Source organism: Pseudaestuariivita atlantica (assembly GCF_001205715.1).
Lineage (GTDB): Bacteria > Pseudomonadota > Alphaproteobacteria > Rhodobacterales > Rhodobacteraceae > Pseudaestuariivita > Pseudaestuariivita atlantica.
In genome coordinates this window covers 110,168-165,171 of sequence record NZ_AQQZ01000005.1, presented here as the reverse complement: position 1 = coordinate 165,171, position 55,004 = coordinate 110,168, and the positions used below count along the sequence as shown (strand labels likewise).

The 55,004-nt window shown below is 67.1% G+C and carries 56 protein-coding genes and 1 riboswitch (2 of these 57 running past the window's edge); of the genes, 38 read left to right on the top strand and 18 right to left on the bottom strand.

Annotated elements, in window-relative coordinates; translation table 11 throughout:
• The 3 genes in view from ATO11_RS22170 to ATO11_RS12815 are tightly spaced (at most 13 nt apart) and all read left to right on the top strand, a layout consistent with a single transcriptional unit that may run on beyond the window.
• Positions 1 to 142 carry the 3' portion of a hypothetical protein gene (locus tag ATO11_RS22170; protein WP_165586974.1) on the top strand. It extends 14 nt beyond the left edge of the window, so 142 of the gene's 156 nt are visible here — the last part of the coding sequence; the start codon falls outside the window, past its left edge; the stop codon is at positions 140 to 142.
• Between the two features lie 13 nt (positions 143 to 155).
• Positions 156 to 380 carry a DUF350 domain-containing protein gene (locus tag ATO11_RS12820; RefSeq protein ID WP_050531288.1) on the top strand — a complete coding sequence of 75 codons (225 nt, stop codon included), beginning with the start codon at positions 156 to 158 and terminating at the stop codon, positions 378 to 380.
• Positions 377 to 1,906 (top strand): polyamine aminopropyltransferase, encoded by a 1,530-nt coding sequence (locus tag ATO11_RS12815; protein WP_050531287.1) that lies wholly within the window; start codon positions 377 to 379, stop codon positions 1,904 to 1,906. The genes ATO11_RS12820 and ATO11_RS12815 overlap by 4 nt, the downstream gene beginning before the upstream one ends.
• Here the strand turns inward: ATO11_RS12815 and speD are convergent.
• Both speD and ATO11_RS12805 read right to left on the bottom strand, forming a co-directional pair.
• Positions 1,873 to 2,250: an adenosylmethionine decarboxylase gene (gene speD, locus ATO11_RS12810; protein WP_050531286.1), complete on the bottom strand. Its 378-nt coding sequence runs from the start codon at positions 2,248 to 2,250 to the stop codon at positions 1,873 to 1,875. The genes ATO11_RS12815 and speD overlap by 34 nt on opposite strands.
• Positions 2,243 to 3,040: a DeoR/GlpR family DNA-binding transcription regulator gene (locus ATO11_RS12805; protein WP_242601414.1), complete on the bottom strand. Its 798-nt coding sequence runs from the start codon at positions 3,038 to 3,040 to the stop codon at positions 2,243 to 2,245. Before ATO11_RS12805 ends, speD begins: the two co-directional genes overlap by 8 nt.
• Before the next feature lie 96 nt (positions 3,041 to 3,136).
• On the opposite strand from ATO11_RS12805, the gene glpD reads away from it, so the two are divergent.
• Both glpD and glpK read left to right on the top strand, forming a co-directional pair.
• Positions 3,137 to 4,714 (top strand): glycerol-3-phosphate dehydrogenase, encoded by a 1,578-nt coding sequence (gene glpD, locus ATO11_RS12800; protein ID WP_050531285.1) that lies wholly within the window; start codon positions 3,137 to 3,139, stop codon positions 4,712 to 4,714.
• A 76-nt stretch (positions 4,715 to 4,790) separates the two neighbouring features.
• Entirely contained in the window at positions 4,791 to 6,272 is a 1,482-nt protein-coding gene (glpK, locus tag ATO11_RS12795; protein WP_050531284.1) for a glycerol kinase GlpK, read from the top strand.
• Positions 6,273 to 6,332: 60 nt separating this feature from the next.
• Here the strand turns inward: glpK and ATO11_RS12790 are convergent, their stop codons facing one another.
• Positions 6,333 to 7,742, bottom strand: a complete 1,410-nt coding sequence (locus ATO11_RS12790; protein WP_134643114.1) for a hypothetical protein — start codon at positions 7,740 to 7,742, stop codon at positions 6,333 to 6,335.
• Between the two features lie 135 nt (positions 7,743 to 7,877).
• Between ATO11_RS12790 and ATO11_RS12785 the strand changes: the two genes are divergently transcribed.
• The 3 genes from ATO11_RS12785 (at position 7,878) to ATO11_RS12775 (ending at position 10,121) form a co-directional block, all read left to right on the top strand.
• The gene (locus ATO11_RS12785) at positions 7,878 to 8,420 is read left to right on the top strand and encodes a rhomboid family intramembrane serine protease (RefSeq protein ID WP_242601413.1); all 543 of its coding nucleotides are present in this window, start codon (positions 7,878 to 7,880) and stop codon (positions 8,418 to 8,420) included.
• Between the two features lie 137 nt (positions 8,421 to 8,557).
• Positions 8,558 to 9,580, top strand: a complete 1,023-nt coding sequence (locus tag ATO11_RS12780) for an aspartate-semialdehyde dehydrogenase (protein ID WP_050531282.1) — start codon at positions 8,558 to 8,560, stop codon at positions 9,578 to 9,580.
• 178 nt (positions 9,581 to 9,758) lie between these two features.
• Positions 9,759 to 10,121, top strand: a complete 363-nt coding sequence (locus ATO11_RS12775; protein ID WP_050531281.1) for a hypothetical protein — start codon at positions 9,759 to 9,761, stop codon at positions 10,119 to 10,121.
• Positions 10,122 to 10,130: 9 nt separating this feature from the next.
• Here the strand turns inward: ATO11_RS12775 and ATO11_RS12770 are convergent, their stop codons facing one another.
• The 3 genes from ATO11_RS12770 to ATO11_RS12760 form a co-directional block, all read right to left on the bottom strand.
• Entirely contained in the window at positions 10,131 to 10,442 is a 312-nt protein-coding gene (locus tag ATO11_RS12770; protein ID WP_050531280.1) for a P-II family nitrogen regulator, read from the bottom strand.
• Positions 10,443 to 10,446: 4 nt separating this feature from the next.
• Positions 10,447 to 11,421 (bottom strand): sodium-dependent bicarbonate transport family permease, encoded by a 975-nt coding sequence (locus tag ATO11_RS12765; RefSeq protein WP_050531279.1) that lies wholly within the window; start codon positions 11,419 to 11,421, stop codon positions 10,447 to 10,449.
• Positions 11,422 to 11,485: 64 nt separating this feature from the next.
• On the bottom strand, positions 11,486 to 12,136 hold the full coding sequence (locus ATO11_RS12760; RefSeq protein ID WP_050531278.1) for a carbonic anhydrase: 651 nt from the start codon (positions 12,134 to 12,136) through the stop codon (positions 11,486 to 11,488).
• Between the two features lie 155 nt (positions 12,137 to 12,291).
• Between ATO11_RS12760 and ATO11_RS12755 the strand changes: the two genes are divergently transcribed.
• From ATO11_RS12755 to speB, 4 genes are all read left to right on the top strand, one after another.
• The gene (locus tag ATO11_RS12755; RefSeq protein WP_242601412.1) at positions 12,292 to 12,663 is read left to right on the top strand and encodes a hypothetical protein; all 372 of its coding nucleotides are present in this window, start codon (positions 12,292 to 12,294) and stop codon (positions 12,661 to 12,663) included.
• Positions 12,664 to 12,737: 74 nt separating this feature from the next.
• Positions 12,738 to 14,123 (top strand): leucyl aminopeptidase family protein, encoded by a 1,386-nt coding sequence (locus tag ATO11_RS12750; RefSeq protein WP_050531277.1) that lies wholly within the window; start codon positions 12,738 to 12,740, stop codon positions 14,121 to 14,123.
• Positions 14,120 to 14,953 carry a C40 family peptidase gene (locus ATO11_RS12745; protein WP_050531276.1) on the top strand — a complete coding sequence of 278 codons (834 nt, stop codon included), beginning with the start codon at positions 14,120 to 14,122 and terminating at the stop codon, positions 14,951 to 14,953. Before ATO11_RS12750 ends, ATO11_RS12745 begins: the two co-directional genes overlap by 4 nt.
• Positions 14,950 to 15,897 (top strand): agmatinase, encoded by a 948-nt coding sequence (gene speB / locus ATO11_RS12740; RefSeq protein ID WP_050531275.1) that lies wholly within the window; start codon positions 14,950 to 14,952, stop codon positions 15,895 to 15,897. The genes ATO11_RS12745 and speB overlap by 4 nt, the downstream gene beginning before the upstream one ends.
• Positions 15,898 to 15,982: 85 nt before the next feature.
• Here the strand turns inward: speB and ATO11_RS12735 are convergent, their stop codons facing one another.
• From ATO11_RS12735 to ATO11_RS12725, 3 genes are all read right to left on the bottom strand, one after another.
• A complete protein-coding gene (locus ATO11_RS12735) occupies positions 15,983 to 16,321 on the bottom strand; it encodes a DUF2794 domain-containing protein (protein ID WP_050531274.1) in 339 nt (112 codons plus the stop codon).
• A gap of 39 nt (positions 16,322 to 16,360) precedes the next feature.
• Positions 16,361 to 18,016, bottom strand: a complete 1,656-nt coding sequence (locus ATO11_RS12730; protein WP_050531273.1) for a Y-family DNA polymerase — start codon at positions 18,014 to 18,016, stop codon at positions 16,361 to 16,363.
• Positions 18,017 to 18,150: 134 nt separating this feature from the next.
• Positions 18,151 to 18,933: an N-acyl homoserine lactonase family protein gene (locus tag ATO11_RS12725; RefSeq protein WP_050531272.1), complete on the bottom strand. Its 783-nt coding sequence runs from the start codon at positions 18,931 to 18,933 to the stop codon at positions 18,151 to 18,153.
• Between the two features lie 124 nt (positions 18,934 to 19,057).
• Between ATO11_RS12725 and ATO11_RS12720 the strand changes: the two genes are divergently transcribed.
• The 7 genes from ATO11_RS12720 to ATO11_RS12690 all read left to right on the top strand — a co-directional run bounded on the left by ATO11_RS12720 (position 19,058) and on the right by ATO11_RS12690 (position 25,369).
• Complete coding sequence (locus ATO11_RS12720; protein WP_207382969.1) at positions 19,058 to 19,723, top strand: GntR family transcriptional regulator; 666 nt, start codon at positions 19,058 to 19,060, stop codon at positions 19,721 to 19,723.
• A gap of 8 nt (positions 19,724 to 19,731) precedes the next feature.
• Positions 19,732 to 20,823, top strand: coding sequence for an isocitrate/isopropylmalate dehydrogenase family protein (locus ATO11_RS12715; protein WP_050531270.1), 1,092 nt, complete (start codon positions 19,732 to 19,734; stop codon positions 20,821 to 20,823).
• A complete protein-coding gene (locus tag ATO11_RS12710) occupies positions 20,820 to 21,857 on the top strand; it encodes a Gfo/Idh/MocA family protein (RefSeq protein ID WP_050531269.1) in 1,038 nt (345 codons plus the stop codon). Before ATO11_RS12715 ends, ATO11_RS12710 begins: the two co-directional genes overlap by 4 nt.
• Complete coding sequence (locus ATO11_RS12705) at positions 21,857 to 22,153, top strand: putative quinol monooxygenase (protein ID WP_050531268.1); 297 nt, start codon at positions 21,857 to 21,859, stop codon at positions 22,151 to 22,153. Before ATO11_RS12710 ends, ATO11_RS12705 begins: the two co-directional genes overlap by 1 nt.
• Positions 22,154 to 22,235: 82 nt before the next feature.
• Positions 22,236 to 23,264, top strand: a complete 1,029-nt coding sequence (locus tag ATO11_RS12700; protein WP_050531267.1) for a TRAP transporter substrate-binding protein — start codon at positions 22,236 to 22,238, stop codon at positions 23,262 to 23,264.
• Positions 23,265 to 23,369: 105 nt separating this feature from the next.
• The gene (locus ATO11_RS12695; protein ID WP_082176292.1) at positions 23,370 to 23,933 is read left to right on the top strand and encodes a TRAP transporter small permease subunit; all 564 of its coding nucleotides are present in this window, start codon (positions 23,370 to 23,372) and stop codon (positions 23,931 to 23,933) included.
• The gene (locus tag ATO11_RS12690) at positions 23,933 to 25,369 is read left to right on the top strand and encodes a TRAP transporter large permease (protein ID WP_050531265.1); all 1,437 of its coding nucleotides are present in this window, start codon (positions 23,933 to 23,935) and stop codon (positions 25,367 to 25,369) included. Before ATO11_RS12695 ends, ATO11_RS12690 begins: the two co-directional genes overlap by 1 nt.
• A gap of 39 nt (positions 25,370 to 25,408) precedes the next feature.
• On the opposite strand, the gene ATO11_RS12685 is transcribed toward ATO11_RS12690, so the two are convergent.
• The gene (locus tag ATO11_RS12685) at positions 25,409 to 26,296 is read right to left on the bottom strand and encodes a heparin lyase I family protein (protein WP_050531264.1); all 888 of its coding nucleotides are present in this window, start codon (positions 26,294 to 26,296) and stop codon (positions 25,409 to 25,411) included.
• 344 nt (positions 26,297 to 26,640) lie between these two features.
• Here ATO11_RS12685 and ATO11_RS12680 point away from each other — a divergent pair, with 344 nt between their 5' ends.
• Genes ATO11_RS12680 through ATO11_RS12640 form a run of 9 tightly spaced genes read left to right on the top strand, consistent with a single transcriptional unit; the run spans position 26,641 to position 39,535 of the window.
• A complete protein-coding gene (locus tag ATO11_RS12680) occupies positions 26,641 to 27,954 on the top strand; it encodes a nucleotide sugar dehydrogenase (protein ID WP_050531263.1) in 1,314 nt (437 codons plus the stop codon).
• Between the two features lie 7 nt (positions 27,955 to 27,961).
• The gene (locus ATO11_RS12675; RefSeq protein WP_050531262.1) at positions 27,962 to 29,440 is read left to right on the top strand and encodes a glycosyltransferase; all 1,479 of its coding nucleotides are present in this window, start codon (positions 27,962 to 27,964) and stop codon (positions 29,438 to 29,440) included.
• Positions 29,441 to 29,484: 44 nt separating this feature from the next.
• Positions 29,485 to 30,792, top strand: a complete 1,308-nt coding sequence (locus ATO11_RS12670) for a hypothetical protein (RefSeq protein WP_134643113.1) — start codon at positions 29,485 to 29,487, stop codon at positions 30,790 to 30,792.
• Positions 30,780 to 32,186, top strand: coding sequence for a mannose-1-phosphate guanylyltransferase (locus ATO11_RS12665; RefSeq protein WP_050531260.1), 1,407 nt, complete (start codon positions 30,780 to 30,782; stop codon positions 32,184 to 32,186). The genes ATO11_RS12670 and ATO11_RS12665 overlap by 13 nt, the downstream gene beginning before the upstream one ends.
• Positions 32,179 to 33,699, top strand: a complete 1,521-nt coding sequence (locus ATO11_RS12660) for a right-handed parallel beta-helix repeat-containing protein (protein WP_050531259.1) — start codon at positions 32,179 to 32,181, stop codon at positions 33,697 to 33,699. The genes ATO11_RS12665 and ATO11_RS12660 overlap by 8 nt, the downstream gene beginning before the upstream one ends.
• The gene (locus ATO11_RS12655; RefSeq protein WP_050531258.1) at positions 33,699 to 34,463 is read left to right on the top strand and encodes a hypothetical protein; all 765 of its coding nucleotides are present in this window, start codon (positions 33,699 to 33,701) and stop codon (positions 34,461 to 34,463) included. The genes ATO11_RS12660 and ATO11_RS12655 overlap by 1 nt, the downstream gene beginning before the upstream one ends.
• Before the next feature lie 16 nt (positions 34,464 to 34,479).
• Entirely contained in the window at positions 34,480 to 35,823 is a 1,344-nt protein-coding gene (locus tag ATO11_RS12650; protein ID WP_050531257.1) for an alginate O-acetyltransferase AlgX-related protein, read from the top strand.
• On the top strand, positions 35,823 to 38,552 hold the full coding sequence (locus ATO11_RS12645) for a tetratricopeptide repeat protein (protein ID WP_050531256.1): 2,730 nt from the start codon (positions 35,823 to 35,825) through the stop codon (positions 38,550 to 38,552). The genes ATO11_RS12650 and ATO11_RS12645 overlap by 1 nt, the downstream gene beginning before the upstream one ends.
• On the top strand, positions 38,549 to 39,535 hold the full coding sequence (locus ATO11_RS12640; protein ID WP_134643112.1) for an alginate lyase family protein: 987 nt from the start codon (positions 38,549 to 38,551) through the stop codon (positions 39,533 to 39,535). The genes ATO11_RS12645 and ATO11_RS12640 overlap by 4 nt, the downstream gene beginning before the upstream one ends.
• Before the next feature lie 28 nt (positions 39,536 to 39,563).
• Here the strand turns inward: ATO11_RS12640 and ATO11_RS12635 are convergent, their stop codons facing one another.
• From ATO11_RS12635 to ATO11_RS12610, 6 genes are all read right to left on the bottom strand, one after another.
• Positions 39,564 to 40,259, bottom strand: a complete 696-nt coding sequence (locus ATO11_RS12635; protein WP_050531254.1) for a fumarylacetoacetate hydrolase family protein — start codon at positions 40,257 to 40,259, stop codon at positions 39,564 to 39,566.
• Positions 40,260 to 40,322: 63 nt separating this feature from the next.
• Positions 40,323 to 41,630: a type III glutamate--ammonia ligase gene (gene glnT, locus ATO11_RS12630; RefSeq protein WP_050531253.1), complete on the bottom strand. Its 1,308-nt coding sequence runs from the start codon at positions 41,628 to 41,630 to the stop codon at positions 40,323 to 40,325.
• A gap of 204 nt (positions 41,631 to 41,834) precedes the next feature.
• Complete coding sequence (locus tag ATO11_RS12625) at positions 41,835 to 43,151, bottom strand: FMN-binding glutamate synthase family protein (RefSeq protein WP_050531252.1); 1,317 nt, start codon at positions 43,149 to 43,151, stop codon at positions 41,835 to 41,837.
• The gene (locus ATO11_RS12620; RefSeq protein WP_050531251.1) at positions 43,151 to 43,831 is read right to left on the bottom strand and encodes a GltB/FmdC/FwdC-like GXGXG domain-containing protein; all 681 of its coding nucleotides are present in this window, start codon (positions 43,829 to 43,831) and stop codon (positions 43,151 to 43,153) included. Before ATO11_RS12620 ends, ATO11_RS12625 begins: the two co-directional genes overlap by 1 nt.
• On the bottom strand, positions 43,831 to 44,724 hold the full coding sequence (locus tag ATO11_RS12615) for a class II glutamine amidotransferase (protein ID WP_050531250.1): 894 nt from the start codon (positions 44,722 to 44,724) through the stop codon (positions 43,831 to 43,833). Before ATO11_RS12615 ends, ATO11_RS12620 begins: the two co-directional genes overlap by 1 nt.
• A gap of 98 nt (positions 44,725 to 44,822) precedes the next feature.
• The gene (locus ATO11_RS12610) at positions 44,823 to 45,440 is read right to left on the bottom strand and encodes a helix-turn-helix domain-containing protein (protein WP_082176288.1); all 618 of its coding nucleotides are present in this window, start codon (positions 45,438 to 45,440) and stop codon (positions 44,823 to 44,825) included.
• A gap of 77 nt (positions 45,441 to 45,517) precedes the next feature.
• Positions 45,518 to 45,621, top strand: a riboswitch (TPP riboswitch).
• A 46-nt stretch (positions 45,622 to 45,667) separates the two neighbouring features.
• On the opposite strand from ATO11_RS12610, the gene thiD reads away from it, so the two are divergent.
• Genes thiD through ATO11_RS12560 form a run of 10 tightly spaced genes read left to right on the top strand, consistent with a single transcriptional unit; the run spans position 45,668 to position 52,998 of the window.
• Positions 45,668 to 46,456 (top strand): bifunctional hydroxymethylpyrimidine kinase/phosphomethylpyrimidine kinase, encoded by a 789-nt coding sequence (thiD, locus tag ATO11_RS12605; RefSeq protein ID WP_050531248.1) that lies wholly within the window; start codon positions 45,668 to 45,670, stop codon positions 46,454 to 46,456.
• The gene (locus tag ATO11_RS12600; protein ID WP_050531405.1) at positions 46,453 to 47,427 is read left to right on the top strand and encodes an FAD-dependent oxidoreductase; all 975 of its coding nucleotides are present in this window, start codon (positions 46,453 to 46,455) and stop codon (positions 47,425 to 47,427) included. Before thiD ends, ATO11_RS12600 begins: the two co-directional genes overlap by 4 nt.
• A complete protein-coding gene (gene thiS / locus ATO11_RS12595) occupies positions 47,411 to 47,608 on the top strand; it encodes a sulfur carrier protein ThiS (protein ID WP_050531247.1) in 198 nt (65 codons plus the stop codon). Before ATO11_RS12600 ends, thiS begins: the two co-directional genes overlap by 17 nt.
• A 3-nt stretch (positions 47,609 to 47,611) precedes the next feature.
• A complete protein-coding gene (locus tag ATO11_RS12590; RefSeq protein WP_050531246.1) occupies positions 47,612 to 48,376 on the top strand; it encodes a thiazole synthase in 765 nt (254 codons plus the stop codon).
• Entirely contained in the window at positions 48,373 to 48,969 is a 597-nt protein-coding gene (locus tag ATO11_RS12585; RefSeq protein WP_050531245.1) for a thiamine phosphate synthase, read from the top strand. The genes ATO11_RS12590 and ATO11_RS12585 overlap by 4 nt, the downstream gene beginning before the upstream one ends.
• Positions 48,966 to 49,919, top strand: coding sequence for a HesA/MoeB/ThiF family protein (locus tag ATO11_RS12580; protein WP_207382968.1), 954 nt, complete (start codon positions 48,966 to 48,968; stop codon positions 49,917 to 49,919). Before ATO11_RS12585 ends, ATO11_RS12580 begins: the two co-directional genes overlap by 4 nt.
• Before the next feature lie 13 nt (positions 49,920 to 49,932).
• The gene (locus ATO11_RS12575; RefSeq protein WP_050531243.1) at positions 49,933 to 50,868 is read left to right on the top strand and encodes an ABC transporter substrate-binding protein; all 936 of its coding nucleotides are present in this window, start codon (positions 49,933 to 49,935) and stop codon (positions 50,866 to 50,868) included.
• Positions 50,865 to 51,536, top strand: a complete 672-nt coding sequence (locus tag ATO11_RS12570) for a TenA family protein (protein ID WP_050531242.1) — start codon at positions 50,865 to 50,867, stop codon at positions 51,534 to 51,536. The genes ATO11_RS12575 and ATO11_RS12570 overlap by 4 nt, the downstream gene beginning before the upstream one ends.
• Positions 51,533 to 52,261 (top strand): ABC transporter ATP-binding protein, encoded by a 729-nt coding sequence (locus ATO11_RS12565; RefSeq protein ID WP_050531241.1) that lies wholly within the window; start codon positions 51,533 to 51,535, stop codon positions 52,259 to 52,261. Before ATO11_RS12570 ends, ATO11_RS12565 begins: the two co-directional genes overlap by 4 nt.
• Entirely contained in the window at positions 52,258 to 52,998 is a 741-nt protein-coding gene (locus ATO11_RS12560; protein WP_050531240.1) for an ABC transporter permease, read from the top strand. Before ATO11_RS12565 ends, ATO11_RS12560 begins: the two co-directional genes overlap by 4 nt.
• 29 nt (positions 52,999 to 53,027) lie before the next feature.
• Here the strand turns inward: ATO11_RS12560 and ATO11_RS12555 are convergent, their stop codons facing one another.
• Together ATO11_RS12555 and ATO11_RS12550 are read right to left on the bottom strand one after the other, a co-directional pair.
• On the bottom strand, positions 53,028 to 54,599 hold the full coding sequence (locus ATO11_RS12555) for a zinc-binding metallopeptidase family protein (protein WP_050531239.1): 1,572 nt from the start codon (positions 54,597 to 54,599) through the stop codon (positions 53,028 to 53,030).
• Positions 54,596 to 55,004 carry the end of an aminotransferase gene (locus ATO11_RS12550; RefSeq protein WP_050531238.1) on the bottom strand. 959 nt of this gene lie beyond the right edge of the window, so the window shows 409 of its 1,368 coding nt (coding positions 960-1,368); the start codon falls outside the window, past its right edge — the gene reads right to left on this strand; the stop codon is at positions 54,596 to 54,598. Before ATO11_RS12550 ends, ATO11_RS12555 begins: the two co-directional genes overlap by 4 nt.

Sequence of the window (55,004 nt, the reverse complement as noted above, 5' to 3'; positions counted from 1 at the left end):
CTTCATCATCTGCGCACTATTGCTCGTCGGGGCCGGGGCCTACCTGGGCCATGCCGGCATCTGGCGCGAAAGCTATGATCTGGACCGGTCGGTCCGGGCCGGGTCTCCCGGCGCGGGCGGCATCATCGGTCGCGTGAAATAACCCGGAGGACCAAATGGAGCTATTCTCTGCCATCAGCCTGCCCGAGCTTGTCTCGACCATCGTCTACACCGTGCTCGGTGCGTCGATGCTCTGCGTCTTGTGGTGGATCATCGAGTGGATCACGCCCTTCTCGGTGTCGAAAGAGATCGAGCAGGACCAGAACGTCGCGCTGGCCGTCGTGCTGGGCGCGCTGTTCATCGCGCTGGCCATCATCATCGGGGCGGTCCTTCTGTCGTGAGCCACGTTCAGGGCCGCGAGGTCTGGCTGTGGCTGGCCACGTTCCTCGTGGCCGTGGCGGGCCTTGTCTATGAACTGATCGCGGCCACGGCATCGTCCTTCCTGCTGGGCGACTCGATCCGCCAGTTTTCCTTCGTGATCGGCATCTTCCTGTTCGCGATGGGGGCGGGTGCGTGGCTGTCGCGCTTTGCCGGTGACAGCGTGCGCGGTTTCGTCACCACCCAGATCGCGCTGGGCGTGATCGGCGGTTTCCTCGCCCCCGCGATCTTTGCCGCCTATGCATGGGGTGAAGGCATCGCCGTGCCGCTTTACGGCGGCCTTGTCGCCATCGGCGTTCTGTCGGGCATGGAAATCCCGCTGATCGCACGCGTGCTGAAAGAGATCGGCGCGCCGGAGTTCCGGTTCGAAAACGTGCTGACGGCGGATTACATCGGCGCGCTTGTGGCCTCGCTCGCCTTTCCGCTGCTCATCATCCCGTATCTCGGGCTGATGACCGCCTCGCTGGCCTTCGGCGCGCTGAACCTCGGGGTGGCTGGCATCTCGCTCTGGCTGTTTCGCGCGCAGGTGGGGCGGGCGCTGTGGGTCGGGTGGGCCGTGGTCCTGGCCGTGACGCTCACGGGGCTGGTGCTGGCCGAACGCGCGGTGTCGGTCACCCATGCGGCGCTCTTCCAGGATGACGTAATCCTCAGCCGGGCCACGCCCTACCAGCAGATCACGGTCACCCGCTTCCGCGACCGCACGCGCCTGTTCCTCGATTACGCGATCCAGTTCGATACCCGCGACGAACACCGCTATCACGAGGCGCTGGTGCATCCGGCAATGGCTCAGGTGGCGCGGCGACAGGACATCCTGATCCTCGGGGGCGGCGACGGCATGGCCGCGCGCGAGGTGCTACGCTGGAACCCGCAAGCGGTGACACTGGTCGATCTGGACCCTGCCATGACGGACCTGTTCCGCACCCATCCCGACCTGTCTGCCCTGAACGACGGCGCGCTGGCCGATCCGCGGGTTACGGTCGTGAACCGGGATGCGTGGACCTTCGTCGAGGCCGATCCAGCGACCTACGACGTCATCATCCTCGACCTGCCGGACCCCAAGAACCTGTCGCTGTCACGGCTCTATTCCGCCGAGTTCTACGCGCTGCTGGTGGAACGACTGAATGCGGGCGGCGCGATCGTCACGCAGGCGGGCTCGCCCCTTTACGCGCGGCAGGCCTTCTGGTCGGTCGTCGCCACGCTGGAGGCCGCGCGCAACCCGCTTGTGCCCGAAGAGGGCCTCTCCGTGACGCCCTATCACACCTATGTGCCAAGCTTCGGCCTGTGGGGCTTTGCCATGGCAAGCCACGCAGCCTTCGCCGACCGTCCGCTCTCCCTGCCGGATGGCACTCGCTACCTGACCCCCGCCACCTGGCCTCAACTGCGCGTCTTCGACCCCGATACCGCGCGGATACCGGCAGAGGTGAACACGATCCAGTCGCACCCGCTGCCGCGCTACTACGCGGACGGGTGGGAGACGTGGTTCGACTGACCCGCCCCGCGCCGCACGGAGGTGACGTCGCAGCGGGACGGGTTCAATGCCGCGCGCAACGCCCCTGCCGCCGCTTCGGCATCGACCGCGCCACAGACGAAGATGTCGAAGGCGGCGAAGTCTTTCTCGGGCCAGGTGTGCACGCTGATATGGCTTTCGGCGAGGACAAGGATGCCTGTCACCCCGGCGCGATCCGGGAACGCGTGAAAGACCGCTTTCAGAATGGTGGCACCCGCCGCATCCGCTGCCGTGCGCAACGCCTGTTCCAGCAGCGAAGCGTCGGTCAGGCCGTCCGCACCCCACATGTCGATCAGCAGGTGAACGCCGGGTGCGTGGTCAGTCACAGACACGCACCTCGGTTCCCCAATCGCGCAGGCGCTGGGCAAGACCGTCGGGCACGGGCCCGTCGGTGAACATCACGTCGATCTCTCGCAGGGAGGCGATGCGGGCCGGGGCCGCGCGCTGCCATTTCGAATGGTCCGCCACCAGCACCCGCTTGCGTGCCCGCGACAGGATCGACTGGCTGACGCCCACCTCGCTGAGGTCGAAATCAAGGATATCGCCATCCACCGGGTCGATCGCCGAGCAGCCGATCACCGCGATGTCGAACTTGAAATTCTCGATCATGCGGGAGGCCGCCGCGCCCACCAGCCCGCCATCGGCGTGGCGCAGCATGCCTCCGGTCACCATCACCTCGACCTCCGGCGCGCCCGCCATCAGCGTCGCGACGTTGAGGTTGTTGGTAAAGATCATCATCCCGCGATGCTTCATCAGCGCCTTCGCCACCGCCTCGGTCGTGGTGCCGATGTTCAGGAAAACGCTTGCCGCGTCGGGAATGTCGGCGGCGCAGGCGGCGGCGATGGCGGCCTTCGCCGCGTCGTTCAGGCGCCGCCGTTCCTCGTATTCGATGTTGGCAACGCCCGACGGCAGGACCGCACCGCCATGCACGCGCTCCAGCTGGCCTGCCTCGGCCAGCTCTGTCAGGTCGCGCCGGATCGTCTGCGCCGTCACGCCGAATTGCGCCGCGAGGTCATCGACGGTCACCGCGCCCTGCGCGCGCGCCAGTTCAAGGATGTCTGCCTGCCGGAACCCCATGCGGCGACCATGCGCCAGCACCGCCGCCCGCGCAACCATGTTCGTTTGTGTTCACATTATGTGACAAACGAACAAAAGCGAATGCACCGTCCGGCGCTCTGCCGTATTAGGACGCGACCTGATCGGAGAACGCGCATGGCACTCGATTACGACCTCTTCATCATCGGCGGCGGCATCAACGGCTGCGGCATCGCGCGTGACGCGGCGGGCCGGGGTCTGCGCGTGGGGCTGGCGGAAAAGGACGACCTCGCACAGGCGACCTCCTCTGCCTCGACCAAGCTCTTTCACGGTGGCCTGCGCTACCTTGAATATTTCGAATTCCGGCTGGTCCGCGAGGCGCTGATCGAGCGCGAAACGCTGCTGAGGGCGATGCCGCATATCTCGTGGCCGATGCGGTTCGTGCTGCCCTATCACGAGGACATGCGGTTCGAGAATTCGACACCCACGTCGCGGCTTCTGTCGGCTGTCATGCCATGGATGAAGGGCCGCCGCCCTGCGTGGCTGATCCGGCTGGGCCTGTTCATGTACGACAACCTCGGCGGTCGCAAGATCCTGCCCGGCACCCGCACGATCGACCTCACGCAGGGCGCGGAAGGCGCGCCGCTGAAGGATAAGTTCACCAAGGCCTATGAATATTCCGACTGCTGGGTCGAGGATTCGCGCCTTGTCGCGCTCAATGCCCGCGATGCCGAGGCTCGGGGCGCGCAAATCGACACGCGCACGCGCGTGGTAGCGGCGGACCGGGTCGACGATCACTGGCAGATCACGCTCGAAGACGCCGACACCGGCGCGTCCCGCACGGTGACCGCGCGGATGCTCGTCAATACCGGCGGGCCCTGGGTCAAGCAGATCATCGAGAACGTCGCGCGCGTGAACACGCCGGAATCGATCCGCCTTGTGCGCGGGTCGCATATCGTCACCCGCCGGCTTTACGATCACGAGAAATGCTATTTCTTCCAGGGCACCGACGGGCGCATCATCTTCGCCATCCCCTACGAGACCGATTACACCCTGATCGGCACGACCGATGCCGAACACACCGACCCGTCCGCGCGCCCGGTCTGCACCGACGCCGAACGCGATTACCTGATCGACTTCGCGAACGGCTATTTCAAGCACACCCTGACGGCGGAGGACGTGGTCTGGACCTATTCCGGCGTGCGCCCGCTTTACGACGACGGGGCCACCTCGGCCACCGCCGCCACGCGCGACTACGTGCTGAAGGTGAACGAGGCAGGCGGCGCGCCGATGCTGAACGTCTTCGGCGGCAAGATCACCACCTATCGCCGCCTCGCCGAAAGCGCGCTGCGCAAGATCGAACCGTTCTTCCCCGACCTGCCCGATGCATGGACCGCCGGGGTGCCGCTGCCGGGCGGCGATTTCCCGGTGGACGGCGTGCGCAATCTGATCGACGCGCTGAAACAGCGCGCTCCGTTCCTCGATGATCGCTGGGCAAAGCGCCTTGTGCGCGCCTACGGCACCGAGGCGGCGGATATCGTCGGGTCGGCACGCTCCCCCGCCGATCTTGGCCGCGATTTCGGCGCCACGCTGACCGAGGCCGAGGTGCGCCACCTGATGCGGCACGAATATGCCCGCCGGGCCGAGGACGTCGTCTGGCGCCGGTCCAAGCTGGGCCTGCGCATGAGCGCCGACGAGATCGCCGCGCTCGACGCATGGATGCAGGATGCGTCGCAGGCCGCCGCGGCGGAATAGGCAGCCCGTGGCCGGGCTTGATCCCGGCCCGCATCCCCGGCACACCGGACCAGAAGACAGACGGGAGGACGCCCTCATGACCCATATCCTTGCCATCGACCAGGGCACGACCTCGACCCGTGCCATCGTGTTCAACGGCTCCATGCAGCCCGTCGCCACGGCACAGGAAGAGTTCACGCAGCATTTCCCGGCCTCCGGCTGGGTGGAGCACGATCCTGAAGACCTGTGGCAGACCACCCTGCGCACCTGCGCCGCCGCGATTGCCGATGCGGGCCTCGACCCGACCGACATCAAGGCCATCGGGATCACCAACCAGCGTGAGACCACGATCGTGTGGGACAAGGCCACGGGCCGGCCCATCTATAACGCCATCGTCTGGCAGGACCGCCGCACCGCCGACACCTGCGCCGCCCTGAAAGAGGCGGGGCACGAGGCCGAAGTCACCCAACGCACCGGCCTGCTGCTCGACCCGTATTTCTCGGGCACGAAAGTGGCGTGGATCCTCGACAACGTCGAAGGCGCCCGCGCGCGCGCCGAGGCCGGGGAGCTTCTGTTCGGCACGGTCGACAGCTTCCTGATCTGGCGGTTGACCGGCGGCAACCACGTGACCGACGCGACCAACGCCGCGCGCACGCTGATGTACGACATCCACAAGGGCCACTGGTCGACCACCGTCTGCGACATCCTTGGCGTGCCGACCTCGATGCTGCCGAAGGTGCTGGACTGCGCCGCCGAATTCGGCATGGCCAGCGCCGAACACCTTGGCGCCTCGCTGCCGATCCTCGGCGTGGCGGGCGACCAGCAGGCCGCCACGGTCGGGCAGGCCTGTTTCCAGCCCGGCATGCTGAAATCCACCTACGGGACAGGATGTTTCGCGCTGCTGAACACGGGCGACGAGGCCGTGACCTCGCACAACCGGCTGCTCACCACCATCGCCTACCAGCTGGACGGCAAGCCGACTTACGCGCTGGAAGGGTCGATCTTCATCGCGGGCGCGGTCGTGCAGTGGCTGCGCGACGGGCTGAAGGTGATCAAGGCCGCGCCGGATACGCAGGCGCTGGCGGATCAGGCCGACGACAAGCAGGACGTGATCCTTGTCCCCGCCTTCACCGGGCTCGGCGCGCCCTACTGGAAACCGGATTGCAGGGGCGCCGTGTTCGGCCTGACCCGCAATTCCGGCCCCGCCGAATTCGCCCGCGCCGCGCTGGAAAGCGTGGGCTTCCAGACCCGCGACCTGATGGAAGCGATGCAGAAGGACATGGGCGGCCGGGGCGAGGCGGTCCTGCGCGTCGACGGCGGCATGACGGCCAGCGACTGGACCATGCAGTTCCTCGCCGACATCCTCGATGCGCCGGTCGACCGCCCCAAGGTTCTGGAAACGACCGCCGTGGGCGCGGCATGGCTCGCGGGCATGAAGGCCGGGGTCTATCCCGGCATGGACGAGTTCGCCGACACTTGGGCGCTCGACCGCCGGTTCAAACCCGCGATGGACGACGAGGTGCGCACCGCGCGCTATGCCCGCTGGCAGCGCGCCGTTGCCGCGACGCAGGCGGTCTGACGACCGTAAGCGACAATGGTTAGACGCGCCCCACGATGCCGGGCGCGCCTTATTTGCGGGCTATTGCTGGATCGCCTTGCAGGCGGTGCGCAGCCCGCCCAGCAGGATGATCGCCACGATCACGTAGAACAGCCCCGAATCCCAGAAGGTGGGGCCGAACGTGCATGGCGGCAGGGTCGTGAAACCGGACGCGACCCATTGGCCGATGACGAACAGCACGCCGATGATCAGGCCCCATAGCAGCGCGCAGACCATGCAGCAGACGTTACAGACCAGAAGCAGAAGCCCCATGATCAGCGTCAATCCAAGATAACCGCTGAGCACCTCGATGATGGTGCCTCCGGTGCTGTTGGAGTTCACACCAGGAAAGCCGCCGCAATTGAACACGGTCACGATCTTGAACGCGATCAGGAGCGCCGCGATGACGGTCAGGATGCAGCACAGGATCACCCGCCAGCGGATCGCGAACTTGGGTTTCCCGGCATCCGACATGATGCGCACGATGACGTCCGAACAGGCCTTGCACAGCGCGCATTTCGGATCGTCGTCAGACGGCGTTGCGGGATCGGTCGGATCGGTTGGATCCGTGGGGTCGGTCGGATCGGTGGGATCACCTGTCGAACATGCCGGGAAGGACACGGTGTTCGTCAGCGCGCTGCACCCCACGCTGGTCGAGAAATCGACGGTGTAGTCGGCGCTGGTGCCTGAGGACTGGAACGACTCGGAGAAGCTGGGTGTGGAATTGCTCACCTGCCCCACGACCTGCCCGTCCCGCAGCACGTTCGCCGTGAACGCATTGCCCGACGGGTTGTTCATGGTCAGGGACACGGTGATGTCCCGCGTCCCGTCCGGCCCGCAATCCCCGATAGAGGTGTTCCATTGCGCGGTGGGGCACAGGTTGCCGCTGGGACAGTCGCTGACCATGATCCCCGGCACCGAAACCGATCCGCAATCGGGCGGGGTGTCGGTGTCGATGGTAAAGCTGACGATGGCGCCGGACGGATAGGTGCCGCTGGCCTGCACCGTCCCCGCGGCGGCGTTCGACGTGTAGATCACGGTGCCGGAATTGTCGCGCACCGTGACCGCGCCAACCGGGTCCACGTCGAACACGACCGTCACCGTCTTCAGCCCGGCGCTGTCGCAATAGGTGCTGGTCTGGGTGTAAAGGATCGTGACCGCCGGGCAGGTCGTCTGGCACAGGATCGGGTATATGTCCGAGGTTATCAGGCTGTTGTCGTCCTCGCACCGCAGCTCAAGCGTGACGTTCTCTCCGCATTTCATCGACGACGGAGGGGCAAGATCGATGGTGAATTCATCGTTCACCACCTGCGCCACGCCGGTTGCGACCTGCGCGCCGTTCTGCAGGATCGTCACGCGGATGTTCAGGCATCCGGTGATCTGTGAGAGATCAGAGCCATAGACCGTCAGCGACGATACGGGCGACTGGTAAGAGACGAGTCCAAAAGGCAATTTATTCTCCATATTAATTTTTGATTACTATGATTAGCAATCTAGAGAACGCGATGCCGCGCCACGTAGTCGGGATTTCCGTACCTCGACCTTCGGGCGTTGCATGGCACTCTTGCGGATCGGAGGATTGCGCCTGTGCGTCTTGAAAGGTTTGTCTGGATCGCCGCGCTTCTGGTGGCGATATGGGGGTTCGAGGCCGTGAACCTGATTTCCGGCTACGCGCTGAACCCGCGCCTCGGCCTGATCCCACGGCATGTCGCGGGGCTTGATGGCGTTCTGTTCATGCCGCTCCTGCACGGCTCGGTCGCGCATGCCGCCGCGAATACCGCGCCGCTTGCTGTGCTTGGCGCCGTGGTCGTGCTGACCGCGCATCGCGACGCGCTGCTGGCCACCGCGATCATCGTCCTTGGCGGCGGCCTTGCCGTCTGGCTGTTCGCGGGTAAGGCGCTGCACGTGGGGGCGTCGGGGCTGATCTTTGGCTGGTTCGGTTTCCTCATCGCGCGCGGCGTGGTCGAACGGCGCGCGGTGCCGCTGATCGCCGCCATCGGCGTGGCCGTCATCTATGGCACGATGGTCTGGGGCGTCCTGCCGGGGCAGGAGGGGATCAGCTGGGAGGCGCACCTCTTCGGAGCCCTCGCCGGCCTCGCCGCCGCCATCCTGTTGCGCCGCCGCGCCTGAGGCCGCCACGCGACAGGCCGCAGCCGTGAACGCGCGCGGATGAAAACGCCCTTTCCCTTCCGCCGAGCCTCCGGTACATCGCCGCGGACCCGGACACTCCCGTCCGGGCCAAGCCGACAATCGAAAAGGACCCCGTCATGGGCTACAAAGTCGTCGTCGTCGGCGCCACGGGCAACGTGGGCCGCGAAATGCTGAACATCCTCGCCGAGCGCGAGTTCCCGGTGGACGAGATCGCCGTTCTGGCATCCCGCAAATCGCTGGGCACGGAAGTCACATTCGGCGACAAGACGCTCAAGACACAGGACCTTGCGACATTCGATTTCACCGGGTGGGACCTGTCGCTGTGGGCCGTGGGGTCGGCGGCAACCAAGGAACATGCGCCCAAGGCCGCGAAGGCGGGCTGCGTGGTGATCGATAACTCGTCGCTCTACCGCTACGACCCCGACATCCCGCTGATCGTGCCCGAGGTGAACCCCGAGGCCATCCACGACTATGCCAAGAAGAACATCATCGCGAACCCGAACTGTTCGACCGCGCAGATGGTCGTCGCGCTGAAGCCGCTGCACGACCGGGCGAAGATCAAGCGCGTCGTGGTGTCGACGTACCAATCCGTGTCCGGCGCGGGCAAGGGCGGCATGGACGAGCTGTGGGACCAGACGAAAGCCGTCTACAACCCCACCGACGACAAGCCGCCCAAGCAGTTCACCAAGCAGATCGCCTTCAACGTCATCCCGCACATCGACGTCTTCATGGAAGACGGATCGACCAAGGAAGAGTGGAAGATGGTGGCCGAGACGAAGAAGATCGTCGACCCGTCGATCAAGGTCACGGCAACCTGCGTGCGCGTCCCGGTCTTCGTCGGCCATTCCGAGGCGGTGAACATCGAGACCGAGGATTTCCTCGACGAGGACGAAGCGCGCGACATCCTGCGTGAATCGCCCGGCCTCATGGTGATCGACAAGCGCGAGGACGGTGGTTATGTCACGCCCGTCGAATGCGTGGGTGATTTCGCCACGTTCATCAGCCGCATCCGCCAGGATTCGACGATCGACAACGGCCTGAACTTCTGGTGCGTCAGCGACAACCTGCGCAAGGGCGCTGCGCTGAACGCCGTGCAGATCGCCGAGCTTCTGGGACGCGAGTGTCTCAAGAAAGGCTGAGGCGTCAGACATCCTGCAAGGGGCCGTGCGATGCGCGGCCCCTTTGCATTCGCGCAATCAAGACTTGCGCCATTCTGGGCAAATCTGCGGCGGACCTTGCGTAAATTTCCCTGATAGCGAACCATTTCGGCCCGAATCATAGCGGATGTTTCCAACAGGGAAACGAAGGGATTCCGCTATGTACACGTATATGAATGCCACGAACGGTCCGTCGCAAGACCGTGACACCGCATCCTCACCGTGGTCGGCAACGTCCGGCGTCGATGCCCTGAACTCCGAAGCGGCGGCTGCCCTGCGCAGCGTGGTTGCCCCGATCTTCCGCACCGCGGGCGATTGGCGCGAGCTTCAGAAGAAGCTGGCGGCGAAGGGGTTCGGCCTGACGTTCCGCAAGGGACACATGGTGCTGACCGACATCGCGACCGGCGTGGCCATCTGCACGGGCAAGTTCCTGGGCACGCCGCTGAAAGAGATGTCGGCGCGGCTGGGCCGTCCGCAGATCGTCGCGCTTCCGGGCGGGTTGTCGGGCGACTTCCTGCACTGAGCGTCGCGGTCAGAACCGTTCGGCGCGTAGCACCTGCGCGTCGGTGATGGTGACGACGCCGATATGCGGCTCGACCACGGCAAAGGCCGCTTCAAGCAGCGGGTCCAGCCGTTCGGGCCGTATGATGCAGATCACCTGCACCATGCCCGAGGCGCGGCTCACCTGACCCGAACGGGACCACCCGCCCGACCGCCCCGATCCGCCCAGCACGGGCAGGATCGTGTAGCCGGTCACCCCGGCCTCCTCCAGCGCCCGCGTCAGGCGGGCCTGCATCACCGTTTCGATCGTGATCTCGACGCGCTTGGCGGCATGGGTCTGCATGGGCTCAGCCTCCGGTCAGGGCTTCGGCCAGCGTAACATAAAGCGGCAGACCGATGGTCAGGTTGAAGGGGAAAGTCACGGCAAGTGACAGGGTGAGGTAGATCGCCGGGTTCACCTGCGGCAGCGCCACCCGCATCGCGGCAGGCACGGCGATGTAAGAGGCCGACGCCGCCAGCACCATGAACAGCGCGATCCCGCCTGCGGACATTCCCAGCAACAGGCCCACGCCCAGGCCCGCCGTCGCGCCGATCAGCGGCATCACGAGGCCGAAGGCGAGCGCCCCCTTGTCCAGCACGCCGCGCCCCTGCCGCATGCCGCGACCAGCGACCAGCCCCATGTCCAGCAGGAACAGGCACAGCACGCCGGTGAAGGGCGCGACGATGAAACTGTCGATCTGGGCAAGGCCCGCCGGGCCGGTGATCCAGCCGATGGCGAAGGCTCCGATCAGCAGCACGATGGAGCCATTCAAAAGGACTTCGTGCAGCAGTTCTCCGCGCCCCTGCGATTGCGTTGCTTCGGACTTCCGGGCGACGAGCCAGAGAGCGGTGAGGATGGCCGGCGCCTCCATCGCGGCGGCGACGGCGACCATGTAGCCTTCAAACACGATGCCGCGACTGTCGAGAATCGCGGTCCCCGCCACGAAGGTCACGATCGAGATGGAGCCATAATGCGCGGCCACTGCGGCGGCGGCGGTGCGGTCGAGCCCCGACACCGCCCGCAGGATGCCGAACGCGACAAGCGGCAGTGCGGCGGACAGGACGACGCCGCCCAGAAGCGCGAGGCCCAGCGTGCCGTCCACCCCGTGATCGGCCACGCTGACCCCGCCTTTGAATCCGATGGCAAAGAGCAGGTAGAGCGACATGGCCTTGGCGACCGCCTCGGGCACCGACAGATCGGATCGCGCCAGCGCCGCCCCGAGGCCCAGCACGAAGCTGAGCACGACCGGTGACAACAGGTTGGCTAGGGCAAGATCGAACATCCGGCGCGGGCTCCGCTTGAAATGAACAAGCGTTCAGATAAGTGGCCCGCGCGGGATGTAAAGGTCAGACGGCCACGAAACCGTCGCTGTCGCTGTCATAGGCGTAAAGCGATCCGGTACCGATGTCGTTCCAGACCCCGTGCAGGGCCAGATCGCCCGCCTCGACTGCCTTGACCACGAAGGGGAAGGTCAGAAGGTTTTCCAGCGAAACGAGGATGCCTTCCTTTTCAAGCGCGGCGGGCAGGTCGGCGGCTTCGTGCTTGCCCGCGACGCGGTCATAGCCGGGGCGCAGAATGTCCATCCAGCGACCCACGAAGCTTGAATTGTCCTCAAGCTCGGGCGCGTTGCCGGAACACATGTCGAGGCACCCCTGAACGCCGCCGCAATGCGAATGGCCCAGCACGACGACATGCGCGACCTTGAGAGCGGTCACGGCATATTCCAGCGCCGCCGAGGTGCCGTGCGCCTGCCCGTCCGGTTCGAACGGCGGGACAAGGTTCGCCACGTTGCGGTGCATGAAGAACTCACCCTGATCGGCACCGAACAATTGCGTGGCCTGCACGCGGCTGTCGCAGCACGAGATGATCATCGCGCGGGGCCGCTGGCCTTCATCGGCGAGACGTTTGTACCAAGCCTGGTTTTCCGAATACTGCGTCGCCCGCCATCCATGGTAGCGCTGCACCATGTAACCGGGGAGGGGCTTGATCCTGTTCATCGCGACCTCGTGCGTTTGCCGTGCGTCCCGATACCGTGGAATTGCATAGATTTCGAGTGGAAAAGCCGCACGGCCGGCAAGGTTTTGTGAAGGTGCCGGTGGCACGGTGCGCCCGAGGCGGGGGCCTTGGGATCAAGGGTGAGAATGTGTCACAGGTGACGAAGTTGGCGCCGCGCGAGGTGGTTCGTCTGGACCACGGTTGCGTGCAGGACTTGTGCAAGCAGCTGGGATTGAACGGTGCGGAGGACGTGGTGTGCCGCGCGCTGGAAGACATGGCAGAGCGGCTGGCCACCATCGCGCAAACCGCGCGGCTCGCCTCGCTCGAGGACATGCGCAAGACGACGCGCGGGCTGGTCTCGGTCGCGGACCAGATCGGGATGACGACGCTCGCCACCGTGTCGCGCGACGTGGTGGACTGCATCGATGGTGGCGACGGTGTCGCCTTGGCGGCAACCCATGCGCGGCTGATGCGCGTTGGCGATCGCTCGCTTTCGGCGCTTTGGGACACGCAGGACCTGTCTGTCTGACCCGGCAATCCGGGCAGGGCTTGCGACGGCGGGCAAAGCCGATAGGCTGCGGCGAAACCTGAAGGATTTGCCCCATGACCTGCACGTTCGCCCCGGCCTCGGAACCCGCCGTTCCGCTCTACCTCGTTGCGTCCGACAGGGTCGGGGCCGCGCTGGAGGCCTTGCCCGACGCCGCGCGTGACTGGGCGGGCAATGCCGGGTTCACCGGGGCCGCTGGACAGGTCGTGGCCCTGCCCGGTGCCGATGGCGGTGTCGCCGGGGCGCTCGTGGGCTTTGGCGGCGCGCAGGACCTCGCCCGCCAACGCTTTGTGCTGGGCGGGGCCCGGTCGACCCTGCCGGTTGGCACCTACACGCTGGACACCACGCATGCCGACGCCGATCCGTCGGTCGAGGCGCTTGGCTGGTTGCTCGCAGGCTACGGCTTTCGTCGCTACCGCGCGTCCGACGCCGCAGAGCTTGCCCAAATGGTCGCGCCGGACGGCGTGGATGCGGCCGAACTGGAAACGCTCGCCGCCTCCGAATGCCTGACCCGCGATCTCGTCAACACCCCCGCCGCCGACATGGGCCCGCCCGACCTCGCCGCCGCGGCGGAAGAACTCGCGCAAGCCTTCGGTGTGTCCTGCACTGTGATCGAAGGCGACGACCTGCTGGCGCAGAACTTCCCGATGATCCACGCCGTGGGCCGCGCAGCCGCGCATGCGCCGCGACTGATCGAGTTTCGATGGGGCTCCGCCGGGCCGCAACTGACGCTCGTGGGCAAGGGCGTCTGTTTCGACACGGGCGGTCTGAACCTCAAGCCCGGCAACTCCATGGCGCTGATGAAAAAGGACATGGGTGGCGCGGCCAATGTCCTTGGCCTTGCGCGCACCATCATGGCGATGAACCTGCCCGTGCGCCTGCGTGTGCTGGTCCCGGCGGTCGAGAATTCGGTCAGCGGGTCCAGCTTCCGCCCCGGCGACATCCTGACCGCGCGCAACGGCATGACGGTCGAGGTCAACAACACCGATGCCGAAGGGCGGCTGGTGCTCGCCGATGCGCTTGCACTGGCGGTCGAGGAACCGACCGACCTCATCGTGTCGATGGCCACGCTCACCGGGGCCGCCCGCGTGGCGCTGGGCCCCGACCTCGCCCCGTTCTACGCCACCGAAGACGGTGACGCCGACGCCCTGCACGCCGCCGCGCGCAAGGTCGCCGACCCGGTGTGGCGCATGCCGTTCTGGGACCCGTATGAACCGATGATCGAACCGGGGATCGCCGATCTGGATAACGCGCCGGCGGGCGGGTTCGCGGGCTCGATCACCGCCGCGCTGTTCCTGCGCCGCTTCGTCGGCGACGCGCGGTACATGCATTTCGACATCTATTCATGGCAGCCCAAACCCGCACCCGCGCGGCCCAAGGGCGGGGTCGGGCAGGGGCCGCGCGCGCTTTACGCGGCGCTGCCCCGGCTGCTGGGCCTGTGACCGATCCCCGGCTCTGGCCGTCGAACGGGCGGGTGGCGGCGGACGAGCTGGAAGGCAAAGCCACGGCGGACCGGTTCGTGCAGGGCGACGACAGGCGCATCGCGCGTCCCGTCGCCGACCTGCATTGCGCCTCGACCGGCGGCATGCTCGACCGCCAGCTTCTTTACGGTGACCGGTTCAGGGTGCTGGACGTGCAGGACGGACGCGCCTTCGGCCAGGCCGAACGCGGCGGCTACGTGGGATATGTCGACGCCTCGGCGGTCGGGGACGGGCCGGACCCGACGCACGAGGTCTGCGTCCGTGCGACACTCGGGTTCAGCGCGCCCGACATCAAGCAACCGGCGCCCTTGCGCCTGTCGCTTGGCGCGCGGGTCACATGCGTCGCGGCGGCGGACGGGTTTGCGCAGACCGATGCCGGGCTGTTCATCCCGGACGGGCACCTGCGCCCCCTCTCGGCCCCGGAAACCGACATGGTTGCCGTGGCGGAACGGCTGCTGGGTACGCCGTACCTGTGGGGCGGCAATTCAGCGGACGGGATCGATTGTTCGGGCCTGGTGCAGGCGGCGCTGCGCGCCTGCGGCACCGACTGCCCCGGCGACAGCGACCAGCAGCGCGCCGCCTTCACGCCGGTGTCCCGCGCCCGCCGGGGCGATCTGCTGTTCTGGCAGGGCCATGTCGCGATCTGCGTTGACAGCCGCACGCTGATCCACGCCAATGCCCACCACATGGCCGTCTCGTACGAACGACGGTCGGATTGCGTGGCGCGCATCCGGGCATCCGAAGGCAAGGACGTCCTGTGCATCGCCCGCCCGACGCTGGAGACCGCATGACCGATCCCTTCTTTCAACCCGTGTCCGGGATGGACCTGCCGCGATTTGCCGGCGTGCCCACCTTCATGCGGCTGCCCTACCTGCCCGAAGACGACGCCCGGCGCGTGGCGGTCGATATCGGGCTGGTCGGCGTCCCTTGGGATGGCGGAACGACCAACCGACCGGGCCCGCGCCACGGGCCCCGGCAACTCCGCGATGCCTCCACCATGATCCGCGCGCAGAACGGCATCACCATGGTGCGCCCGTTCGAGGTTGCGAATTGCGCCGACCTTGGCGACGTGGGCCCCAACCCCGTCGACCTGATGGATTCGATGGAGCGGATCACGACCTTTTACAAACGCCTCGTGGCGCAGGGCATTCGCCCGCTGACGGCAGGCGGCGATCACCTGACCTCGCTGCCGGTGCTGCGGGCGCTCGCCGCCGAACGGCCGCTCGGCATGGTGCATTTCGACAGTCACACCGATTTGTGGGACGGCTATTTCGGCGGCCACAAATACACCCACGGCACGCCCTTCCGCCGCGCGGTGGAGGAAGGCCTGCTGGATCCGAAACGGGTGGTGCAGATCGGCATCCGTGGCACCATGTACGACCTCGAAGACCGCGACTTCGCCAAGGCGGTCGGCATCCGCATCATCCCCATCGAGGAACTGATGGCGCGGGGCGTGGCCGACGTGATGGCCGAGGCGCGGGAGATCGTGGGGGATCGGCCCACCTATGTCAGCTACGACATCGATTTCGTCGACCCGACCTTCGCGCCCGGCACCGGCACGCCCGAAGTGGGCGGGCCGAACTCCTTCGACGCGCTGTGGGTGGTGCGGGAACTGGCGGGCGTGAACATCGCGGGCGCCGACATGGTCGAGGTGTCACCGCCCTTCGACGCGTCCGGCAATACCGCGTTCCTCGGCGTGTCGGTGATGTTCGAACTGCTCTGCGTGATGGTCTGAACGGGGGGTCGGCTGGCAAGCAGCCGACCTACATGTGCCGCTGCGCCGTAGGTCGGATGATCCTCATCCGACCCCCTTCCGTGGGTCAGTCCACCGCGCGGATCAGCTTGCGCTCCAGCACGCGCAGCACGGCCTTCAGGTCATGCCCGCGCTTCAGCACCTGCCCCTCGGTGCCGATCACGGCGTACTGGCCCTGCCTGGTGCGCAACTTGGGGCGCTTCTCGATCCGGTAGAGCGGGTTCTCGGCGGTGCGGCGGAAGACAGAGAAGACGGCGACATCCTTCAGCGACGAGATCCCGTAATCGCGCCACTCGCCCGCCGCGACCATGCGGCCATAGAGCGAGAGGATGAGGGCGAGTTCGGTGCGGTGATAGGCGACCCGGTCGGGGGCGGCGCGCAGGGGGATCGGCGTGATGCTGTTCATGGGCCAAAGGTTGCGGTGTTTCGGCGTGAAATCAAGTGTTCAGGCAAAGCTGCCGTGGCAGAACCAGCCGGGGGACATGTCCGCGCCGTGGGCGAAGTAGAGCCACAGGCGGTCGCCGGCATCGGTGGTGACCTGCCAGTAATCCCGCACGCCGGTGCGCCAGTCTGGATCGTCGAGCCACCATTCCGGCGCGATGCGTTCCGGCCCGGTTGCGGCAACGGCCTGCAACGTCCTGTTCCGCCACCGAAATTCCTGCGGCACGGTCGCGGTGTCCGGGGCGGTCACCGGTTCGGGCCGGTGCAGCAGCAGGGGGCGCGCGGCGGGCGGCTGGGGCCACGGGCCTGCCGCATCGGACCACGCCGCCGTCAGAACCTGTGCCGCCTTTTCGGGCAGGTGGGACGAGGCCGGATGCCGCCGGGTGATCGCCTCCATCCCGATCCGCGCACCGATCCGCCCCACCAGGTCGTCGATCGCGGTGTTCCGGGCCAGGCGCTGCGACACCGCGTGCGCCGCATCAAGGTGGCCGGTGGTCTTGCGGTCCTGCGTCGGTTCCGCCCGCGTCACTTCAAGCCGGATCATGTCGATCCCGAAACCCGCCTCTATCTCGTTGATCTTCATGTACAAAAGTGGGCGCAGGCGGTCCGGGACATCGGCGGGCCGGGCGAGGTTCACCACCGCCCAGCCCATGGTGCCGTCGGTGCGGTGCGCCTCCAGCCGGACGGCGCGGGCGGCCTGCCCGGCCCGGCGCAACGCGTCACAGAGGGGCGGCAGAAGGCGATCGACGGCGGCCTGCATGTCGCTTTCCAGCCCGATCGGTTCCGGCAGGGTCAGGCGGGTGGAAAAGGAGATGTCGGGCTTGGCCGGAGAGATCGGTTCGGGCGCCGATCCGAACGCCTGGTCAAGCCGCAGCACCAGCCCCTTGCCGAACCGCCGTGCCAGCGCCGCGCGGGGCTGACCGCTGAGGTCCGACACCCGCCGCAATCCCAGCCGCGACAGGCTTTGCACCACCTCGGGCTCCAGCCGCAGCGCGGCGATGGGCAGCGGGCCAAGGGCCGAGTGCGTTTTGCCCACTGCCGCGATTCGTGACGTGTGAACAAGGGGTTGCGCGGCAGAAGGCGGGGCGCCGCCGCGTTCCCAATGGCGGCGTTTGACGGCGCGGGAGCGGGTCGCGCGCGCCTCCTGGTCGATGGCGTCGCCGCTGCGGTCGGCCCCCGGCGCGCGGCCTGCGAACCGGGCCAGGGCCCATGCCGCGCCCAGCGTGTCGGCGATGCCGGGGCAGGCGGTGAGGCCCAGATCGGCGCAGTCCTCGACCACCTGCACCAGCAATTTCTCTTCCCCGCCAAAGAGATGCGCGCAGCCCGTCAGGTCGATGTTGAGCGCGTCAGGCGCCTCTTCGGCGACCCATGGAGAGAACTTCCCGGCCCAGCGGCGCAGGGTCGAAAGGAACGTCGCCTCGGATTGCGGGTTCTGCAATTTCGTCAGCAATTCCGGGCACATGGCCTGCGCATCGCGCAGGGGCTGGCCCAGCGTCAGGCCCCTTTGCGAGGCCATCAAGGACAACGAGGACAGGACCTGCATCTGCCCGGTATCGCGCACCACGGCAAAGGGCACCGAGGCCAGATGCGGCGCGGTCCGCAACAGCCGTTCGGCCCCCAGTCGCGGGAACCACAGGGACAGGATTCGGGTCTTGGGCATCCAGGATGGCAGCTAGATGTTCATGGTATGTTCGCAAACATAGCCCCCGATCAGACCCGAGTCGAGTCCGCGAAAACTGTACAATTTGCACATTTCAGGGGTCCGTTCTGTACATTTCGCCCGAGGCGGCGGCGTCAGGACAGTTTCCAGACGAAACCGCTGGTGCCGATGGCCGGGAACCGTTCGCGCACCAGCGGATCGTGACCGGGGATCACCCGCGCGGGATCGCCCGCGAGCGTCCGGATCAGGTCGAAGCCGCGCCGCATCTCGGCCCGGTCGAAGACGATGGGGAAGAGTTTGCCGGCTTCGAAATTCTCGTAGTAATGCGCGGCGTCCGAGGCGAGGCAGACTGGCCCGCCCGGCGTCATCACGCGCACCGCCTGCAAGCCGCTGGAATGGCCGCCGACGCGGTGGACCGTGACGCCCGGAGCGACCTCGGCCGCGCCCTGGTGGAACACCACGCGGCCGGAATAGACGTGGCGCACCATGTCGCACACGTGGTCGGCGGTGAAGGGTGCGCGCAGGTCGGGGTCACACATGCAGGGGCCGGTGGCAAAGGCCATCTCTGACGCCTGCAGGTGGAAGGTGGCCGCCGGGTAGCGATCAAGCCCGCCAGCATGATCGTAATGCAGGTGGGTGATGATGACAGTGTCGATCCGCGCGGCGTCGATGGTCAGCGCCTGAAGTGCCGCGACCGGGTCGCGCAGGATCGGGCGGTTGCGCCGGGCGGCCTCTGCCGCGTCATAGCCGGTATCCACAAGGATCTGCCGGGACCCGTTACACAGCACCCAGACGAAGTAATCCATGCCGTGCGGCGCGGCGGGATGATCGTCGCCGATGAAGGAATCCGACCGGGTGCGCGCGTTCCTGTCCGCGTATTTCAGCGCGTAGATGTCCCACAAACCATTGTCGAGCATGGATTGTCCTCCATTCCTGCAATGCACGCATTAATGCATACATAAAAGTATTTGACGACTCGCGCCCGCTTTGCAACGATCTTGGCGCAAACCGGGGGAGCGCGCCAAGATGCAGGCGAGGGGGATGGAGCAAGGTGCAAGCCGGGTGGGCGATGCCTATACGCGGCTGAAGGCCGAGATCCTGTCGAACCGCCTGCTCCCCGGTTTCCAGGCAACCGAGCCAGAGATTGCCGAACGCCTGGGCATGAGCCGCACGCCGGTGCGCGAGGCGCTGATCCGGCTGCAGGCCGAGGGGCTGGTAGAGCTGGTCCCGCGACGCGGCGCGCGCATCCTCCCGGTGAGCGCGGCGGACATGAACGACATCTACGAGATCCTGACGGCGCTGGAGCCGCACGCGGCGGCGGAACTGGCCCTGCGCCGCCCGGACGCGCAGGTGCTGGCCCCGCTGGAAGAGGCGACCTCGGACATGGAGGCGGCGCTGGAGAAGCCCGACCTCGATGCATGGGCGGCGGCGGATGACCGGTTTCACCGCACGTTGCTGGAATTGCACGGCAATGACCGGCTGACCGCCATCGCCTCCACCCTGTTCGACCAGGCGCATCGCGCGCGGATGGTGACCTTGCGGATGCGCGACATGCCGCACCGGTCGACCGCCGAGCATCGCGAAATCCTCGGTGCGTTGCGGCGCGGCGATGCCGAGGGCGTGCGCCGGTTGTTCCGCGACCACCGCGAGCGGGCGGCGCGGGAACTTCTGCACATCCTTGAACGGATGGGCCTGCCGCAATTCTGAGGAGCCGAATGACCGAAGCCGCACATATCGCAGTCATCCCCGGAGACGGGATCGGGGTCGAGGTGACGGAGGCCGCTTTGCATCTGGCCGACCGGGCGCTGGCGCGGGTCGGGTTGCCCGCCTTGCGGCGGGACGTGATCGCGGCGGGGGCGGAATATTACAAGAAGACGGGGCAGGACATAGAGCCCGATGGCGAGGCGCGGGCGGGGCGGGGAGAGGCGATCTTCCTTGGCGCGATCGGCCTGCCGTCGGTCCGGCACGCGGACGGGACCGAGATCAGCCCGCACCTGCGCCTGCGCGACCTTTTCCAGTTGTACGCCGGGGTGCGCCCGGTCAAGGCCTATCCCAACGCTCCGCAGAGGCTGGCCGATCCGCGCGCGGCGGGGCTGGACCTCGTGATCCTGCGCGAGTCGACCGAGGGGCTGTTCTATTCGGCGGCGGTGCATGGACGGGCGGAGGTGTTCGGGGACGAGGCGGTGCATGACATCATGCGCATCTCTCGCACAACCACGGAAAAGCTGCACCGGTTCGGGTTCCGGCTGGCCGAGAAGCGCCGCGCGCGGGGGCGGCCCGGAGTGCTGACCTGCGTGGACAAGGCCAACGTGTTCACCAGCCAGGCGTTCTTTCGCAAGATCTATGACGAGGTGGCGGGCGATTTCCCGGACGCCAAGCGCGCCTATGCCTATGTCGACGCGATGGCGCTGGACCTCGTGCGGAAGCCGTGGGAGGCGGACGTGCTGGTGATGGAGAACATCTTTGGCGACATCCTGTCGGACCTTGCGGGCGGGCTGGTGGGCGGCATGGGGATGGCGGCCTGCGGCGAATACGGCGACGATCACGCGCTGTTTCAGCCCGCCCATGGCAGCGCGCCCGACATCATGGGGCAGGACAAGGCGAACCCGCTGGCGGCGGTGCTGTCCGGGGCGATGATGCTGGAATGGCTGGGCGAACGGCGGGACGAGCCCGCCTATGACGGAGCGGCGCGGCTGATCGAGGCGGCGGTGGAGCGCGGCTTTGCAGAAGGCGAGCTGCGCCCGATGGAGTTCGGCGGGGACATGGGATGCCGCGCGATGGTCGCGGCGCTGGAGGCGCGGATATGACCCTGCGCGTCGCCATAGCCGGGCTGGGATATTTCAGCCGGTTCCACGTGGCGGCGTGGGCGGGTGACGCGCGGGTGCGGATCGTGGGCGTGTGCGACACGGATGCCGGGCGGCGCGAGGCGGCGGCAGTGGAAACCGGCGCGCAAGGGTTTGCCGGGGCGGGTGACATGGTCGCGGCGACCGCGCCCGACATCGTCGACATCATCGCGCCGCCGCCCGCCCATGCGGAGCTGATCCGCGCGAGCCTTGGGCGTGGGCGGCCGATCGTCTGCCAGAAGCCCTTCTGCACCTCGATCGAAGAGGCGCAGGCGGTGATCGCCGAGGCGGAGGCGGCGGGCGCGCGGATCGTCGTGCATGAAAACTTCCGGTTCCAGCCGTGGTACCGCCGGATGAAGGCGTTGCTGGACACAGGCGATCTGGGCGCGGTGTACCAGGCGCGGTTCGCCTTGCGGCCCGGTGACGGGCGGGGGCCCGACGCCTACTTGGATCGCCAGCCCGCCTTCCAGGCCATGCCGCGCCTGCTGATCCACGAGACCGGCGTGCATTTCATCGACACGTTCCGCTGGATGCTGGGCGACGTGACGCGGGTCTTCGCCGACCTGCGGCGGCTCAACCCCGCGATCGCGGGCGAGGATGCGGGGTTGCTGCTGATGGAGCACGCGGGCGGGGCGCGGTCGCAGTTCGATGGCAACCGGCTGGTCGATCACGACGCCGACAACCTGCGCCTGACCATGGGCGAGATGGAGATAGAGACCGAGGGCGGTGTCCTGCGCCTGAATGGACGCGGCCAGATCACCCTGCGCGCCTTCGGCAGCACCGACGCGCTGCCGGTGGGAGAGAACGGCGTCAGCTATCCCACCACCTTCGGCGGCGGCTGCGTGGCCTTCCTGATTGGGCATGTCATCGACCACCTCGACCACGGCGCGCCCTTGGAAAACGAGGCGGCGGACTACATTCACGTCATGCAGGTGGCCGAGGCGGCCTATGCATCGGCGCGGGAGGGGCGCTGGATCGACACGGGGGGACATGGCTGATGTACGCGGTCTGCGTGACATTCCGGGTGCGGGCGGACGCGGTGGACGCGTTCCTGCCACGGATGCTTGCCAATGCCGAAACCTCGCTCGCAACCGAGGCGGGATGCCACCAGTTCGACGTCTGCCGCGAGGGGAACGAGGTATTCCTGTACGAGCTTTATGCCGACCGGGCCGCGTTCGACGCGCATCTGGACACCGCGCATTTCCGGGATTTCGACGCCGCGACCGCGGACATGATCGAAGAAAAGACAGTGAAAACATATGGCTGGCGGAAAGGAGGCGAGGCGGCCAGTTGACCATGTGCCATTCGGCACTCTACCACCGATAATTACTAGCAAGGGCCGACGCGACAGATTCGGCCTGATTGGGAGGAACATTATGAAACATCTTATCGCAGCGGCCACCGTGGCCGTCTTCTCGGCCGGTACGGCCATGGCCGAAAAGGTCACCCTGAACATGCCGTCGACCTTCCCCGGTTCGCTGATCCAGCTGGGCCAGGCCGGTGTGAAACTGCAGGACACGCTGAACCTGATCTCGGGCGGCGACATCGAGATGAAATTCTTCGAGCCGAACGCGCTCGTCCCGCCGCTGGAAATCTACGACAACGTGTCGAACGGGTCGGTTGACGCGGGCTGGTCGGTGCCGGGTTACTGGGGGTCGAAGAACTCTGCCTACAACCTGTTCGCCGCCGTTCCCTTCGGCCCGTCGGCGGGTGAATACCTTGCATGGCACTGGTATGCCGGTGGCGAGGAGATGATGAACGAGATCTACAACCGCGACGGCATCCAGTCGCTGGTCTGTGGCGTCATCGCTCCCGAGGCATCGGGCTGGTTCCGCAAGGAAATCAACTCGCCCGAAGACCTGAAGGGTCTGAAGATGCGCTTCTTCGGCCTTGGCGCGAAGGTGATGCAGAAACTGGGCGTGGACACGCAGCTTCTGGCCGGTGGTGACATCTACCCGGCGCTGGAGCGCGGCACGATCGACGCGACCGAGTTCTCGATGCCGGCCATCGACCAGAACCTCGGGTTCTACAACATCGCCAAGCACTACTACTTCCCCGGCTGGCACCAGCAGTCGACCATCCAGGAGCTGCTGATCTCGAAAGCCAAGTGGGATGGCATGACGGATGCGCAGCGGGCCATGATCTCGACCGCGTGCCGCGCCAACACCGCGACGCAGCTGGCCGAGGGCGAGGCGATCCAGGGCAAGGCGCTGGCGGAAATGGAAGCCAACGGCGTGACCATCCACTACTGGTCGGATGACATGCTGAACACCTTCCGCGGTGCGTGGGACGAAGTCGTGGCCGAGGAAATCGCGGCCAACCCCGACTTCAAGAACGTCTGGGACAGCATGCAGCAGTTCCGCGGCGAATACGCGAAGTGGAAAAATCTCGGCTACCTGAAGTAAGCCGCAAGGTCCAGGACCTGGCGGGCCCGGTGTGATCCGGGCCCGCCTTTGCGTGCAACGGGGCCGCGAGAGCCCCCGCGCGCCACAAGAGGGGAGGATAGTCTGATGCAAGGCTTGTTGGGCGTCAGCCGGGTCATAGACCGGGTGCTGGCCACGCTGGCGGGGATCGGGGGCTGGATGGGTTTCGCGCTGGTCGTGGTCGTCTGCTACGACGTGATCACGCGCTATTTCGGAGTGCCGAAGCCCGCGGGGCTGAACTCCACCATGATCCAGGAATTCGAATACTGGCTGCACTCGGGGCTGATCGTGTTCGCCATCGGGTATGCCTATACCCGCAACGCGCATGTGCGGATCGAGTTGTTGCGCGACAGTTTCAGCAATCGCACCAAGCACCTGATCGAGGTGATCGGACTGTTGGCGGCGCTGATCCCCTATGCGGCGATCGGGCTGTACCTGAGCTGGCCCTTCGTGAAGCAGAGCTTCATTTCCGGAGAGATTTCCAAGTCGCAGACCGGCCTGTCGAACCTGTGGATCGTCAAGGCGGGGCTGTTGGTCCTGTTCGGGATGCTGCTGCTGGCGGGGATTTCGCAACTCATCAAGTCGCTTGCGGGCCTGTCCGGCGCGCTGGGCGCTGACGAGGAAGAAGAGTTGCTGGGAGGGGGCCACTGATGTTCGCCGAATACCTTCCGATCTACATGTTCGTGGCGCTGGGCATCCTGCTGTTCACGGGGTTCCCGGTGGCCTTCATCCTTGGCGGTGTCGGGCTTGGCTTTGCCTTCATCGGCATGGCGATGGGCGAGTTTCAGTGGATCTTCCTGAAACTCCTTCCCAGCCGCATCTTCGGCGGGGTGATGGAGAACCTGATCCTCACCGCAATCCCGATGTTCATCTTCATGGGCACGATGCTGGAGCGGTCGGGCATCGCGCGCGATCTGCTCAACTGTCTGCAGGTCGTGTTGCGGCGCGTGCCGGGCGGGCTGGCGCTGGCGGTGACGCTGATGGGCACGATCCTTGCCGCGACCACCGGCATCATCGGTGCGTCGGTCATCATGATGAGCCTGCTGGCCCTGCCGGTGATGATCCAGCGGAATTACAGCCACGAGCTGTCGACCGGCACAATCGCTGCGTCGGGCACGCTGGGCATCCTGATCCCGCCGTCGATCATGCTGGTGATCATGGCCGATCTTCTCAGCCGGTCGGTGGGCAACCTGTTCGTCGCCGCCGTCTTTCCGGGGCTGATCCTTGCGGGGCTGTACGTTGCCTATATCGTGATCCGCTGCACCATCAATCCGGCGCTGGCGCCGCGGCTCGAGGCCAATATCGGCCCGACCACCACGGTGGGTTACATCGGCATGATCTTCCGCAGTTTCGTGCCGCCGGTCGTGCTGATCGGTATGGTGCTGGGGTCGATCCTTGGCGGTCTGGCCACCCCGACGGAGGCGGCGGGCGTGGGCGCGATGGGCGCGGTTCTGCTGGGCCTCATCAACCTTGTCGTCCTGCCGGCGCTGGGCGTGAAGGAGTTCACGCTGAACCAGCCGGGCGAGGACGCGGTGAAGACCGAGACGGGGCTTGGCGCTTTCTTCGCCACGTTGCGGGAGGTCGTGGACCGCACGATGCTGACCAACGCGATGATCTTTGGCATCTTCCTGGGCGCCACGATCTTCTCGGTCGTGTTCCGGTTCCTCGGCGGGGACGAGATCGTGCAAAGCTGGGTCGGGGACGTAGGCGCGTGGCGCGTGCTCTTCACCGTCCTGCTGATCGTCTTTGTGCTGGGCTTCTTCTTTGACTGGATCGAGATCACGCTGATCGTGCTGCCGGTCTTTGCGCCGATCATCGCGAGCCTCGATTTCGGGGATCACGTCGACAAGTTCGAGGTCACCTACTGGTTCGCGATCCTGATCGCGGTGAACCTGCAGACCTCGTTCCTGACGCCGCCCTTCGGGTTCGCGCTGTTCTACATGAAGGCGGTGGCCCCGAAGGAAGTGAAGATCCAGGAGATCTATCGCGGGATCGTGCCCTTCGTGCTGTTGCAGCTGATCGGTCTGGCGCTGGTGATCGCCTACCCGGATATCGCGCTGTGGTTGCCGAGGGTGCTGCTCAACTAGCGGCGATTGCTGCAAACGACACCTTTCGCGGGGTCCGGCCTAGTCCTTGGGTCGGGACCCGTTCAGTTCGCGCAGGCGGGTGTCGACGGCATCGCGCGACGTGCCGGACAGGAACTCGTCGTAATAGGCCACGAGCGTCGGTTTGGGCGCGAGGCCGAACCGGGTTTCCCAGCGCTTGGTATAGCTGGAGAAGATGCCGCGCCGGTGCTGGAGGCGATTGCGGCGCGGGTTGGTCGACACATGCGCTGCCATGCGCCCGCGATAGTCGCAGACCAGTTCCTCGTTCACCCAGATGCGCAGGTAGCCGCCGTCGTCGGAGCCGAAATTGGTGTTGATGACGATGTCCTGCCATTCCGACTGCGCGGCCCTGGTCGAGAACAGGCGGCAGATATAGCCCGAGTTCCGGTCACGCCCCCAGTCGAAGGTCGTGGCCATGTCGTCGAGATGCAGGACCACGTCGCGCCCGGCATCGGGTGACGGGGTGCACACGTCGGCGCAGGCGGCGAAATTGCCCTCGTCGCTGCCCAGCTGGATCAGGCGGATCACTGGTGGCAGATCAGGCGACAGCCGCCACTGGCCAAGGACCAGCCGCAGCGCGGCGTCGCGCGGCACGGGCGCCAGAACAGGCGAGCGGAAGGACCAGCCGTACCAGATGTCCCGGTCGATGCGGGCGGTGGCGCGGCGTGGCTTTTCCTGCACCTCGGCGCGGTAGCGCGGTTTGCCGCAATCGGACCCGCCGCAATCGCCGTTGCGCAATTCGTACCGTTCCGCCACCCGGCCCCAGCGCACGGGTTCGGGAAAGGAGGTGTAGCGGAAGTTGTGCGGCATCGGGCTGAGCGGCGCGTCATAGCCTTTGGGCGCGGTGTCAGCGCCTGCGGGATACGCGAAAATGCCGGCCAGCGCGGCGGCGAGGAGGGCCTGTTTCATGCAAGGTCCGGTTGTTGTGGACACGTGTTTTCGATGTCTGCTCTTGCCCGTCATTGTCGGGACGATGTTGCATTTGGTCAAGCCGTGACGCCGCTGCAGGCCGCCTGAAACGGGGGCGGAACCGTGCCAAAAGGGGCGGAATTGTGGCGCGTCTTGGGCCATAATTCCTTGGTTTCCCCCAGATATAGGGCCAATCGCCACAGTCTACGGTTGATTGGTGCCGATTTGTCACCAACCACCGGTTCGCCCGCCGTAACTCGCCGAAAATGTTTACCCGACAGGGGCCGCCACGTACTTTGGGTCCAACGACGGGAAAACCCGCGATAAAAACATATGAGGCAGTTATGGCAAGAATCAGTGTCTTCGGCATTGGGTATGTCGGCGTTGTATCCGCAGCGTGTCTGGCCAAGGATGGCCACGATGTGATCGCGGTGGATGTCGATCCCGGTAAAATCGATGCAATCAACAACGGGCTGTCGCCCATCGTCGAGAATGGCCTCGACGAGTTGATCGCAGAGCAGCACGCGAAGGGGCGCATCCTTGCCACCGACGACGTGCAATACGCCATCGACAATTCGGACGTGTCTTTCATCGCGGTGGGTACGCCTTCTGCTCCTGACGGGTCGGTCGGGCTGAAATACGTCGAGATCGTGTGCGACAACATCGGTCGTGCGCTTGCCAACAAAGACGCGTTCCACTCGGTCGTGATCCGGTCGACCATCGTGCCGGGTTCGACCGAGGGAACGTGCATCCCGGTGCTGGAAAAGGCATCGGGCAAGACGGCGGGCAAGGAGTTCGGCGTCGGTTACTACCCCGAGTTCCTGCGCGAGAGCACGGCGATCGAGGATTACTATGATCCCGGCCTGATCGTGTTCGGCGCGATGGACAACGGCACCGCCGACATCCTGACCGAGATCAACGAGACGCTTCCGTGCAAGATCCACGTGGTGGACCTGCGCACGGCGGAGATGGTGAAATACACCTCGAACACGTGGCGCGCGGTGAAGGTCACCTTCGCCAACGAGATCGGCAACATCGCCAAGGCCTGCGGTCTTGACGGCCAGACGGTCATGGAAATCCTGTGTTCGGACGACAAGGTGAACATCTCGTCCTACTTCATGCGGCCCGGTTTCGCCTTTGGCGGGTCGTGCCTGCCCAAGGACGTGCGTGCCCTGCGGCACCTCGCCCGCGAGAAGGACGTGACCGCGCATATCCTCGAAGCGGTGATGGAGGCCAACGAGGCCCAGATCGCCCGTGCCGAGGCGATGGTCGAGAAATCGGGTGCCAAGAAGGTCGGCTTCATCGGCATCTCGTTCAAGCCGGGCACCGACGACCTGCGCGAAAGCCCGCTGGCGGAACTGGCCGGGCGGCTGATCCGCAACGGCGTGGAGGTCGAGATCTTTGACCCCTACGTGCACGAGGCCTTCGCCAACGAGAACTCGACCGCCGGTCGCGGCAACGACGTGGTGCCGGATCTTGGCGGGCGTCTGAACGCCGATCTTGGCGCGGTGATCGATGGCAGCGACACGGTGCTGGTCGGCAACTTCTACCGCGACACGGTGGAGCGGCTGGAAGCCGTGGACAAGCCGATGATCGACCTGACGCGGATGAACCGCAAGAAGGTGTCGAACGGCACTTACGAGGGCATCTGCTGGTAAGCAGCCGATGACGATCTTCCTCACCCATATGGCCTATTTCGCGGTAATCGTGATCCTGGCATCGGTGATCCCCAAGGGCTTCCTTGGGGATCTCGAAGGTGCGGAATCGTCCATCTTCATCCTCGGGGCGCTGGGGACATGGCGGTACAGCTGGGCCGCGATCAACTTTACCCGCGCGATCTATTTCCGTCGCATCAGCTATCCCCGGCGGAAGAAGCGCGGCATCCGCCGGTTCGAGAAGGCGGGCGCGCCGTCGCATTGCTTCATGCTGGTGACATCGTACATGGTGCCGCCGGAAGTCACGCTGCCGGTCTATCGCACCGTGTTCGAGGCCGCGGCCAATGCCCGCGACGGCGCGACCATCGTCGCCTCGGTCGTGGACGGCGCGGACGAGCGGCTGATCCAGCAGATCTATGACACGCATCCGCGCGATCTGTCGGACGTCAAGCTGGTGATCGACCGCATCCAGGCGAACGGCAAGCGCGACGCGTTGCGCAAGACGTTGAACATACTAAGAGGTTTCTGCCCGACGGACCGGGACATCCTGGTCTTTGTCGATGGGGATACGGAGGTGCCGGAGAATATCTGGGAAGCCTCGGCCCCGGTTTTCACCAATTCCAAGGTCGGCGCGCTGACGACCGACGAAGCGGCCCTCACCGGCCGCGACAACCTGTTTCAGGACTGGTTCGTCATGCGGTTCAACCAGCGGCAGGTGATGATGTGTTCGATGGGTCTGGGCAACCGTGTCCTGACCCTGACGGGCCGCATGAGCGTGTTCCGTGCGTCGCTCGCCACCGACCCGACCTTCATCGAGCAGGTGGGCGCCGATTACCTCGACCACTGGCGGCTGGGGCGGATCGACTTCCTCACCGGCGACGACAAGTCGACGTGGTTCTGGCTTTTGAAGAACGGCTACGAGATGCGGTACCTGCCCGACGTGCAGTCGCGCAGCTACGAGGACCAGCCGCGTCCGACCTTCTTTGACAGCGCCAAGACGCTGATGGTGCGCTGGTTCGGGAACATGATGCGCACCAACGGGCGGGCCTTGCAGCTGCCCGCGTCGCTGATCGGGAAATTCACGTGGTGGTCGATCCTCGACCAGCGGGTGTCGGCGTGGACGACGCTGGTGGGGCCGATCACCGTGACGCTGACGGCGCTGGGCGGCACGTGGGAGATCATCCCGCTTTACGTCGCGTGGGTGATGGCCACGCGGTACCTGTTCTGCGTCATCATCAGCCTGTTCAACGACCAGTGGTTCAAGGTCACGCACCCGTTCCTTCTGTACTTCGGGCAGATCGCCGGGGCGATGGTGAAGACCTTCGTGCTGTTCCGGTTGGACAAGCAGAAATGGACCCGCCAGGGCTCGGGCGGTGGGGCCGCCGCGCTGGCGATGTCCGACCGTATCAAGGCGTGGGACAACACCACCCACCACCTTATCGCGTTGTTGTTGTTGACCCTTGCGGTCGCGTTCGTGGGTAACTTCTAGGGAAAGGGTTTGCCATGCCTGGCGAGCTGAAACTGACCGATGACATGAGGCGCACGCTGGGTGCGACGCGGGTGGAACCCGCGGCCCCCCAGCCCGCGCCGCAGGGAAGCGTGCCACCGGCCTATCCCCCGGCGGCATCGCCCGAAGGCTATGCGCCGCACCCGTCGTCGCAAGGCCATCCCCATGCCGTGCCGCAGCACCCGCACCGGCACCAGCAGGCGGCGCCGCAGGCCTACGCGCATCCGCACCCCGCACAGGAGGCAGCACCGCAGCCGCAGCCGCAGGCACAGCCCGCGCAACCCGCGATTGCCAGCAGCTTCGTGACCGAGAAAGAGCACCCCATCTGTCCGATCCCGTTCACCGTCCAGATCGGGGACGACAAGATGGAAGGCACGGGTCTGTCGCTGACCCACGCCTATGTCCGCGTGCCCGTCAGCCCCGACGAGGGCCTGATCGGCACCCGCCACCTTGCAAGCATCCAGTTCCAGTTCGAGGGCTTCCAGCTGGACCTGACGCCCGAGGTCATCATCGCGCGGGGCCGCGAGCATGGCGAGGTGGCGCTGGAATTCGCCGATCCCACGGGCGCGCACCTGCCGCAATTGCGGTACGTCATCAACTCGTTCATCGCGGGCGATTTCGTGACGCTGGGCGCCTTCCTCAGCTATACCGGCCCGGTCAAGCCGAAGAGCCCCAAGGCGCAGGCCGGCGAGAAAAAGCGCAATTACGTCAAGAGCCTGGGCGTGATCCTGGTGTCGCTGATGCTGATTGCCGTGGCGCTCAACATCGTGATGCAGCGCTACATCCACTCGTATGAACCGCGCCCGGTCTTCATCGCGCAGGCGGGGCAGGAACTGCGCTCGACCAGCGCGGGGCAGATCACCTATCTCAACCCCGAGGCGGGCGAGGGCGAGGTGATCTATTCGATCAGCGCCAATTCCGGCGACATCCTGAACTTCCAGTTGCCCTGCGACTGCACCATCACCCTTGCCGACGGCGTGTTCGAGGGCGCGACCGTGCTGCCGAGCGACCCGGTGCTGAGCTTCCACCAGCGCGGAGAGACCCGCGTGCAGGTCGAGGCGATGATGTCGGTCGAGGGGCTGAGCCGCGCCGTGAACGGCGAGAACGTGTCGATCGTGATGTCGGACGGGCGGGTGTTGCCGGTGAAGGTGATCCAGTCCTCGGCCACCAACGCCGCCGCGCAGAACGGCGATCTTTACCTGCCGGTTCGCCTGCAGGCTCCGCAGGGCGTGTTGACGTCCGAGGATATCGGGAAACCCGCGCGTGTCCGCCTGACCCGCACCCTTCCCTTCCTGAAGAAGTTCAAAGAGGAGGCTCCGGCATGGGCGCTTTGATCCACCCGCTTGTCATCTGCGGCGGCAATGGGACGCGCCTGTGGCCCGTGTCACGAACGCAGAGCCCCAAGCAGTTCCAGAGGGTCGGGGGCGCGGGGACGCCGTCGTTCTTCCAGTCCGCCATCGACCGTCACCGCGGTCACGGCTTCGCCGATCCGGTGGTCGTGTCGTCGGCGCGGCACCGCGACACGCTGCACGGGCAGTTGCGCGATATCGGGGTGAACGCGCGCACCATCCTTGAACCGATGGGCCGCAATACCGGTCCGGCGGTCCTTGCCGCCGCGATGGTGCTGGCCGAGGACGACCCGGACGCCGTGATGCTGGTGGTGCCGTCCGATCACGTGATCGACGGCGACATCAACGCCACCATCCGTGCCATGAAATCGGCGGCGGATGCGGGCTACATCATCACCTTCGGCATCAAGCCACGGTATGCCGAGACGGGGTTCGGCTATATCACCGACGGCGGGCCGATCATCGAGCATAACGGGTTGCACGCGGTCGAGCGTTTCGTGGAGAAACCGCCGACCCGCAAGGCGCGCCTGCTGGTGGAAAGCGATATCGCCTACTGGGCGTCGGGCATCTCGATGTTCTCTGCCCGCACGATCATCGCGGAATACGACAAGGTCGATCCCGACACGGTGCGCGCGGTGCGCCGCTCGATCGAGCGGGCAGTCGAGACCGAAGAGGGCCTGTTCCTCGACGGTGACAGCTTTGCCGAGTGCAACAACGCTCCGACCGAGAGCATGGTGTTCGAGAAGACCGACAAGATCGCGCTGGCGCCCCTGGACGTGGACTGGTCCGACGTGGGGTCGTGGACGGCCATGTACGGCATCTCGGAAAGCGATCCGGCGGGCAACGTGCTGCAGGGCGACGTGATCGCCGTCGAGACGCAGAACACCATGGTGCGGTCGGACAACCGGCTGGTCACGGTCGTGGGCCTGACGGACATCATCATCGTCGATACCGACGACGCGCTGCTGGTCACCAAGGTCGGCCATTGCCAGTCGGTCAAGAAGGTGGCCGAGCACCTGAAGAAGACCGAGCGCGTCGAGGCCGAGAAACATGCCGGGACCGAGACCGAGTGGGGCAACCTGCGCAAGATCGTGTCGAAGGACGGGCTGGACCTGTCGGCGCTGCGGATCAAGCCGGGCGCGGTCGCCAAGGTGGAGGCCAAGCCAGGCCGCGAGGTGATCGTGGCCTCGGGCAGCGTCACCGTGGATGACGGCGAGCAGGCGAAGACGTTCGAGGCGGGTGCGCGGCACATGCTGCCCGCGGCGCGGGACGTGCGCATCGCCAATCGCGGCAGCGCCTATGCGGAGTTGATTTTCCTGACATTGCCGGTGAGCGGCGAAGAGGCCATGGAGGCGCTGAGGAAGAGCAATTATGCGTAAGACGCTGGGAAACCTGTGCGTTCTGACCAGCCTGTTCGTGTTCCTCGGGCTGGCCGGCGCGGCGCTTGCCGGGCCCGACCGGACCGTGTTCGAGATGACGGCGCGTCTGGCCGAGCTGGACCGCGCCTTGCGCGCGGATCCGTTCGCCGCGATCGAGTTGCCGTATCTCGACAAGGCGGAGGCGGACGCGGGCGACGAGGGACCTGTCCTGCGGATGAACTCCGGCGCGCCGGAGCCCGCGGTGGTGGGCGCGCGTTTCCAGATGCTCGACATGCGGTTGCCCCTTGCGATGATCGCGCAGAGCCACGGCGGAGGCGACAACGAGGCGGTGCTGACCGCGCAGGGGCCGAACGGCCCCAACGCGCTTGTCCTGCGCGAGGGTGCGGCGCGGATGGGCGACCTGGCCGCTGCCGCGCTGGCTCAGAATGCCGCGCGCTGGGATCCGGATGGCGCGCTGCGCCTGACCCGCCCGCTGATCGTCTGGGACGGAGCGCACCTGACGCTGGGGCCGGGCGACGTGTTGCGGCTGGACCGTGTCGCGGGTGCTTTCGTGCAGGTGCTGGGCCGGATGACCACGACGGATGCGACCATCGAAGGCACCGTGGGGGAAAACCCCGACGTTCCGCGTTTCCGTCCCTTCGTGGTAGCGGGCAGCGGCGGGCTTCTGGACCTGACGCGCAGCCGGTTCACCGATCTTGGCTTTGGCCATACCGAGAAGTTCGCAGGCGTCGCGGTGGTGCGCAACGGCCTGATGATGGGAAGGGGCCGCGTCACGCTGGACGGCAACCTGTTCACGCGGGTCGGATCGGTCTGGATCGACACCGCGCAGGACGCGCAGATCACCAACAACCGCTTCCGCGCCGCGACCAAGGTGCCGCTCGCCGTCACCAATGCCGGCCGCCCGGTCATCACCGGCAACGTCTTTTTCGAGAACGGCAAGTTCAACGCGATCCAGGTGCTGCGGGGATCGTATGGCGCGGTGATCGAGGACAACGTGATCCTCGGTGGAGAGCGCGCGGGCATCGTGGTGAAGTTCGACAGCCACCGCGCCGTGATCCGCCGTAACGTGGTCTGGAAGCGCGACGGGACGGGCATCATCTTTGCCAAGTCGAACTGCGCGGTGATCGCCCGGAACTGGGTGCTGCAGAACCGTCAGAAGGGGATCGAGTTGCGCACGGCGCGCGGCACCGAGGTGCGCGACAACCGGCTGGCGCTAAACCGGCATACCGGGCTTTGGATCAGCGCGCAGGCCTCGACCGCCGCGACGCTGGTGGCGGGCAACGTGTTCAGCCAGAACCGCACCGGGCTGACAACGGCGACGGGCGCGCAACTGGTGATCGAGGGCAACGATTTCTCGGGGCAGGTGCCGCGTTTCCTGTCGGGTGACGTGGCCACCCAGAACGCCGAATTCGCACGCGGGACCGTGGGCGAGGGAACCATGGTTCTCACCGCGGCGGGCCTGACCCGCGGCAACGCGCCCGCGACGGGCTGCCCGGCGGGGGATGCGTCGTGATGCTGCGGATCGTCCTCATCCTCGGGGCGCTGGCCCTGTCGGCGCTGCCTGCGGCGGCGCAGGAATTCGAGGTGCCGATCCCGGTCGCGGCAGAGGGGCAGGACGTGGCCGTCGTGGTCGACCGCGGCCTGACCAAGACCAAGTACCTGCCGACCCGCAAGCTGCGCGCGGCGCGGGTGGCGATGCTGGCCAAGCAGGTCGTTTCCGACGAGGACCTGCGCGCGCTGGCCGACCGCAAAGACAGCCTTGCAGCGCTGAAATACACCCAGCTTCTGTGGCAGCGGGGCGTGTCGGAAAACGCGTCCGACATCGCCTATTACGGGTCGATCGCGGCGGCGGCGGGGCGGGTTTCGGCGCTGAAGAAGATGATCCGCGCGATGGCCTACCTTGATCCCGCGACCGAACCGGCCAAGCGCCGCAAGCAGTTGATGCGCGTCCTCTACCCGTACGCGTGGGGCGGCAACAGCCTCGCCCTTGACGCGCTGGTCGAATTCAACGGGGAGGGCAAGCTGTTCGGCGCCCTGTCCGAGCGCACCCGCACCCGCATCCTTGACCACGCCGAGGGTGGCGATGGCCGGATCGAGCTGCGCATGGCCGTGAGCCTGTTACAGAATACCAAGAGAACGCCCGACGACGAGGCCGCCGCGCTGCGGCTTCTGGAGCGGGCGCAACAATCGAGCAGATTGTCCGTCAAAACCACCGCGTTGAACCTGATCGCCCTGGTCGGGACGTGGCAGGAGGAGAGGCGGATCGTCACGAACTGAGGTGAGGGCACACCCTGTGACACGACACAGTTTCCATGCCGTCGTTGCCGCCCTCGGGGCGGTTTTCGGCGTTGCGGGGGCCGGTGAGGCGGCGGCGCAATCGGCCTATGGCTGCAGCAACCTCGACGATGGCAGTTATGCCAGCGTGCTGGAAGGCGATGGCGGCATGTTCTACCGCATCCAGCCGGACCTTGACGCGTTCCACAACATCTCTCCGCGCGCGGTTGGGGATGTGGCGGCGTTGTCAAAGGCGTTCGCGGCACAGGGCACGACGCTTGTCTACCTGCCGGTGCCGACCAAGGCGCAGGGCTGGTCCCGCGCGCTGGGACCGGGCGCGGCGGATTACGGGTATGACGTCGATATCGCCGCCACGGTCTATGACGACGCGGTGCGGCGCCTGCGCGCGGCGGGGGTCGTGACGGTGGACGCGCGCCACGCGCTGATGACGCTTGAGCAGCCGGGTTATTTCGCGACCGATCCGCGGCTGAACGCGGCGGGCACGCGCCGGGTGGCGCAGGCCATCGCGCAGGAACTGGCCGCCGTGCCGGGGCTGGGTGACGTGGCGCGCGGTGTCTATACCAGCGCGCCGCAGGCCGAGGTCATGGTGGCCTCTGCCGATCACGCGCGCATCCAGCGCGCCTGCCTGAGCGACCTGCCGCGCCCGATGGTCAAGGCCCATGCCACGGTCCTGAGCCAGCGTGCACCCGGCACGGTGGCCGATACCTCGCTGTTCGGCGGGCAGGCCGGTGCCGCGCCTGCGCCGCGCATCACGGTCGTCGGGACCGAGATGACGGGGCTGCCGGAGGCCAATTTCGCGGGCTTCCTGGCCGAGCATACGGGGATCGAGACGCAGGCCTATCACGTGCCGCAGGGTGGCGCGTTCGCGGCGATCTCGTCCTACCTGACCTCGACCGCGTTCCAGACCTCGCGCCCGCGCGTCGTGGTGTGGGAGGTGCCGATCCAGCACAATATCGCGCAGTATGGCGACCAGCCGATGGCCGAGTTGCTGGCGGCGGTGCAGGGCCCCGCCGCCTGTCGCACCCCGCTGACCGCCTTTGCGACGGGCGGGCCGGATATCCGCGTGGACCTTGGCCCGCTGCTGCCGTCGGAACGCTATACGCTCTACCTCGATGCCGGGGACGTCGCGGCGAAGAGCGCGCGGTTCACCTTCACCGACCGGCGCGGGCTGACCCGCACGCGGACCATCCAGCGCCACCCTGAACAGGTGGCGACGGGGCGGTTCTACCTGCCGATGTCGGGGCTGTGGCGCGATGGCGCGGCGCATGTGGACATCCGCACCGATGCCGGGTTCGGCCCGACGCCGCGCGTCGTGGCCTGCCTTGAACAGGAGGGCACCTGATGCACCGCCTTCGACTGACCCTTGCCGCCCTTCTGGCGGCGTCGCTGGGCGCGACATCGGCACCGGCCCGCACGCTCGACATCGTGTTCCTGCCGCCGACGCTGGAGCCGCGCAATGTCTGCACGCCGGGCCCGTCCGACAAGCCCGACGAGTTGCAGACCGAGGGCGGGGACGAGGACCTGACCGACCGCATGCGCATCCGGTTCATCGACCGCCATATCAAGCGGCTGGTGCGCGAGGACCCGGTGCGGTGGTTCGCCTTCATCGGCGACCTGATCGACTGGCGCGCGCGGATCGATCCGTCCTTCGCGGGCGTCGACGCGACGCTCGCCAAGATCGACCTGCACATCGCGGCAGGGCAGCTGGACGCGCTGACGCAGGCGGCGCTGGTGCCGGACCTGGCGGCGCAGACAGACGACCTGTTCAACGCGCAGAAGATGGCGCTGGCGCAGCTTTACATGGAAGGCACCGGTGTCGAGGTCGACATCGCCTTTGCGCAGGAACTGATCCGCGACGCGGCCTTTGCCGGTCATGCGAACGCGCTGCTGGACATCGCGCGGATGGACCTGCAGGGCACGCCGATGCCCGGCTGGGACGCGCCCTTGGACCTGACGGTGACCATGGCCTTCGGCGGGCTGCTGGGCCAGATGGATCGCGGCGTCTGCCGCCGGGCCGAGCGGCTGGCGCAGGAATACACCACCGGCACCGTTGTCTCGCACAACGCGGACGTGGCGCGCGCATGGCTGCGCTTTGCCGCCGACATGGGCTCTGCCCGCGCGGCGTGGCGCATGGTCGAGCGGCAGCTGAACGCGCCGGCGGCGGAAAAGGACAATGTCGAGATGCTGCGGTATCTCGAACTCGCCGTCGCGCGGGGCATCACGCTGGACGAGGGGCAGGTGGCCGCGGTCGAGATGTCGGGCGCGGACGTGGACACGGTGCGCGAGATCCTCGGCTTCAACCATTCCGAGGATGCGGGCACGGGGCGCCCGCAACTGTCGCCGCTGTTCCGGCTGTCGGTGAACATCGACGGGCAGGAGGCGGACGAGGACGGGCTGTACCTCGACTACCTGCGGGAGGTGACGCGGTTGCCGAACGCGCCGGGCCGGGCCTTTACCCGGCTGGGCAAGGAGGTGCTGGTCAAGCGCGGGCGCTGGGCGGGCGAGGCCGAGGCGCAGGCGCTATTCACGCAGGCCGCCGAGCGGGGTGATGCCGAGGGGCAGTACGAACTGGCGCGCCTGCTCGTGCGCTATCGCGACGACCCGGTGCAGTTGAACCGTGCCGCGGACCTCTGGGCCGACAGCGTCAGCCGCCACGGCATGGAAACGGCGATGAACCAGCTGGACGCGCTCTACCGCTGCAAGGCGCCCGACGCGCCGCGCCTGTGGGAGGCCGAGCCGTGGGCCGAGGCCTATGCCGCGACCGAGCATCGCACGGTGCCGCTGTCGGCGACCGACCTCGTGGCGCTTGACCCCTACAAGGAGCCGTGGACCATCGCGCGCCTGCAAAGTCAGGCGCTGGATGGCCGGATCGAAAGCCTCGCACGGCACGTGCAGCGCGTGCAGCTTGATCCCTTCGCGTCGGAACGGGCGCAGCGCATCTGGGCGCGGCGGCTCGACCGGTCGGACAAGGCGCTGGAGGTCTTTGCCGAACTGGAATTCGAACTGGCGACCAACCCCGCCGAGCGGACCCGCGCGATCGAGCTGTTCCGGCGCGTCTACCTCAACAACGGGGTCACCACCGCGCTCGACCTTGCCATCGCGCTGACCGAGGACAATGCCCGCGTGCCGGAGGTGGCGGACGAGATCCTGCGCCTTCTGGACCAGGCCGCGAACCGGGGCGAGGGCGCGGCGATCCGGCTGAAGGCGCGGCTGTTGTCCGGCCAGCGCAGCGAGCGGTCGGTCTACGAGGAATACGCGCAGGAGATCGAGGACCGGGGCGATTTCCTTGCCATGATGTTCGCGCTGCCGCATGTCGCGCCGGAAAAGCGCGCCGACTACTTCGACCGGGCGGCGCAGCAGATGAACTGTTCGACCAAGGATGTCGAGGAGATGGCGGATGCGCACACGATCCTCGGCGACGCGGCGCAGGCGTATCGCTGGAAGCAGATCGGTCTGACCATCGCGGGCAAGCACGTCCTGTCGAAGCTGCGGCTGAGCGATATCCAGCTGGCCGCGTTCGACACCGGCGCGGCGCCGGACCGCGAAGGCGTGGCCGCGCGGGCGGTTGCCGATGGCGATGCGGGCGCGCTGCGCACGCTCTACCGGCTGACCAGTGATCCGGACCTTGAAGGGTTCGATCCCGACCTTGCCGCCGATCACCTGCTGGCGCTGGTGACGCGCGGCAATGCGCAGGACAAGGCGTGGGTGCTGGGCCAGTTCCGGCGCGCGCCGCGCGACGTGCAGGACGCGGTGATGGCGCGGTTCGACATGGGCGCGCTGTACCGTCAGCTGGGGCAGGGCGGCGACGTCGCCGCGCGCACCGAATACGGGCTGATGCTGCGCGACCGCGCGACCACGCGGGGCGAATTGGCCGAGGCCGCGAAGTGGCTGTTGTCGGCGGCCGAGGGCGGCCACGTCGCGGCGATGGCGGCCTATGGCGAGATGCTGGGGCAGGGGCAGGGCGTCGTGCGCGACGTGCCCGGCGCGCTGCACTGGCTGGACCAGGCCGCGGCCTCGGGCGATCGCGGGTCGAAACGCGCGGCGCGGCTCTTGCGGTTGAGCGGGTCGTGAAGACTGTACTGGCGGGGCTGGTGATGGCGGTGCTGGGCGCGGTGTCGGCATCGGCCCAGTGCGCGGCGGTGCCCGAACCGGTGCACGTGCTGGCCTATGGCTCGCGCTATGTCGAGGGAACGGACAGCCGCAAGATCGACAAGGCGGCAAGCCGTGCGGTGAACGAGGCGCTGGACCCGGTCGACGAGTTGATCCGCAATGTGGCGTCGGATGCCGACGCGGTCGATGCTGGCAGGACGGACCGCGCGGAATGCGGCATCGCGGCCTTGAACAAGTGGGCCGAAGCGGGCGCGCTGGGCGCGCTGCAAAGCGATACGGCGCGGCTGACCATCGGTTCGCGCATCGCCGGAATGGCGCTGGCCGCGCGGCGGTTCCGCGACGTGGCGCCCGCCGATCCACGCTGGCCGGTCGTGGAGGCCTGGCTGACCCGGCTGGTCGAGGCGCAGCGGGATTTCTGGGAAACCGATGCGCCGGATGGCGCGAGGCGGGGCAACCTGCGCGCCTGGGCAGCGCTGGCGGGTGTCGCGGTGTCGGACCTGACGGGGGACGAGATCACCCGTGGCTGGGCGACGTGGTCGGCGGTGCACGTGGCCTGCACGGCGGCCCCGGATGGCAGCCTGCCGCAGGAGATGACGCGCGGAAAGCACGCGCTGCATTACCAGTTGCACGCGGTGGCGCCGCTGGTCATGAGCGCGGTGTTGCTGACCCCAAGGGTGGACCTCTTCTCGGAATGTGGCGGGTCGCTGGACCGCGCGGCGCGTTTCGCGGTGCGCGACCTTGCCACCGGGGCCGAGAGCGAGGCGATCACCGGGCGGGTGCAGAGTTTCTTCGACGGGTCGCGCGAGCTGGGCGGGTTCCAGCTGGCATGGATCGAGGCCTACCTGTCGGTACGGCCCGATCCCGATTTCGAGGCGCTGGTGGCAGCATTCCGGCCGGTGTCGAATTCGAAGCTCGGCGGCAACCAGACGCTGGTCTGGCGCTGACGCTCGTCCGCCCTGATGGGCGGCCTCGCTATTCCCGCGCGGTGAGGGTCAGGTCGACCGGCTGAAGGCCGTCGACCGTACCGTGCAGCACGTCGCCTTCGACGACCGCCGCCACGCCTGCCGGCGTACCCGTCATGACGAGGTCGCCGGGCGCGAGGTGGTAGAGCGTGGAGAGGTGCACGAGGATGTCGGTCACGTCGTGGATCATGTCATCGAGCGTGGCGTCCTGCCGGACCTCGCCGTTCACCGTCAGCCGGATCGCCTTGCCCGCGAGCGGGCCAGCCGCGTCCTTGCGGGTCAGGCCCGACAGCACGACCGCGCCTTCGGCATCCTTGGAGATGTCCCACGGGCGGCGGGTTTCCTTGGCCTTGGCCTGCAGGTCCCGGCGGGTCATGTCGAGGCCCGTGCCGTAGCCGAAGATTGCCGCCTCGGCCTCGTCCCGCGTGGCGCGGAAGAGGGGGGCGGAGAGGGCGAAGGTGAATTCCATCTCGTGGTGGTAGTCGTCGGTCGCGGGCGGGTAGGGCAGCGTGGCACCCGACTGCACGGCATGGACCGGCGTCTTGGTGAAGTAGAACGGCGCCTCGCGGTCCACGGTCGCGCCCATTTCGGCGGCATGGGCGGCGTAGTTGCGCCCGACGCAGAAGATGCGGTTCACCGGGTAGGTGGCGTCCTCTCCCGTGACGGGCAGGGCGAAGACGGGGGCGGGATCGAACAGGTGTGTCATGGGCGAGGCTCCTTCACCGCGCGTGGTGCCTGAAGGGCGCGGGCACCGCAAGGGCGAGGGCGATCAGATGTCGAGCGCGTTGGCCTTTTCCCAGTCGGTGAAGTGGCCCATGTAGTCGGTCCATTCCGCGTGCTTGAGTTTCAGGAAGGCGTCCGAACACTCGTTGCCAAGCGCGATGCGCAGGTCGCTGTCCTTGTGGAAGGCGCGCAGGGCGTCGAGCAGGTTGAGCGGCAGTTTCTTGGCCCCGCGCGCCTTTTGCGGTTCGGCGTACATGTCGTTGTCGCGGCGCGGGCCGGGATCGGCCTTGGTCGCCAGCCCCGACAGGCCCGCCGCGATGATGACGGCCTGCAGCAGGTAGGGGTTGGTCGACCCGTCTGGCAGGCGCAGTTCGAACCGGCCCGGACCGGGCACGCGGACCATGTGGGTGCGGTTGTTGCCCGTCCACGAGATGGTGTTGGGTGCCCATGTCGCCCCCGAGGACGTGACAGGCGCGTTGAGGCGTTTGTAGCTATTCACGGTCGGGTTGGTGATCGCGGACATGCCCGCCGCGTGGCCGATGATCCCGCCGAGGAAATGGTAGCCTTGCTGGGAGAGGCCCAGTTCGTCGCCGTCATCCTCGAACGCGTTGGTCTTGCCGTCCATGTCCCAGACCGAGATGTGCGCGTGGCAGCCGTTGCCGGTGAGCCCCGGCATGGGTTTGGCCATGAAGGTGGCGCGCAGCCCGTGCTTTTCGGCGACGGATTTGGTCATGAACTTGAAGAACGAGTGCTTGTCGGCGGTCTTGAGCACGTCGTCGAATTCGAAGTTCATTTCGAACTGGCCGTTCGCGTCTTCGTGGTCGTTCTGGTAGGGGCCCCAGCCGAGGTCGAGCATGTAGTCGCAGATCTCGGCGATGACGTCGTAGCGGCGCATCAGGGCCTGGCTGTCGTAGCAGGGTTTGGCGGCGGTGTCGTAGGGGTCGGACAGGGCCGAGCCGTCTTCGGTCAGCAGGTAGTATTCGGCCTCGACCCCCGTCTTGACGCGCAGGCCCTTCTCCGCCGCCTTGGCGATTTGCGCCTCCAGCACGTTGCGCGGGGCCTGGGAGACTTTCGCGCCTTCCATGACCGGGTTGGCGGCGACCCAGGCGACCTCGGGTTTCCAGGGCAACTGGATGACGCTTGAGGGGTCCGGCACGGCGAGCATGTCGGGGTGGGCCGGTGTCATGTCGAGGTAGGTGGCGAAGCCAGCGAAGCCGGCGCCTTCCTCCTGCATTTCAGAGATCGCGGCGGCGGGGACCAGTTTGGCGCGCTGGCCGCCGAACAGGTCGGTGAAGGAGATCATGAAGTATTTGACGCCATTCTGGCTGGCGAAGCTGGCGAGATCGGTGGTCATGTGGGTCTCCTTCTTGGTCGTGTCATTTGAGCGTTGCCCCAGCGCGGAATCAAGGCCGCAGGCCGCCGCGCATCGACGGGCCCTCCCACGGCCCGGCGATATGTCTGCCACCAGCGCATCGTCCGCCGCTTATTCGGTTTGTCAGGCATAAAGTGCCCGGGAGGAACGGACGGATCGCCGGTCCAGGCCCCGTCGGGGCGCGGCTCATGTGCCGGGGATCCAGTTGGTGCCCGACAGCGGGACCTGCGCCATGGCCGCCGCCTCGATCGTTAGGGCGCAGAGGTCTTCGGGTTCCAAGTTCAGCACATGGCTTTTGCCGCAGGCGCGGGCGATGGTCTGCGCTTCCAAAGTCATCACCTTGAGGTAGTTTCGCAGCCGCCGGCCCGCCGCTTCGGGGTCGAGGCGCGAGGCCAGTTCCGGGTTCTGCGTGGTGATGCCCGCCGGATCGTTGCCTTCGTGCCAGTCGTCATAGGCCCCCGCCGTGGTGCCCAACTTCTGGTACTCGGCCTCCCAACGGGGATCGTTGTCACCCAGCGCGATCAGGGCCGCGGTGCCGATGGAGACGGCATCGGCACCCAGAGCCAACGCCTTGGCCACGTCCGCGCCCGTGCGCACGCCGCCCGACACGACCAGCTGAACCTTGCGGTGCATGTCGAGGTCTTGCAGCGCCTGAACGGCGGGGCGGATGCAGGCAAGCGTCGGCTGGCCGACATGTTCGATGAAGACGTCCTGCGTGGCCGCGGTGCCGCCCTGCATCCCGTCCAGCACAACCACGTCCGCGCCCGCCTTCACCGACAGGGTCACGTCGTAATAGGGCCGCGCGCCGCCGACCTTGACGTAGATCGGGACCTTCCATCCGGTGATCTCGCGCAGTTCGAGGATCTTGATCTCGAGGTCGTCCGGCCCGGTCCAGTCGGGGTGGCGGCAGGCGGAGCGTTGGTCGACGCCCTTGGGGAGCGTCCGCATCTCGGCCACGCGGTCGTTGATTTTCTGGCCCAACAGCATCCCGCCACCGCCGGGTTTCGCGCCCTGTCCCACGACGATCTCGATCGCGTCGGCGCGGCGCAGGTCGTCGGGGTTCATGCCGTAGCGGGAGGGGAGGTATTGGTAGACCAGCTTGTCGGAATGGCCGCGTTCTTCGGGCGTCATGCCGCCGTCGCCGGTGGTGGTGGAAGTTCCTGCGGCGGAGGCTCCGCGCCCCAGTGCTTCTTTGGCCTGCCCGGACAAAGCGCCAAAGGACATGCCCGCGATGGTGATGGGGATGTCGAGCTTGATGGGGTTCTTGGCGAACCGGGTGCCGAGGGTCACGTCGGTCCCGCAGGCCTCGCGATACCCTTCGAGCGGGTATCGCGACATGGACGCGCCAAGGAACAGAAGGTCGTCGAAATGCGGGACGCGGCGTTTCGCGCCGCCGCCCCTTATGTCGTAGATGCCCGTTGCCGCCGCGCGGCGGATGTAGCTGTTGGTGTGGTCGTCGAACGTCCACGGGGTGACGGGGGTGGTGCGTGGTGTCTGGTCCATCAATAGGCCCCCGCGTTGTCGATATCGAAGTTGTAGAGTTTCCGGGCCGAGCCGTAGCGGCGGAAGGAGGCCGGGTCGGCATCGCATTCGCCCGCCTCCAGCAGCCGCGCGAGGTGGTCGAGGTGTTCGGGCCGCATCTCCTTCTCGATGCAGTCGGCACCGAGCGATTTGACCGAGCCACGGACGAAGAGTTTCGCCTCGTAGAGCGAATCTCCCAATGCATCGCCCGCGTCACCGCAGACTACGAGCGATCCGGCCTGACCCATGAAGGCGCTCATGTGGCCGACGTTGCCGTGCACGACTATCTCGATCCCCTTCATGGAAATGCCGCAGCGGGAGGACGCGTTGCCCTTGATGACCAGGAGGCCGCCATGCCCCGTGGCACCTGCATATTGCGAGGCATCGCCCTCGATCACCATGCGGCCGGACATCATGTTCTCGGCCACGCCGGGGCCGACCGATCCGGTGACGCGGATCGTCGCCTCCTTGTTCATGCCGCCGCAATAGTAGCCGGTGGTGCCGTCCACGGTGACGTCGATGGCGGCATCCAGCCCGCAGGCGAGCGCATGGGCGCCGCGCGGGTTGAGGATGGTGAAGGCCTGGTTGCTGCCCGCGCCTTCACCTTGAAGGGCGGCGTTCACAGCGCGGAGTTCGGATTGGGCGAGGTCGAGCGTCTGCATCAGTGTTCCCAGAAATAGACGGTGGCGGGTTCAGGTTCCCAGACCCTGGCGGCCTCGATCCCCGGCAGGGAGACGAGCGCGCGGTATTCGCTGCCGAAGGCCACGTACTGATCGGTTTCTGCCAGCACGGCGGGTTTGCAGGCGATGGGGTCGCGCAAGACGCCAAAGCCGGTCTTGGTGCCGACGACGAAGGTGTAGAAGCCGTCGAGATCGCGGATGCCGGCCTCCAGCGCCTCACCCAGCGAGGCCCCTTCGTTCATCCGGTGGGTGAGGTAGGCGGCGGCGACTTCGGTGTCGTTTTCGGTTTCGACCTCGACCCCCTGCCGTGCAAGGCGGCGGCGCAGGTCGTTGTGGTTCGACAGGGACCCGTTGTGGACGAGGCACTGGTCCGCGCCGGTGGAGAACGGGTGCGCGCCGAGCGTCGTGACGGCGCTTTCGGTGGCCATGCGGGTATGGCCAATGCCGTGGGTGCCGGCGAGGCGGGGCAGGTCGAACCGGTCGGCGACGCTGCGGGGCTGGCCGACTTCCTTGTAGATTTCAATGGCGTCACCCCGCGACATCAGCCGCAGGTCGGGCCGGGCGCGGATTGCGGCGCGGAGGGCATCCGACCCGTCCGCCGGGACCGACAGGATCAGGTGCGTGTCGGTGCGGGTTGCCTGCACCGGGTGGCCGGTTTCAGTGGACAGCGCGGCGTCTAGCCCGGCAAAGGCCGCGTCCGGGTCGGCGGCCTGCACGGTGATCTTGACCCGGCCATCGTCACCGCCGCGATAGACCGCGATCCCCGCGCTGTCCGGCCCGCGATCCGACATCGTGACCAGCATGTCGGTCAGGTGCCGCCCAAGATCGGGGCCAAGCGATGGGTCTTTCAGGAACAGTCCGACAATGCCGCACATGATGCACCTCTTCGAAGATGCATCAAGCCTATCGGCGTTGCACCTACATTCAAGTGGGGCAAGTAAAATTCATCACGGGAACAATGGCTGTGCCGAGTTCACTGCGGGTAGCAGATGATCGACAGATAGCGGGCGGGCAGGTCGATCAACCCCTCGGGGCCGTGCGGCGCATCGGCGTCGAAGAACAGCGAATCGCCCGGTTCCAGCCGGAAGATCTTGGTCCCGTGGCGGTAATCGACGACGCCCGCGAGCATGTAGAGGAACTCCATCCCGTCATGCTGGAAGGTGGGGAACACGTCCGCCTCGGTCGACAGGGTGATGAGGTAGGGTTCGACCACGACGCCCGCGCTGGTCGACGGCAGGTGGCCCAGCAGGGAATACTGGTGCCCGGCGCGGGTGCCGGCGCGCTCTGCCTCGGCCCCGTCGCCTGCCTTGACGTGGCAGACGGCGCGCTCTTCCTCGAACCCGCGGAAGAGGGCGGTCATGGGCACCGACAGCGCGCGCGACAGGCTGAGGAGCGAGGTGAGCGACGGGGAGGTGGCGCCGTTCTCGATCTTGGACAGCATGCCGGGGGACAGGTTGGCCTCGGCCGAAAGCTGGGCGACGGTCAGCCCCTTGTGGTGGCGGAAGGCACGCACCTGCCGACCGATCGCGCTTTCCAGCACGCGGTCTGAGAAGGCTGAACTGCCGTGGGGATCCTGGGTAAGCGGCCGCATGGCCGGGAGAGTGCCAAGTCCTGCGCTATCGTCCAAGGGGCATGCTTGTCCTTCGGCGGGTTCTGGCCTAATTTCGGGAATATCCGTCGGGGTGCCTAAAAATTAGGCTGAGAAGTGCTCGTGCTGACCCGTCGAACCTGATCCGGGCAATACCGGCGTAGGGAACGGATGACCGGCCAGACCGCCGCCCGCTCCTCGTCCATGCCCAAGACCAAAGGAGGCGGGGCATGGCGCATCCCCCCATCGCACTGACCATCGCTGGCTCGGATTCGGGCGGAGGTGCTGGTATCCAGGCGGATCTCAAGGCGTTCTCGGCCCGTGGGGTGTACGGCGCGTCGGTCATCACGGCGATCACGGCGCAGAACACGCAGGCCGTCACCGCGGTGCACGCGGTGCCGGTGGACGTGGTGGCGGCGCAGATCGACGCGGTCCTGTCCGACCTCGACGTGGCGGCGGTGAAGATCGGGATGCTGTTTTCGCCCGAACTGGTGGACGTGGTGGCGCGGGGGCTGGAGGGGTTCGGCGGGACCGTGGTGCTGGACCCGGTGATGATCGCGAAATCGGGCGATGCGCTGTTGCAGGACGAGGCGGTCGCGGCGCTGGTCGAACGGATGGTGCCTCGCGCCGACCTGATCACGCCGAACCTGCCGGAAGCCGCGCGTTTGTTGGGCGATGCGGAGGTGACCGGCGATACCGGCGAGCGCCTGCTGGCGCTGGGGCCGAAGGCGGTGCTGATCAAGGGTGGACATGGGGAGGGTGATGTCTGCGAGGATGTGCTCCTCGGGCCTGATGGCCCGCGTCGCTTTGCGGCCCCCCGGATCGACACGCGGAACACGCATGGGACGGGATGTTCCTATTCCTCAGCCATCGCGGCGGAGTGTGCCAAGGGGCAGGACATGGCGGGCGCGGTCGAGGCGGCGCATGGCTGGCTGCACGGGGCGATCCGTGCGGCGGATGGGTTGCGCGTGGGTCACGGGCACGGGCCGGTGCACCATTTCCACGAGTTGTGGGCGTGAGCGCGCAGGTCACAATCGTCGGGGCCGGGGTCGCGGGCCTGTGCGCCGCGCGCGCCCTGGCGTGGCGCGGGGCGGAGGTGGTTGTGTGGGACCGCGAGGCCGCCCCCGGCCCGCATCATTGCTCGTGGTGGGCGGGCGGCATGCTGGCGCCCTATTGCGAGGCGGAAAGCGCGGAGCCGGAGGTGGTGGCCTGGGGCCAGTCCGCTGCCGACTGGTGGGAGCGGGCGGGAGCCGAGGTGACGCGGAACGGGTCTCTCGTGGTGTCGCTGACGCGTGACCGGGCGGACCTGGCGCGCTTTGCCAAGCGGACCGAGGGGTATCGGACGGTTGGTGCGGCGGGGATCGCAGAGTTGGAGCCGGACCTTGAGGGGCGCGTGTCGCAGGGGCTGTTTTTCGAGGCCGAGGCGCATCTGACGCCCCGCGCGGCGATGGCCGGGCTGCGCGCTGCCTTGCAGGCCGATGGTGTGCGGTTCCGCGTGGGCGAGGTGGAACCGGCGTCGCTGCCCGGCACGGTGGTCGACACGCGCGGTTTTTCCGCCCGTGATGTACTGGATGACCTGCGCGGGGTGAAGGGGGAGATGCTGGTGCTCTCCTGCCCGGAGGTGTCGCTGTCGCGCCCGGTGCGTCTGCTGCACCCACGGATGCCGTTTTACATCGTGCCGCGCGGTGGTGGCATCTTCATGCTGGGCGCGACGCAGATCGAGGCGGTGGGTGACCGGATCACGGCGCGGTCGATGATGGAACTTTTGAACGCTGCCTATGCTCTGAACCCGGCCTTCGGCGAGGCCGAGGTGGTGGAGATCGGCGTCGACAGCCGCCCGGCCTTCCCCGACAACCTGCCGCGCGTGGTGCGCGACGGGGCTGTGATCCGCGCGAATGGTCTTTTCCGGCACGGATTCCTGTTGGGGCCGTGGCTGGGGGAACGGGTGGCCGACATGGTGATGGAGGCGCGCGATGCACGTCGAGCTTAACGGCGAACGGGTCGAAACGGATGCGGCAACGCTGGCCGATCTTCTGGAAAGTCGGGGATTCGGCGGCAAGGTCGTCGCCACGGCGGTGAACGGGGATTTCGTGCCCGTGGGCCTGCGGGCCGGGACCGCGTTGAAAGACGGTGACCGCATCGAGGTGCTGGCACCGATGCAGGGAGGCTGAGGGATGCGGGATTTCTATGGAGTGACGCTGGACACGCCCCTGATGCTGGGCACGGCGCAGTATCCGTCGCCCGCGGTTCTGGCCGAGGCGTTCCGCTGCTCCCGTGCGTCGGTGGCGACGGTGTCGCTGCGGCGCGAGCAGGGGGGAGGGCAGGATTTCTGGTCTCTCATCAAGGAGTTGGGTGTGCACGTCCTGCCGAACACGGCGGGGTGCCACACGGTCAGGGAGGCGGTGACGACGGCGCACATGGCGCGGGAGGTGTTCGGCACGAAATGGATCAAGCTGGAGGTGATCGGGGAGGAGGACACGCTGCAACCCGACGTCTTTGGTCTGGTCGAGGCGGCGCGGGTGCTGTCCGAGGACGGGTTCGAGGTCTTTCCCTACACGACCGAGGATCTGGTCGTCGCGGGCAAGCTGCTGGATGCGGGCTGCAAGGTGCTGATGCCGTGGGGCGCGCCCATCGGGTCGGGGCTGGGGCTGAACAACCTATTTGGCTTGCGCGCGATGCGGGCGCATTTCCCGGACGTGCCGCTCGTGATCGATGCGGGCCTCGGCTTGCCGTCACAAGCGGCGCAGGCGATGGAGCTGGGATACGACGCGATCTTGCTGAACACCGCCGTCGCCAAGGCGGGGGATCCGGCGATGATGGCCGAGGGGTTCGCGCGGGCGCTGGAGGCTGGGCGGCTGGCATTCGACGCCGACCCGATGGAGCCGCGCGACATGGCCGCGCCCTCGACCCCGGTGATCGGGAAGGCGTTCCTCGAATGAGTTTGGCTCGGTTCTACCCGATCTTCGACAGCGCGGACTGGATCGCGCGGATGCTGCCCTTGGGCGTGAAGCTGGTGCAGTTGCGCGTGAAGGACCAGCCCGATGACGTCTTGCGCGCCGAGATCATCCGCGCGCGCGATCTGTGCCGCGAAGCGGGAGCGCAATTGGTGGTGAACGATCACTGGCAGATGGCGCTCGATCTGGGGTGTGATTTCGTGCATCTGGGACAGGAGGATCTGGACGAGGCGGACCTCCCCGCGATCCGCCGCGCGGGGTGCCGGTTGGGCCTTTCGACGCATGATGGTGCCGAACTGGACCGCGCATTGTCACATGATCCGCGCTACGTCGCGCTGGGCCCGGTTTATCCGACGATCCTGAAGAAGATGAAGTGGCACCAGCAGGGGCTGGGCCGCGTGACCGAGTGGAAGGCGCGGGTGGGTGACGTGCCCTTGGTCGCCATCGGCGGCATGTCGGTCGAGCGGGCGCAGGGCGCGTTCGTGGCCGGGGCGGATATCGTGTCGGCCGTGACAGACATCACGTTGAACGAGGACCCCGAGGCGCGGGTGCGGGCGTGGCTGGAGGCCTGTGGATGAGCCGGTATGCCCGCCAGATGCTGTTGCCCGAAGTCGGCGCGGAGGGTCAGGCGCGGCTGGCCGGTGCGCATGTGCTGGTGGTCGGCGCAGGCGGGCTGGGATGCGCGGCGTTGCCGTACCTTGCGGGGGCGGGCTTGGGGCGGATCACGATCCTCGATCCCGACCGCGTGTCGGAAAGCAACCTGCACCGGCAGACGCTGTTCCGCGAGGTGGATGTGGACCAGCCGAAGGCCCGCGTGGCGCGGGATGTGCTGCGGGCGATGAATGGCGAGATTGCGGTCGAGGGGCGGGTCGAGGCGCTGACGCCTGCGAATGCGAGTGCCTTGGTCGGCCCGGCGACCCTCGTTCTGGATTGCGCGGACATGTTCGCGGTCAGCTATACGCTGTCGGATGCGTGTCTTGAGGCCGGGACGCCGCTTGTCAGCGCGTCGGTTCTTGGAATGAGCGGTTATTGCGGCGGGTTCTGCGGCACCGCTCCGTCCTTGCGCGCGGTGTTCCCCGACCTGCCCGCGCAGGCTGCGAGTTGCGATACAGCGGGTGTGTTGGGGCCGATGGTAGGGATGCTGGGCGCGGCGCAGGCGCAGATGGCGCTGGGGGTTCTGCTGGGGCTGGAGCCGTCGCCGCTGGGGCAGGTCGTCACGATGGATGGACTGACCTGCCGGATGGGAGGCTTCCGGTTCGACGCCGCCCCCGAACCCGCGACCGGGTGGCGGTTCATTGCGCCAGAGGACGTGACGCCCGAGGATTTCGCGGTGGACCTGCGCGGCGCGGAGGAAGCGCCGCTGTTCCACCCGTCCGCGCACCGGCACCCGCCCGAGGCGGTGCCTACACCCGACACCGAACGCGCCATTCTGGCGTGCCGCACCGGCCTGCGCGCATGGCGCGCGGCGACCGATCTGGCGGCCCGCTGGGATGGAGAGATTGCACTGATCGCCATGGGCGACACCTGAAGGAGAAAACCACATGAAACACCTGTTGGCCGCGGCCTTTGCACTGATGGCCGTTCCCGCATTGGCGCAGGACAAGATGACTCTGCTGCTCGACTGGTTCGTGAACCCCGATCACGGGCCGATCCTCGTGGCCGAGGAGCTGGGCTATTTCGCGGACGTGAACCTCGACGTCGAGGTCATCGCGCCTGCGGACCCGTCGGACCCGCCGAAGCTGGTGGCGGCTGGCCGGGCCGATCTGGCGATCAGCTATCAGCCGCAGCTGCATTTGCAGATCCATGAAGGGCTGCCGCTGAAACGGGTGGGTACGCTGGTCGCCACGCCGCTCAACTGCCTGCTGGCGCTGGCCGACGGGCCGGTACAGTCGCCGGGCGATCTGAAGGGCAAGAAGGTCGGGTTCTCGGTCGGTGGGGTCGAGGAAGCGGTGCTGTCGGCGATCCTGCGCAAGTATGGTCTGTCGCTGGACGACGTGGAACTGATCAACGTGAACTTTTCCCTCTCGCCCTCGCTGATGTCGGGGCAGGTGGACGCGGTGATCGGAGCCTACCGGAATTTCGAGTTGAACCAGATGGAGATCGAAGGCGTCGAAGGGCGCTGTTTCTATGTCGAGGAAGAGGGCCTGCCGGCCTATGACGAGCTGATCTATGTCGCCAACCCCGAGCGGATGGATGTGGACAAGATCACCCGCTTCCTCGCCGCGACGGAGAAGGCGACGCAATACATCGTCAACAACCCGGAAAAGTCGTGGGAGCTGTTCTCCGGCACGTCGAAGGAGTTGCAGGACGAGTTGAACGCCAAGGCTTGGGTCGACACGCTGCCGCGGTTTGCCCTGCGTCCGGCGGCGTTCAGCGCGGGCCGGTATGCGGCGTTCGAGGCGTTTCTGGCCGAGGCCGGGCTGATCCCGTCGCAGAACCCGGTCGACATGATCGCCGTGGACCTGACGGCGGAATGAGCGGGCCGGACTATGGCGCGACCTTCGGCGCGTGGCGCGCGGCCTGCCCGCATTGGGCGGCCTATACGCGCCACGCCTTTGTCGAGGGTCTGAAGGACGGAACGCTGCCGCGCGCGGCGTTCCTCCACTACCTCGTGCAGGATTACGTGTTCCTCGTGCATTTCTCGCGCGCGTGGTCGCTGGCGGTCGTGAAGTCGGAAACGCTGGACGAGATGAAGGTTTGTGCGGGCACCGTCGATGCGCTCGTCAATCACGAGATGGCCTTGCACGTGGAGACCTGTGCGGGCGAGGGGCTGACCGAGGACCAGTTGTTCGGCGCGGTCGAGGAGGTGGAGAACCTCGCCTATACCCGGTTCGTCATGGATGCGGGGGTGCAGGGCGATTTCCTTGACATGATGGCGGCGCTGGCGCCCTGCGTCATGGGCTATGGCGAGATCGGCGCGCGGCTGGCCGGGTCGGGCGGGCCGTACTCCGCGTGGATCGAGACCTATGCCGGGGAGGAATACCAGGACGTGTGCCGCGCGGTGGGTGTGATGATCGACACAAGCGTGGCGCGGCGCGTGGGTGATTTGGGCGTGTCGCCGAGGGTTGTGGCTCTGCAATCGCGGTTCGACATGGCGACGCGGCTGGAGGTCGGGTTCTGGGACATGGGGATGCGCGGGGCGTGACGGCCCCGCCCGCCATAGAGGTGCGCGGCACGCTGCGCATGGACGGGCGGGACCTGTTCCGCGACCTGGACCTGCGCATAGCGCCCGGCGAGTGGACCTGCCTGCTGGGCCCATCGGGCGTGGGCAAGTCCACTATCCTGCGGCTGATCCTCGGGCTGGAGACGGGCGGCACCTTTGACGGGTCGGTCACGGCGAGTGACGGGCAGGCGCTGGAGGGGCGCTGCGGGTACATGGCGCAGGAGGATTTGCTGCTGCCGTGGCGCGATGTGCGCGGGAATGTCGGGCTGGGCGCGTCCCTGCGGGGTGTGCCGGTGGACGCGGCGAAGGTCGACGCGCTGATCGCGCGGGTCGGACTGTCGGAGCATGCCGACAAGACCCCGCGCGCCCTTTCGGGCGGCATGCGGCAGCGTGTGGCGCTGGCGCGGACGCTGATGGAGGATCGCCCGGTCGTGCTGCTGGACGAACCGTTCTCGGCCCTCGATGCGCGCACACGGGCGGACATGCAGGAACTGGCGGCGGATGTGCTGAAGGGGCGGACGGTGCTGCTGGTCACCCACGACCCGGCAGAGGCGATCCGGCTGGGCCATCACGTGCACGTGCTGACACAGGCAGGGCTTTCTGGCTGGCCGGTGCCCGAAGCCGATCCGGTGCGCGACGTGCAGGCGGCGGAAACCCAACGCGCGCAGGCCGATCTGCTGGCGCATCTGCGGGCGATCGCGACATGAGGCGGCTCGACCTTCTTCTGGCGCTGGGCGTGGGGCTGGCGATCTGGCAGGCGCTGGTGTGGATCACGGGTGCGCCGCATTACATCCTGCCCTCGCCGTGGCGCGTTGCGCAGGCGGCGTGGTCCTCGCGCGAGATCATTGCCGAGAACGCGTGGGTCACCGCGCTGGAGGTCGCGCTGGGCCTTGTGCTGGGCACGGTGCTGGGGCTGGTCACGGCGGTGCAGTTGATGATGTCGAAGACGGCGGAGCGGGTGATGCTGCCGATCCTCGTCTTCACGCAGGCGGTGCCGGTCTTTGCCCTCGCCCCGATCCTGACGCTGTGGTTCGGCTACGGGATCGCGTCGAAGATCGTGATGGCAATCCTGATCATCTATTTCCCGGTGACTGCGGCGGTGTTCGACGGGCTGCGGGCGACGCCTGCGGGGGTCGTCGATCTGGGCCGCGTCATGGGCGCGGGCAAGTGGCGAGAGTTGTGGGTGCTGCGCTTGCCGCATGCACTGCCGTCGATGGGGACGGGCCTTCGGCTGGCGGCGGTCTATGCGCCCATCGGGGCGGTGATCGGCGAGTGGGTGGGCGCGTCGAAGGGCCTAGGATATTTGATGCTGCTGGCGAACGGGCGAGCGAAGATCGACCTGATGTTCGCGGCGCTGATCACGCTGGCGGTGCTGACGGTGCTGCTGCACTGGGCGGTCGGCATATTTGCCCGGCGGCTGGAGGCGTTTGCGCGCGGGGGCTGACTTTTTTCGTACGAAAAAAGTGGGTGCGCTCAGGTCCAGATGCGGCCGCGCGGGGTGTCGGCGTATTCTGGCCAGTCGAGGTCGATGGGCGGGGCGTAATCGCAGAGCGGCGGGATCGGGTTTTCGGATGTCCGGCGGTGGAACTCGTCGCTCGCTGCGCCACGCGCCTCGTCGTCCTGCAGAAGCCGGAGCGCGGCTTGGGACAGCGTGCGGGCGGCGGTGAGGATCGTCGGGTCGATGCAGGCAGGCAGGCCGCCAAGGGCGTTCATCGTCCACGGCGGGTACGGACCGCCGGTGAGCGTGGGACGCGCGATGTAGAGCCGCGCGGTGGGCGCGTGCCACGTCATTTCGGTGTAGTCGTCGGACGTGCTGTTTGACTGCGAGGGGGGCAGGTCGCGGCGCAGGATGGCCTCTGCTTCTTGCGGGTCGGTGAGGGTTTCGAGGGCGGTGTTGGGCGCGTAGGTCGTCGCTTCGCCGGTGGCGTTCGCCTGCACCTCGGCCATCAGCCTGTGCGCGGCCTCGGACCAGCGGGGCGGGCCGGCGGCCTGCAATGCGTCCCATGTCACCTGCGCGATGGCGTGGTTGGCGAGGCCCGGACGGGATTTCGAGACCCAGATCTTTTCCCACGAACACCCCGTGGACGCGGCGGCGGCTTCGGCCAGCGTGTCGAGCCGAGCGGTGACGGTTTCGGCCTCTTCCACCGTAGAGGTGCGGATCATGTATTGCAGGTCCGCGCGGGTTTCGGGGAGGTTGTCGGCGGTGGCTTGGCCTGCGGCGAGGATCGCCTCGGAGATCGACCAGCCGCCGCGATGGGGCAGCATCGCGTCGCGGGTCAGGCGGGCCGATTGGTACATCTGCACCAGCGCGTCCTGCGCCCCCGGCGCGCGCACGTCGGAATGGGCCTGCGGGATGGGGGGCGTCGGGTGAGGATCACCCGACCTACGGGCGCTGGATGTAGGTCGGCTGCTTGTCAGCCGACCCCCTTGCCAGAGATGCGGCGCGTCGCATCGGAAGCGGTAGACCATCGAGAAGGCCGCGCCGCAATGCGTGTCCCACCGGACCGTGTTGCAGAGCGGGTCCATGTAATACGGGTGGAAGGACAGCGCGGCGTCGAGGCCGTCGTAATATCCGGCGGCGGCGTGGATCGGCTTCGATCCGCGCACCTTTTCGGCGGGCTCACCCGTAAAGCGCAGGGTGCCGGGGATGCCGTGGTGCTGCATCGCGGCCTTGGTGGCCAGCAGCGCGCCAAGCGCGCCGATGCCAAGCGCGGAGTGCGGGTCTGTGTGGCCGCCCGCGCGGGTGGTGAGGCCTGTGCGGGGTTCTTCGCGGGTGGAGGCCGCCTGGCACTGGCCGGGGATGCCGTCGTACTCGGCATACATCAGGATCGTGGGGCCGGGGCCGTTCGACCAGTGCGCGCAGAATGCGGTGGGCATGCCGCCCGAGCCTTCCTCTACATCGAACCCCTCGCGGCGGAGGCGGTCGACATACCACGCGGCAGAGCGGTATTCGCGCCACGCGGTCTCCCCGTATTCGAAGATCGTGGCGCACCAGTCGGACAGGTCGGCGCGGTGCGCGTCGATCCATGCCCAATGCGCGCTCATGCGGCGAGGTCGCGGTGGACCATCTCGATCGCGCGGCCAAGGCGGTCGACGATGGTGTCGACGTCCCTTTCGGTGATGATGAGCGGCGGCGACATGATGTTGAGCGGCCCGATGGGACGCACGATCAGGCCCAACTCTTCGGCCTTGTCCGAGATGCGCTTGCCGATGTTGACCTCGTCGGGGTGCAGCGCGCGGGTCGCCTTGTCGGCCACGTTCTCGATACACATCATCAGCTTGCGGCCCCGGACCTGTCCGACGGTGGGCAGGTCGGCGAGGGTGGCGAGCTGATCCTCGAAATAGGGGCCGATCTTGCGGACATGGGCGAGGATTTCCTCGCGTTCGAGGATCTCAATGTTCTTCAGGGCGGCAGCGCAGCAGACCGGGTGACCGGAATAGGTGTAGCCG

What these genes read in the sequence shown, in the direction of transcription:
- ATO11_RS12685 (WP_050531264.1), bottom strand. Translation starts at nt 26,296, where the DNA reads ATGAAACAGGCCCTCCTCGCCGCCGCGCTGGCCGGCATTTTCGCGTAT.
- ATO11_RS12775 (WP_050531281.1), top strand. Translation starts at nt 9,759, where the DNA reads ATGTACACGTATATGAATGCCACGAACGGTCCGTCGCAAGACCGTGAC.
- thiS (WP_050531247.1), top strand. Translation starts at nt 47,411, where the DNA reads ATGCACGTCGAGCTTAACGGCGAACGGGTCGAAACGGATGCGGCAACG.
- ATO11_RS12750 (WP_050531277.1), top strand. Translation starts at nt 12,738, where the DNA reads ATGACCTGCACGTTCGCCCCGGCCTCGGAACCCGCCGTTCCGCTCTAC.
- thiD (WP_050531248.1), top strand. Translation starts at nt 45,668, where the DNA reads ATGGCGCATCCCCCCATCGCACTGACCATCGCTGGCTCGGATTCGGGC.
- speB (WP_050531275.1), top strand. Translation starts at nt 14,950, where the DNA reads ATGACCGATCCCTTCTTTCAACCCGTGTCCGGGATGGACCTGCCGCGA.
- ATO11_RS12765 (WP_050531279.1), bottom strand. Translation starts at nt 11,421, where the DNA reads ATGTTCGATCTTGCCCTAGCCAACCTGTTGTCACCGGTCGTGCTCAGC.
- ATO11_RS12580 (WP_207382968.1), top strand. Translation starts at nt 48,966, where the DNA reads ATGAGCCGGTATGCCCGCCAGATGCTGTTGCCCGAAGTCGGCGCGGAG.
- ATO11_RS12820 (WP_050531288.1), top strand. Translation starts at nt 156, where the DNA reads ATGGAGCTATTCTCTGCCATCAGCCTGCCCGAGCTTGTCTCGACCATC.
- glpD (WP_050531285.1), top strand. Translation starts at nt 3,137, where the DNA reads ATGGCACTCGATTACGACCTCTTCATCATCGGCGGCGGCATCAACGGC.
- ATO11_RS12730 (WP_050531273.1), bottom strand. Translation starts at nt 18,016, where the DNA reads ATGCCCAAGACCCGAATCCTGTCCCTGTGGTTCCCGCGACTGGGGGCC.
- ATO11_RS12635 (WP_050531254.1), bottom strand. Translation starts at nt 40,259, where the DNA reads ATGACACACCTGTTCGATCCCGCCCCCGTCTTCGCCCTGCCCGTCACG.
- glnT (WP_050531253.1), bottom strand. Translation starts at nt 41,630, where the DNA reads ATGACCACCGATCTCGCCAGCTTCGCCAGCCAGAATGGCGTCAAATAC.
- ATO11_RS12575 (WP_050531243.1), top strand. Translation starts at nt 49,933, where the DNA reads ATGAAACACCTGTTGGCCGCGGCCTTTGCACTGATGGCCGTTCCCGCA.
- ATO11_RS12590 (WP_050531246.1), top strand. Translation starts at nt 47,612, where the DNA reads ATGCGGGATTTCTATGGAGTGACGCTGGACACGCCCCTGATGCTGGGC.
- ATO11_RS12725 (WP_050531272.1), bottom strand. Translation starts at nt 18,933, where the DNA reads ATGCTCGACAATGGTTTGTGGGACATCTACGCGCTGAAATACGCGGAC.
- ATO11_RS12610 (WP_082176288.1), bottom strand. Translation starts at nt 45,440, where the DNA reads ATGCGGCCGCTTACCCAGGATCCCCACGGCAGTTCAGCCTTCTCAGAC.
- ATO11_RS12805 (WP_242601414.1), bottom strand. Translation starts at nt 3,040, where the DNA reads ATGGTTGCGCGGGCGGCGGTGCTGGCGCATGGTCGCCGCATGGGGTTC.
- ATO11_RS12570 (WP_050531242.1), top strand. Translation starts at nt 50,865, where the DNA reads ATGAGCGGGCCGGACTATGGCGCGACCTTCGGCGCGTGGCGCGCGGCC.
- ATO11_RS12690 (WP_050531265.1), top strand. Translation starts at nt 23,933, where the DNA reads ATGTTCGCCGAATACCTTCCGATCTACATGTTCGTGGCGCTGGGCATC.
- ATO11_RS12670 (WP_134643113.1), top strand. Translation starts at nt 29,485, where the DNA reads ATGAGGCGCACGCTGGGTGCGACGCGGGTGGAACCCGCGGCCCCCCAG.
- ATO11_RS12710 (WP_050531269.1), top strand. Translation starts at nt 20,820, where the DNA reads ATGACCCTGCGCGTCGCCATAGCCGGGCTGGGATATTTCAGCCGGTTC.
- ATO11_RS12770 (WP_050531280.1), bottom strand. Translation starts at nt 10,442, where the DNA reads ATGCAGACCCATGCCGCCAAGCGCGTCGAGATCACGATCGAAACGGTG.
- ATO11_RS12780 (WP_050531282.1), top strand. Translation starts at nt 8,558, where the DNA reads ATGGGCTACAAAGTCGTCGTCGTCGGCGCCACGGGCAACGTGGGCCGC.
- ATO11_RS12555 (WP_050531239.1), bottom strand. Translation starts at nt 54,599, where the DNA reads ATGAGCGCGCATTGGGCATGGATCGACGCGCACCGCGCCGACCTGTCC.
- ATO11_RS12680 (WP_050531263.1), top strand. Translation starts at nt 26,641, where the DNA reads ATGGCAAGAATCAGTGTCTTCGGCATTGGGTATGTCGGCGTTGTATCC.
- ATO11_RS12700 (WP_050531267.1), top strand. Translation starts at nt 22,236, where the DNA reads ATGAAACATCTTATCGCAGCGGCCACCGTGGCCGTCTTCTCGGCCGGT.
- ATO11_RS12715 (WP_050531270.1), top strand. Translation starts at nt 19,732, where the DNA reads ATGACCGAAGCCGCACATATCGCAGTCATCCCCGGAGACGGGATCGGG.
- ATO11_RS12560 (WP_050531240.1), top strand. Translation starts at nt 52,258, where the DNA reads ATGAGGCGGCTCGACCTTCTTCTGGCGCTGGGCGTGGGGCTGGCGATC.
- ATO11_RS12695 (WP_082176292.1), top strand. Translation starts at nt 23,370, where the DNA reads ATGCAAGGCTTGTTGGGCGTCAGCCGGGTCATAGACCGGGTGCTGGCC.
- ATO11_RS12585 (WP_050531245.1), top strand. Translation starts at nt 48,373, where the DNA reads ATGAGTTTGGCTCGGTTCTACCCGATCTTCGACAGCGCGGACTGGATC.
- glpK (WP_050531284.1), top strand. Translation starts at nt 4,791, where the DNA reads ATGACCCATATCCTTGCCATCGACCAGGGCACGACCTCGACCCGTGCC.
- ATO11_RS12620 (WP_050531251.1), bottom strand. Translation starts at nt 43,831, where the DNA reads ATGCAGACGCTCGACCTCGCCCAATCCGAACTCCGCGCTGTGAACGCC.
- ATO11_RS12760 (WP_050531278.1), bottom strand. Translation starts at nt 12,136, where the DNA reads ATGAACAGGATCAAGCCCCTCCCCGGTTACATGGTGCAGCGCTACCAT.
- ATO11_RS12665 (WP_050531260.1), top strand. Translation starts at nt 30,780, where the DNA reads ATGGGCGCTTTGATCCACCCGCTTGTCATCTGCGGCGGCAATGGGACG.
- ATO11_RS12660 (WP_050531259.1), top strand. Translation starts at nt 32,179, where the DNA reads ATGCGTAAGACGCTGGGAAACCTGTGCGTTCTGACCAGCCTGTTCGTG.
- ATO11_RS12735 (WP_050531274.1), bottom strand. Translation starts at nt 16,321, where the DNA reads ATGAACAGCATCACGCCGATCCCCCTGCGCGCCGCCCCCGACCGGGTC.
- ATO11_RS12720 (WP_207382969.1), top strand. Translation starts at nt 19,058, where the DNA reads ATGGAGCAAGGTGCAAGCCGGGTGGGCGATGCCTATACGCGGCTGAAG.
- ATO11_RS12645 (WP_050531256.1), top strand. Translation starts at nt 35,823, where the DNA reads ATGCACCGCCTTCGACTGACCCTTGCCGCCCTTCTGGCGGCGTCGCTG.
- ATO11_RS12705 (WP_050531268.1), top strand. Translation starts at nt 21,857, where the DNA reads ATGTACGCGGTCTGCGTGACATTCCGGGTGCGGGCGGACGCGGTGGAC.
- ATO11_RS12625 (WP_050531252.1), bottom strand. Translation starts at nt 43,151, where the DNA reads ATGGACCAGACACCACGCACCACCCCCGTCACCCCGTGGACGTTCGAC.
- ATO11_RS12655 (WP_050531258.1), top strand. Translation starts at nt 33,699, where the DNA reads ATGCTGCGGATCGTCCTCATCCTCGGGGCGCTGGCCCTGTCGGCGCTG.
- ATO11_RS12675 (WP_050531262.1), top strand. Translation starts at nt 27,962, where the DNA reads ATGACGATCTTCCTCACCCATATGGCCTATTTCGCGGTAATCGTGATC.
- ATO11_RS12615 (WP_050531250.1), bottom strand. Translation starts at nt 44,724, where the DNA reads ATGTGCGGCATTGTCGGACTGTTCCTGAAAGACCCATCGCTTGGCCCC.